Raw genomic sequence first — 57,252 nt, 5'->3', positions numbered from 1 at the left:
GACAAGAGGAACGCACCACCAAATCGATCGAGTCCCCCCTCGGCCAGGAACGGCAGACTTCTGGCCTGCGGGGCCGAAACCGCGCCGGCGCCGGGAAACGGGGAGCCGAACGCGGCGTCTCCCACCAGCGCAGACATCTCCCGGGCCCGGCCATCACAATGTCCGGAAACTCGGGGTTCTTTTCGAAGGAAAGCACCGGCATTGCCGAAGGCGCGGTCCGGCCATAATGAACGACGGCCCATTTATCCGAACTCCCGCTCAGGGCAAGGGAATTGACACAATCAGTGGAGGGCCCCGGCGGGTCGGCCGGTCGTTCGGAATCGGGGCCGTCCGGCCCGGCGGAAAGTCTGACCTCGGCATGCGGCCGTCCGTGTCCCCGCCGCCCAGCGAATCGTTTGCCCAGGCATGACGACGACGCGCTCCACGCTCGCCACCACGGCGCGACACCGGGCGGCTCCTGATGACGGCGGCCGCCCCCCGTACGTCCCCACTGCCCGGCAGCCGGCCCACGCGGCCACGGCGGCCCCGCTGTTCGAGCAGCTCGCCCGGGAGTGGGCGGCGCGCGGAGCCACCGTGCCGGGGCGGCCGGATCCGGCCTGGCGCCGGCTGGTCTCCTGGGAGCACTTCGAACGCGAGACCGCGGCCACGGTCCGCGACCTGCACCTGCGCGGTCCGGAACCCGCACCGGAGCCCGTATCCCCCGGGAACCCGCCCCGGTGGAAGCGGGCCTGAGGCCAGGCCATGACCGGCGGCCGGACCGTCACCGTCCGGCGCGGGCTCGGCCCGCGACGAGGCGGATGGCACCGATCGTCAGATCGGGGTCGTGCACCTGTACGTAGTGGTCGCTTCCGGTGGCCAGGAGGTGCGGGGTCTGGTTCCCCAGCTCCACCAGGGCCTGCTGGACCTCGGGCCAGGCGCGCTCGAGCGGTGCCAGGACGGCCTGCGGGCTCCCGGCGGGGGTCGCGAACGGCTCCGTCTTGCTGAGCACGGCCATCGGGACCTTCGGCAGGGGTTTCGCCGCCTTCACCGCGCCGACCGCACCCTCGATGTCGACCTTCTCGAACCGCGGATCCGCGTCGAAGGGCGTACCGGGGTTGTTGAGCAGCTTCAGGTACGCGGGCCACCGCGCGGCGAAGAACGGCTGCATGTTCGTGCCGAACGCGTCGACGAAGACGAGGCCGGCGGTCTTCTCCGGATGCTGCTGGGCATACAGCCGGGTGATCATTGCGCCGAAGGAGTGGCCGACGAGCAGGTAGGGACCGGGCACGTGAGCCGCCGTCAGCACCCTGTCGAGATCCGAGGCCATCGCGGCGAGGGAGCGGGTCCCGGTCACCGGCGTGCTCCGGGTCGTGAGTGCCGGAGGGTTCGTGTGGCGGATGGTCCCGGGCCGGTCGTACTCACACACCCGGGCGAAGGCGGCCACGCCCGGGAACACGGCGGGTGACTTCGGGACGGGCGGCCGGGTCTCGGTGACGTTCCACGTGTCGGAGGCATCGTGCAGCCCGGACTCCAGGACGACCGTGGGGCTGCCGGCCCCCTTGCAGCTCAGATGGAGCGTTCGGCCGCCGCCCACGTCGACCGGGCCGGAGAACTCCCGAGCGGCCTGGCCCGGCCCCGAAGGGGAGGCGGCGGGGGCGCCGCGAAGGACCGACGGGCTGCCGCAGCCGGGCGCCACGGCCAGTGCCGTGGCGACCAGGGCGGCGGTCAGGAGCGGAACCCGCTGTCGCATCGGCTCTCCCGTTTCCTCGTGTGCGTGCCCGCCCCCGTGTCCGGGCCGGCCGTCCGGCCCGATCATCCGGCGCCACCGGCCGGACCGGCGGGACCGCCGCGCAGGAGGGCGCCGGCCACCGATCACGCCTTCTTCGTACGGCCGCCCAGGCCGAGGCCCACCAGGACCGCCGCCGCGAGCACGATCGCCGCGTCGATCGCCAGGACCGTGCGCACCCCGTCGAAGAGCGAGGCCTGCGTGGTGGCCAGGACACCGAGCAGCGGGATCCCGATGGTGATGCCGACCTGCTGCGTCGTGGTGACCAGGCCGGTCGCCAGGCCCTGCTCCTCGTCGGGCACGCCGCTCGTCACGGTCAGCCCGTACGAGATGATCGCGCCGAGGTGGAACATGCTGGCCACCGAGACGGCGACGGTCGCCACCAGCGCGCCCGACTCGGCGCCGACGGCGAGCAGGGCCGCGGTCAGGAGCCCCTGGCCGAGCAGCGAGCCGGTCAGGGTGCGGCGGGCGCCGAACCGGCCGATGACCTTCGGTGCGAACGAGCCGGCGAAGGCGGAGGCGACGCCCTGGACGCCGAAGACCAGACCGGTCTGGAAGGAGGACAGCCCCAGCGTCTCCTGCAGGTACAGGGTCAGGACGAAGATGACCGTCGACATCATCGAGAAGGTCACCAGACCGCCGACGTTCCCCCAGGCGATCGTGCGGCGCTTCAGCATCGGCAGCGAGACCAGCGGGGCCGCGGTCTTCGACTCCACCACGGCGAAGGCGACGAGCAGGGCCAGGCCGGCGAGCAGCGTGCCCCACACGTCCACACCGCCGAAGCCGCGCTGGGCCGCCGAGGACAGGGAGTAGATCAGCGCGAGCAGACCGCCGGTGACGGTGACGGCGCCCGGTACGTCCAGGCGCGGGCGGTCGGGGGTCCGCGACTCCGGCAGCAGCCCGGGGGCGAGGGCGAGCACGATCACGGCGGTGACGGAGAGCAGCCCCATCGTGGAGCGCCAGCCGAGGGTGTCGGTCATGACGCCGCCGAGGACCATGCCGATGGTGAAGCCGAGGGAGAGCAGGGTGCCGGAGATCCCGATCGCCTTGTCGCGCAGCGGGCCCTCGGGGAACGTGGTGGTCAGCAGGGACATGCCGGTCGGCACGATGACCGCCGCGCCGAGGCCCTGCAGGGCGCGCCCGGCCAGGAACGACGCCGGGTCCCAGGCCAGGGTGGCCAGCAGCGAGGCCGTACCGAAGAGGGCGAGGCCGATCAGGAACAGCTTCTTGCGTCCGTAGAGGTCGGCGATCCGGCCGAAGAGGAGGAGGAAGCCGCCGGAGGGCAGGGCGAAGGCGGTGACCGCCCATTGCAGGGCCGACCGGCTCAGGCCCAGGTCCTTGCCGAGCACCGGCAGGGCCACGTTCAGTACGGAGAAGTCGAGCGCCACCATGAACTGGGCGGCGCAGAGCACGAAGAGGACCAGCTTGGCCCGGCCCGTGAGCCGTTCGTGCCCGGGGGCGGGGGCCGCTGCCCCGGGGCCGGTGGTGGTTGTCGTGGGTGCCGTCGTCGTATGCGTGTCGATCGCCATGGCCACTACCCTCGCGGCCCGGGAATGCCCGTGGAGAGTGGGAACTTATCCTGTTGGTGGCACCACCAGGCAGCCGACAGGGGGAGTGAGTGGCTACACCGATCGACAAGCACCGCCGTTCCGAGCTGCGCGAGTTCCTGATGAGCAGACGGGCGCGGGTCACCCCCGTCGAGGCGGGCCTGCCCGACGGCGGGGCCCGCCGCCGCACCCCGGGGCTGCGCCGGGAGGAGGTCGCCGTGCTCGCGGGGGTCGGGGTGTCCTGGTACCAGTGGCTGGAGCAGGGCCGCGACATCACGGTGTCGCCGCAGGTCCTCGACTCGGTGGGGCGGGTCCTCAAGATGTCCAGCGCCGAGCGCCGGCACCTGTACGTACTGGCGGGGCTCAACCCGCCCGCGCTCGAAGTGGCGCCCGCCGACCGGGACATGTGCCAGGGGCTGAAGCGGCTGATCGACGCCTGGATGCCGTTCCCCGCGCACATCATGGACGTGTACTGGAACACCGTGCTGTACAACGACGCGGCCGCGCTCGTGCTCGGCATGCGCCCGGAGATCGTGCAGAACTGTCTGATCGCGTTCTTCACCGACCCCATCTACAAGGCCCGTTCCCCCCACTGGGCGGACATCGCCTGCACCGTGGTCGCCCAGTACCGGGCCGCGAGCTCGGAGTGGCCCGAGGACGAGGGGTTCCGCGCGGTCATCGAGGAGGCGCGGGAGCTCAGCCCCGAGTTCACCGCGCTGTGGGACCAGCGGGACATCCGGCCCGGCGGCCAGATCCGCAAGGAGATCGAGCACCCGGTCGTGGGGACGCTGTTCGTCGAGTCGACGCAGCTGCGCGTACCGGCCCGGCCCGACCTCTCGATCGTGCTGCACACCCCGCTGCCGGCCACCGACACGGCGGAGAAGCTGGAGTGGCTGACCTCGCCGGAGGGGCGCCGGGGAACCATGTACCCGATCGCCGGCTGACGGCGTACGGGCCGTCCGGGCCACTCCCGGTGCGCGGTGCCCGACCGGCCGTGCGGCCGGTCGGGCACCGCGGCGGCCGGCTACCGCTCGTCGGACGCCAGGCGCGTGAGCTCTTCCTCCACCGCGCGCACCTCTTCCTGCCGGTCCATGAGGATCAACAGCTCCCGGTGGTTGGTCAGTGCGGTGACGAGGAGATCACCCCAGCCGGGTTCCAGCGCGCACATGCGCCGCGCGGCGGCGACGGACTCGGCGCGCAGGGCCAGCGCGGTCTCCGGCTGGTGAGCGAACTCGTAGCGGCTGTACTTCCACAGTGCGGCGGACAGCAGGGGCAGGTAGGCCAGGGGGCTGACCTGGACCAGGACGCGGTAGGCCGCGACCCGCTCGCGGACGGGCGGCTTCGCCGATCCGAGGAGGGCGACCCGGGCTCGGAGGACTGCGTCGTGATTGATGTTCGCCGAGTGATTCATGACGGTGATTCTCAAAGCCGCACAGGGGCCCAAACAAGGGCAATCGACTGTGCCCTTGATCCTACGAAAACGGCCTCTGACCTGTCATGATGGATACGTCTTCACCTCTGCCCCCCCCCCGGACGGCCCACCGGCCTCCGCGACGGGATGTCGCCCCCTCACCCCTCCCCCGCCTTCCCTCTCCGCCCTCTTTCGTGAGCGCGCGGGCCACTCGGAGGATTACCCAAGGGCAAATCCGACAGATCACCGCAAATGGTTGCTCCGACGGTACCCCTTGAGTGCCCAAAGTGGCGTCGGGTTAGCATGTGAGCGCCGCCTAGCTCGAAAGATAAACCTGTGACTGTCAATGACGACTCGTTCACCAACTGGAAGAACCGCGAGGAGATCGCGGAGTCGATGATCCCGATCATCGGGAAGCTGCACCGCGAGCAGGACGTGACGATCCTGCTGCACAGCCGCTCCTTGGTGAACAAGTCGGTGGTCAGCATCCTGAAGACCCACCGATTCGCCCGTCAGATAGCCGGCGAGGAGCTCTCCGTCACGGAGACCCTGCCGTTCCTGCAGGCGCTCACCACGCTGGATCTGGGCCCGTCCCAGATCGACATCGGCATGCTCGCCGCCAACTACAAGGCCGACGACCGCGGCCTGACCGTGGAGCGCTTCACCGCCGAGGCCGTCGCCGGTGCCACCGGTGCGAACAAGATCGAGCGCGGCGACGGCCGCGACGTCGTCCTGTACGGCTTCGGCCGCATCGGCCGCCTCGTCGCCCGCCTGCTCATCGAGAAGGCCGGCTCCGGCAACGGGCTGCGCCTGCGCGCCGTCGTCGTCCGCGGGGGCGGCGAGGCCGACCTGGTCAAGCGCGCCTCGCTGCTGCGCCGCGACTCGATCCACGGCCAGTTCCAGGGCACGATCACCGTCGACGAGGCGAACAGCACGATCATCGCCAACGGCAACGCCATCAAGGTGATCTACGCGAACGACCCGTCCGAGGTGGACTACACCGAGCACGGCATCAAGGACGCCATCCTCATCGACAACACGGGCAAGTGGCGTGACCGCGAGGGTCTGTCCAAGCACCTGCGCCCCGGCATCGACAAGGTCGTCCTGACGGCTCCGGGCAAGGGCGACGTCCCGAACATCGTCCACGGCGTCAACCACGACACCATCAAGCCGGACGAGCAGATCCTGTCCTGCGCCTCCTGCACCACCAACGCGATCGTCCCGCCGCTCAAGGCCATGGACGACGAGTACGGTGTCCTGCGCGGTCACGTGGAGACCGTCCACTCGTTCACGAACGACCAGAACCTGCTGGACAACTACCACAAGGCCGACCGTCGCGGCCGCTCCGCGCCGCTCAACATGGTCATCACCGAGACCGGCGCCGCCTCCGCCGTCGCGAAGGCGCTGCCCGACCTCAAGGCGCCGATCACCGGCAGCTCGATCCGCGTCCCCGTCCCGGACGTCTCGATCGCCATCCTGAGCCTGCGCCTGGGCCGTGAGACCACCCGCGAAGAGGTCCTCGACTACCTCCGCGACGTCTCGCTGCACTCGCCGCTCAAGCGCCAGATCGACTTCACCACGGCTCCCGACGCCGTCTCCATGGACTTCGTCGGTTCGCGCCACTCCTCGATCGTCGACGCGGGCGCCACCAAGGTGGACGGCGACAACGCCATCCTCTACCTCTGGTACGACAACGAGTTCGGCTACTCGTGCCAGGTCATCCGCGTCGTCCAGCACGTCTCGGGCGTCGAGTACCCGACGTACCCGGCCCCGGCGGTCTGATCCCATCGCACGCAAGTCGCACGCTGCGCGTACTCACGGCCCGTTCCGCCGCCCACCACGGGCGGCGGAACGGGCCGCGCGCGTTCGCGGGGAGGCCCGCACGAAAACTCGGGTGTGCGGTGGACTGTTGTGCTGTTAGCTTCCTCGTGTGCCGAAGTTGAATCAGATCATCGCAGTGGAGAAGGGCGTCAAGTCCAAGTCTCTCCAGGAGCTGACCCAAGCCCACCAGGACGTCCAGAAGCCGGCGTTGCTCGCCGGTATCTCGCGGACGTACCAGCCCAAGGACGAGGAGGGCGAGCAACTGCCGCCCGAGTCCACGCGGGTGCAGGTCAAGGCGGAGGACGTGCTGCGCGCGACGGCGGGAACGCTGACGCGGCTGTTCGACGTGACGGCGACGAAGGACTGGGCGAACCGCACGGCGGCTGCGGACGTCGTCGTCGACGGAACGGTCCTGCTGCCCCAAGTACCCGTCCCGTACCTGCTGTTCCTCGAGAAGCAGCTCACCGACCTGCACACGTTCGTACGCAAGCTCCCCGTCCTGGACGCGTCGGAGGCGTGGAACCTCGACCCCTCGACGGATGCGTGGAAGACCGACCCGGTCCGCACGATCCGCACCAAGAAGGTGCCGCGCAACCACGTGAAGGCCGAGGCGACGGAGAAGCACCCGGCCCAGGTCGAGGTGTACTACGAGGACATCCCGGTCGGTTACTGGACGACGGTGAAGTTCTCCGGCGCGCTGCCGGCCCGCCGGGTCAACGAGCTCCTCGACCGGGTCGAAAGGCTCCAGCAAGCCGTCAAGTTCGCCCGCGAGGAGGCCAACGGCACCGAGGTCACCGACCAGCGCGTCGGGGATGCAGTGTTCGGCTACCTGTTCCGGTAGCCTCAAGATCGCCCCCTGTGCGAGCGGGGGGGGTGCGCGCAAAGCGCAAAGCTGAAACTGATGTTGAAGCTGACCAAGGGGTGTCAGTTGGGGGTTCGAATCCCTCCCCCGGCACACGTGCCGGGGTGGCCCAAGCCGGTAGAGGCGGCCCCGTGAAACTCAGATTCTCGCTCCAGTCTCAGCATTCGCCGCCGAACGCCGGATCGACCGAGCGCGGACGATCATCGACGGATGGGGGTTCAAGTCCCCTCTGCGCCTCTCTCGTGGCGCGGTAGTTCAAAGGCAGAACACGTCGGTCTCAGAATGATCCGCGGCTCTTAAACGCCGCCGGTGTGCGCAATTGGGTGGCAAGCTGGAGCCCGGGAGCTGGATATGCTCCCGGGCTCCGTCACGTTCCGCGCCCCGCGTTACGTTGTGGCCCATGGGCATATACATGGTGAGCGTCACCGCGGAGGACTGGCACGATGCGGACGAGGGCGGCCGGGCCGAGATCGCGTCCGGGCTGAACCGGGAACTGGGCAGGCGCGGGCTGCCGCCGTACGAACCCGGGTCGGGCCCGGCACCCCGCTTCGAGGAGAAGCTGGTCGCCCCGATGGGCGGGTTCGTCGAGCTGTGCCGGGAACACGGAGCGGACGACCTGCTCGCCTGGTCCGTGCTGGTGCCGCTCTCCCTCGACCCGGAGATCACGGTGACGACGCAGGAGGAGCCCGACGACCCCGTCGCCATCGCCGGCGCTCCGCAGGTGCTGCTCATGGCGCAGCGCCTGGCGGCGTCCGTGCCGCTTCCGCCCGAGGTCCTCGCCCCCTCCGGCCCCCTCGCCCTGACTTCGTGGTTCCTCGACGCCTCCGCGCGCGAAGTCCCGGGCGCGGACAGGACGTTCCACACGGCCCTCCACCTGCATGCGGCGCGCCACTGCCTGGCGCACGGCTGCCCGGTGGTCTACAGCTGAGTCCGCGAGGACGCCTGGGAGCGCAGGAGGAGGAGGGCGGTGTCGTCGGTGCGCGGGGCGCCGCTGCGGGCGTGGTCGATGAGGTCGTCCGCCAGATCGTCCAGGGGGTGGTCCTCGGGGGTTCCGGTGATGCGCGAGGCGACCGCGGCGATGGCTTCCTCGAGGTCTTCGCCGGGGACCTCGACCAGGCCGTCGGTGTAGAGGGCGAGGAGGGTGGCGGGGGTGAAGGGGATCTCGACGGCCGTGTACGAGGCGTCGGGGTCGATGCCCAGGAGCAGGCCCGGCGGCAGGTGGAGCATCTGCGTCGGGCCGCCGGCGTGGCGCAGCAGGGGCGGCGGGTGGCCGGCGGTGGCCAGGTGGGCGGTCTGGGCCGCCAGGTCGATGTGGGCGTACAGACAGCTGGTGAACAGCCCCGGTTCGAGGTCGGTCAGGAGCCGGTTGGTGCGGGCGAGGACCTCTTCGGGCGGTGCGCCGGCGGTGGCGTGGACGGCCGCGCGGACCTGGCCCATGAGGGCGGCGGCGTTCACGTTGTGGCCCTGGACGTCGCCGATGGCGGCCGCGACCGTGGTGTCGTCGATGCGGATGAGGTCGTAGAAGTCACCGCCGATGTCGAGGCCGTGCGCCGCGGGCAGGTAGCGGGCGGCCACTTCGAGGTCCGGGATGCGGGGCAGGGCGTGGGGCAGCAGGCCCGTCTGCAGGCTGTGGGCGAGCTGGTGGGTGGAGTCGTAGATGCGGGCGCGGTCCAGGGCCTGGGCGATGAGTCCGGCGATGGAGGTGAGGACGGCCCGTTCGCCGGGGGCGAAGGTGCGGGGGCGTGCGTAGGCGAGGACGAGGGTGCCGATGGGGCGCTTGGACGCGATCAGCGGCAGGAAGGCCCAGGCGGCCATGCCGTCCGCGACCACGATCGCCGGGAAGGCGGCCAGGAGCTCGTTCTCGTCGCCGAAGAACAGCGCGTTGCCCGTACGCAGGCCGTGGGTGGTGGCGGTGTCGAGGCTGAGGGGCATGCCGTCGTAGCGGGCCATGAGCTCGGCCGGGTAGCCGCGGTGCCCGACCATGCGCAGGCGCTGTTCCTCCGCCACCAGGAGGGCCATGGCCTGGGCTCCGAGCGCGGGGACGAGCTGGTCGGCGGCCTGGTCGACCACGTCCTGGGCGTGGGCGGCCTCGGTGAGGCTGGCCGCCAGGTGCATGAGCTGGTAAAGGGCGGTGGCCCGGCTGGGGGACGGCTCCGCCGAGGCGGCGGTCGCGGCGGCGGGCGGCGGGGCGGGCTGGTCGGCGACCGGCCTGATGCGGACGCTGATCCCGGTGTCGTCGGGGTAGAGGTCGAACCGCAGGTACCGGCCGATCGGGGGCGCGGCGGTGAAGCTGCGGGGCATCCGGCTGATCACGGTGGCCCGGTAGTGGTCCTCGATGGTGGGGTTGTCCATCCAGGGAAGGGCCTCCCAGGGCAGGGCTCCGCGCAGCTCGGAGACGGGTGCGCCGAGCAGCTCGGCGGCCTCGGGGGTGATGAAGGTGATCGTGCCGTTCAGGTCGAGTGCGCAGTTGCCGCCGGGCAGCCTGCGGACGAAGGCCAGGGCGGCGGCCGCCTCGACCGGCCCGGGTGTGGGCGGCGGAAGCGGTCGCAGTATGACCGGGTGTGCCGGCGGGCGGATCGGGCGGCCGCCGTCGGCGGCCTGCCCCAGGATGTGCGCGAGACGGTGGCAGGACGACTCCACGGACCGGCGTTCCACGTCGCTCAGGCGGGGCCCGTGGGAGCCGGGCCACAGGAGTACGAGACCGGCGCCCGGGGGCCTCTCCCGGTCGGCGGCCCGGGCGGGGATCGGGGCGGCGCCGAGGGCGAAATCGTACGGCAGGACCAGGCCGAGGCGCGGGTAGCGGCGGGCCGTCTCCTCCTGGCCGCCGAGCCAGACGAGCCGGCTGTCCCGGACGGCGTCGGCCACCGGGATGGGATCGTCCAGCCCGACGCGGGACCAGGGCAGCGCGAACTCGCGGGACACCCCGGCGGCCATCGCCAGGTGCAGGACGCGCCGGGCGGCGTCGGGCAGGTAGAGCATGATGATCGACGCCCCCGCGTCGCTGCAGGCGTCGAGCAGCGCCTCCCCCAGCAGCCGCTGGTCGGCCCCCTCGGGCCCCGCGGCCCGCTCGGCCCCCTGGCCACCCTCGGCACCCTGGTCACGCCCTGGAAGGTTTCGCACCCGACCATGTTCCCTCCCCGCCCTCCGGCACGTCGACACCCGCCCGCCCCGGGCGAGCCCGCGGCCGCTGCCGGCGCTGCCCGTGATGCCGCCGTCACGGGCGCCGGCACAGGGCGGGGTCCGGGTGGTCGTCGAAGCCGAGCGCGCGGTAGAGCGGTTCGCCGTCGGTGGAGGCGTACAGGTCCACGCGGGCGGCCTGACGTTCGCGGAACCAGTCGAGCAGGGCCCGCATGATCGCCCGGCTGTGGCCGCGCCGCCGGTGGGCCGGATCGGTGACCACCCCGATCACGTGCCCGATCCGGCCGTTGCGCAGGTGCGGGCCGGGCAGCCGCTGCTCGACGGTGCCGATGGCGCATGCGGCGAGGCCGTCGTCGCCGTCCACGACGAGGATCTGCACGGAGTCCGCCGTCAGCTGTTCCTTCAGCACCACGGCCAGCGTCTCGCGCCAATCGCCGTCCTCTGAAGCGGGGTTGAAGAATGCTCCGCCGAGGTCCTCGAACAACAGCGCCCGCAGACGGACGAGTTCCGCGATATCGCCGTCCGTCGCCTGCCGTACTCCGGTGTGGTCTCTCATGCCCTCCACACTGGTGTAATGGTCTGGTGCACCTCAACCCTTACGGCGAGGACGCCGTCAACCTCGCTGCGGACCTGGCCAACCGGCGTCCGGCGAGCCCCGAGGAACTCGCGGAGCGCTGCCGCGCAGCCGGCCTGGCCCTGGAGGGACCGGCCACGCGGCAGGATCTGGACCGGGTCGGGGCAGCGCTGGATGCGTGGGAGAAGGTGGTCGACGCCGAAGACGAGCCGGAGCGCGCCGAGCTGGTCAACCGGATGCTGGAGGCGGCGACCGCCCATCCGCGGCTGACCGACCACGCGGGCGACGGCTGGCACCTGCACTACCGCCCCGACCGGCAGCCGCTCGGCTCCCTGCTGTTCTCGGTGATCTCCGTCGGGACGGCGCTGCACCTGGCCGGGCGGGGCATGCACCGGCTGCGGCGGTGCGCCGTGAGCGAGTGCGCCACGGTCTTCGCCGACACCTCCCGCACCGGACGCCGGCGCTACTGCACCCAGCGCTGCGCCAACCGCGACGCGGTACGCCGGCACCGCGGGCGTCATGCGTAGGGGTCGAAGGGGATGGGGGGCTTGGCGGCGTTCAGGGCGTCGCCGAAGCGGCCGTCGGAGATCTTGATCGTGGCGGAGCCGAAGTCGGCGGTCATCAGCTTGTCGCGGAACCCGGCCGGGTAGCCGTTCCAGCCGACGAGGCGCGGGTAGAACCAGTTGCCGGTGTGGTTCTCCGCGGGCTCGTCGTTGCCGTTCGCAAGGCGGTAGAAGTGGGTCGAGGCGCCGTCCTTGTGGTAGACGACCTTGGCGTGCGTCCCGTCGAAGCGGACCTGTGAGCGGGGGTACCACTTCCAGCCGCTGTGCTGCGAAGTCGACACGTACTGGACCTCGTTGTCCTTGATCCAGACCACGACGTGCTCGAAGTCGTGGCGGTGCCCGATGGCCGCGGGGCCGAGGGTGGCCTGGTCCTTCTCGAAGTAGCCGGCGTACATGACGGCGCACCAGCCGTTGTTGCACTTCTCGCGGGAGTACGTGTTGGAGTTCTGCAGTTGCGCGTAGTCCCGGCAGTGCCCGTTCACCGCCCCGCCTGGCCCCCGACCCGGGTTGAGGGCGCCGCTGCTGCTGATGGCGGCAGTGGCGTAGCAGCCGTCCCCGTCGTAGTCGAAGGCGGGCGAGAAGGTCTGCTCGAGGCCGTCCGCGTTCTGCGGCAGGGGCGGCATCACATCGGCGACCGCGATGGCCGGAAGGGTCATCACGAGGGCCGCGGCGACGAGGCCTGCGGTGGCCCCGGCCCGGCGGACTCTGGCCCACCGCTGACGGCGGAAGGTTTCTGCATACGCGTTCGTCGACGCCGACAGCAAGCTGCGCACATCATCTCCTCGGCCTGTACCGCTGGTTCCCGGTTCCGGGCACCAGCGCGTTCCCTGGTCGCGCGACCGGTGCCACGCTAGCCGGGCAGCGTTCGGGCCGGGGTCGGGTCGGGCGAATTCCAGATGTATTCCGATGCCGCGTCGAGGAGCCATGCGGCGAGGTATCCGGCGAACGAGGAGCGCACCAGGACCCGGAATCCGGGCCGGTGTTCGTCGCACGGGACCAGCACCACCTGGGCCCTGGCCAACGTGGTCTGGGCGCAGCGGCCGGAGCCGAAGGCGCGGGGGTGCAGGTCGAGGGAGCAGCCGTGCGCGAGGAGTTCGGCGGCCCTGGTTCCGCCGACGAGCAGGGTGGTGCGCTGCGCCGAGACGTCGGTGACCGCCGTGTGCCGGTCGCCGACGGCCTCGCGCAGCCGGGCTTCGAGTTGCGTCCGGGTTCCGGCCGGGCCGATGACGAGCCATTCGTCCGGGCCGAGCCACAGCGCCGCGAACTCACCGCCGTGGGCGACCGTGTTGGGCTGCGTCGGCAGCGGGAAGCCGAGCGCGAGTCCCACGGCGTCCGCGGCCGGGCCCTTGGGGTCGAGCCGTACGTCGACCTGGGCGAGGAAGGGCAGTTCCGCCAGCCGCAGGGCTCCGCCCGAGGCGCGGGTGGCGGCGGCGAAGCGTTCGGCGTACGGCGCCAGCGGGCTCAGCCCGGCGCGGCGGGCGGCGGTGTCAGCCATCGCGGCGTGCCCCCTCGGGGTCGTAGAGGACGGGACCGGTGACCGTGACCGGGACCAGGCCGCCGCCCACGGGTGCGTACAGCCGGTCGCCGATGCGCTCCCGGCCGCCCTTGACCAGCGCGAGCGCGAAGGTCCGGCCGAGCGCCGCGCTGCGGTAGCTGGAGGTGACGTGTCCGAGCATCGGCACCGGCGGTTCGGGCAGCGGGGCGGCGGCGACCAGTTGGGTGCCCTCGGGCAGCAGGATGCCGGGGTCGTCCGGCAGCAGTCCGACGAGGTGCTTGCGGTCGGGCCGGGCGGTGTCGGGCCGGGTGTACGAGCGCTTGCCGATGAAGTCGGGCTTCTTGCGGGACACGACCCAGCCCATGCCGAGGTCCTGCGGGGTCACGGTGCCGTCGGTGTCCTGGCCGACGATCGGGTAGCCCTTCTCGGCGCGCAGGACGTGCATCGTCTCGGTGCCGTACGGGGTGATGCCGAGGGGGCGGCCCGCCTCGTACAGCGCCTCCCACAGCTCGGGCGCTTCCCACGGCAGTACGTTGATCTCGTACGCCAGCTCGCCGGAGAAGCTGATCCGGCACACGCGGGCCGGAATCCCGGCGACGGCCGTGTCCCGCCAGGCCATGAACGGGAAGTCGGCCGCGTCCACGGCGAGTCGGGGGGCGAGGGCGCGCAGGACGTCCCGGGAGCGCGGCCCGACGAGGGCCACGGTGGCCCACTGTTCGGTGACGGAGGTGCAGTGCACGCGCAGTTCGGGCCACTCCGTCTGGAGCCACTCCTCCATCCAGTCCAGTACGGCCGCGGCGTTGCCGGTCGTGGTGGTGACGAGGTAGCGGTCGTCGGCGAGGCGGATGGCGGTGCCGTCGTCGAAGACCATCCCGTCCGGGCGGCACATGACGCCGTAGCGGACCATGCCGACCTTCAGGGTGCTCATCATGTTGGTGTAGAGCCGGTCCAGGAAGGCTCCGGCGTCCGGCCCCTGTACGTCGATCTTGCCGAGGGTCGAGGCGTCCATGAGGGCGACGCCCTCGCGGGCGGCGCGGCATTCGCGCAGTACCGCCGCCGCCTTGTCCTCGCCGGCCTGCGGGTAGTACCACGGCCGTTTCCACTGGCCGACGTTCTCGAACTCGGCGCCGAGCGTGACGTGCCGGTCGTGCAGAGCGCTCACGCGTACGGGGTCGTGCAGCGGGCCGCGGTCGCGGCCGGCGAGCGCGGCGAAGGAGACCGGGGCGTAGGGGGCGCGGAAGGTGGTCGTGCCCAGCTCGCCGACGTCCACGCCCAGCAGGTGTGCGACGACTCCGCTCGCGAGGACGCCCGAGGTCTTGCCCTGGTCGTTCGCGGTGCCGGCCGTGGTGTAGCGCTTGAGGTGTTCCGCCGAGCGCAGGCCTGCGCCCGTCGCGCGGGCGAGGTCGTCGACGGTGACGTCGCGCTGGAGGTCCACGAAGCTGCGGGCGGTGTCCGTACCGGGTACCACCCACAGGTGCCGGGCGGGGGCCTGGGGCTGCTCGGCGACCGGCGGGAGCGGGAGCGCTTCGTGGGCGGTGAAGCCCTCGGCCCCGAGGGCCCGGGTTCCCGCGGCCCGGCCCTCGGCCAGGCAGCGGGTGAGGTCGAACGCGCCGCGTGCCGCGCCGGCGGCCTCCACGGCCTGGCGGCAGCCGTCCGGTACGAAGGTCCCGAGCGCCGCGTCGTACCGCAGGCGCCCGCCGGCCTGGCTGAACAGGTGGACGGCCGGGTTCCAGCCGCCGGACACAAGCAGGAGGTCGGCGGGGATCTCACGCGCTGCGGAGCCTTCCCCGGGACCGGACACGGTCACCGAGGAGACCCGGGGCGCGCCCTCGGTGCCCGTCACCACGTGCCCGGCGAGCACGTCGATGCCGGCTTCGGCGGCACGGCCGGCCCACTCCCCCGGCCGGGGCCGGGCGTCGACGACCGCGGCGATCGCCACACCCGCCGCGGCCAGGTCGAGTGCGGCCGCGTAGGCGCTGTCGTTCGTGGTGAACACGACCGCGCGGCGGCCCGGTACGACACCGAACCGGTGCAGGTACGTACGGGCGGCCCCGGCGAGCATCACGCCGGGGCGGTCGTTGTCGGCGAAGGCGAGCGGGCGTTCGTGCGCCCCGGTCGCGAGCACGACCCGGCGCGCCCGGATCCGCCACACCCGCTCGCGGGAGACGTGCGCGGGGGCCTGGGCGCCGAGGTGGTGGGTGCGGCGCTCCACGGCCAGCACGTGGTTGTCGTCGTAGTGCCCGAAGACGGTGGTGCGGAGCAGTACGCGGACCTCGGGCGCCGCGTCGAGCTCCGCGCCCGCGGCGGCGGCCCACTCGGGCAGCTCGCCCGTACCGAGCAGGCTGCCGCCCGGTTCGGGCCGGTCGTCGGCGAGGATCACGCGCGCCCCGCTGCGGGCTGCCGCCGTCGCCGCGGCCAGGCCGGCCGGGCCCGCGCCGACGACGAGCAGATCGCAGTGGGCGTGGACCGCGTCGTAGCGGGCGGGGTCGGGTGCGGTGGCGAGCCGGCCCTGCCCGGGGAGGCTGCTCGCGACGAGCCCCTCGTACAGCTCGACGGCCGTGGCGGGAAGCATCGGTTCGGGGAAGGGCTCCTCGATCTGTACGACTGCGTTCGGCTCCTCGATGCCCGCGGTGAAGATCCCGCGCGGGCGGCCGAGTTTGACACTGCTGCCCGCCTGGTGGACGCCGTGGGCGAGCAGCGCCGAGGCAAGGGTGTCGCCCCGGTAGCCCTCGTACGCGACGCCGTCGAAGCGGAAGGCGAGCGGCTGGTCCCGCCGGATGCGGCCGCGGTCGGGCAGCCGGAAGAGGTGTGCGGTCATGAGCTCACCGGCCTCTGCTCGCCGGTCCGGTAGACGGAGCGGATCTCGTTGGTCGCCGTGTCCCGGACGACGTTGAACCAGCGGCGGCAGCCGTCCGCGTGGCTCCACCGCTCGGCGAAGGGGCCCTTGGGGTTGTCGCGGAAGAAGAGGTAGCGGGCCCACGCCTGGTCGCTCAGGGCCGCGGGGTCCGCGGGGTAGGGCACGTGGGCCTGGCCGCCGTAGTGGAACTCGGCCTCGTCGCGGGGCCCGCACCAGGGACAGGGGATGAGCAGCATCGTCTCGGCTCCTCAGTGGGCCACCGCGGCCGCGCCGTGCTCGTCGACGAGCGCGCCGGTGGTGAAGCGTTCGAGCGTGAAGGGGGCGGCCAGCGGGTGGGGGGCGTCGTGGGCGATGGTGTGCGCGAAGGCCCAGCCGACTCCGGGTGTGGCCTTGAAACCGCCGGTACCCCAGCCGCAGTTGACGTAGAGGTGCTCCACCGGGGTGAGTCCGGTGATCGGGGACGCGTCGGGGCTGACGTCGACGATGCCGCCCCAGGTGCGCAGGACGTGCGCGCGGGCGAAGACGGGGAAGAGTTCGAGGGCGGCCGCCATCTGGCGTTCGATGATGTGGAACGCGCCGCGCTGCGTGTAGGCGTTGTACGCGTCGATGCCGGCGCCCATGACCAGCTCGCCCTTGTGGGCCTGGCTGACGTACACGTGCACCGCGTTGGACATCACGACGGTGGGGTGTACGGGCTCCAGCAGCTCGGAGACCAGCGCTTGCAGCGGGTGGCTCTGCAGGGGTACCTCGAAGCCGGCCATCGCGGCCAGTACGGAGGAGTGCCCGGCCGCGCAGAGGGCGACGCGGCCGGCGGCGATCGGGCCGAGCGAGGTCCGTACCCCGGTGACCCGGCCGTCCTGCACGTCGATGCCGGTGACCTCGCAGTTCTGGATGAGGTCGATGCCGGCGGCGTCGGCCGCGCGGGCGAGGCCCCAAGCGACGTGGTCGTGCTTGGCGATGCCCGCGCGCGGCTGGTACGTGGCGCCCATGACGGGATACCGCACGTCCGGGGAGGTGTCGACGATCGGGCAGACCTCCTTGACCTGCGCGGGGTCGAGCCATTCGGCGTCCACGCCGTTCAGCCGGTTGGCCTCGACGCGGCGTACGCCGTCCCGTACGTCCTGGAGGGTGTGGGCCAGGTTCAGCACGCCGCGCTGGGAGAACAGGATCGGGTAGTCGAGGTCCTCCTCGAGCCCTTCCCACAGTTTGAGGGCGTGCTCGTAGATCCCGGCGCTCTCGTCCCAGAGGTAGTTGGAGCGGATGATGGTGGTGTTGCGGGCCATGTTGCCGCCGGCGAGCCAGCCGCGTTCGAGGACGGCGACGTCGGTGATGCCGTGGTTCTTCGCCAGGTAGTGGGCGGTGGCCAGGCCGTGTCCGCCGCCGCCCACGATGACCACGTCGTAGCTGCGCCTGGGCTCGGGGGTGCGCCACAGCCAGGAGGGATGTTCGGGCAGCTCGGCGCCGGGGGCCCGGGGGCTCATCGGGCGTCTCCCGGCAGGCCGCGCAGGCGCCGCATCCCCGGGTCGAACAGCGGCTCCTCGGCAACGACGGCCGCGATGCGCAGGTCGAAGTAGCCGATGTCCAGGGCGCGGCCCGGCGTGGCGAGCTCCGCGGGCAGCCAGGCGTAGGCGATGCCCTTGCCGATGGTGTGGCCGTACGCGGCGCTGGTGACGTAGCCGACCGGCCGGTCCCCGTCGTACACGGGCTCCTTGCCCATGACGACGGACCTCGGGTCGTCGATGGTCAGGCAGGTGAGGCGGCGCCGGACGTCGGCGGCGCGCCGTTCCAGTGCGGCCCGGCCGATGAAATCGCCCTTGCCCGGCTTGACGGCGAAGCCGAGGCCGGCCTCGTACGGGTCGTGTTCGTGCCCCATGTCGGTGCCGAAGGAGCGGTAGCCCTTCTCCAGGCGCAGGCTGTTGAAGGCACCCCGGCCGGCTGCGATGCCGCCGTACGGCTGCGCCGCCTCCCAGAGCGTGTCCCACAGCTTCAGCCCCATGTCGGCGCTCGTGTACAGCTCCCAGCCGAGCTCTCCGACGTAGCTGAGGCGCAGGGCGGTGACGGGGACGGCCCCGATGTGGGCGCTGCGGGCCCGGAAGTAGCGCAGGCCCTCGTTGGAGAAGTCGGCGTCGCTGAGCGGCTGGAGCACTTCGCGCGCCTTCGGCCCCCACAGGCCGATGCAGCAGGTGCCCGCGGTGATGTCCCGTACGACGACGGATCCGTCGGACGGGAGGTGGCGGGTGAGCCAGTCCAGGTCGAGGTTTCCGTTGGCCCCGATCTGGAAGCGGTGGCGGGCGAGCCGTGCCACCGTGATATCGCTGCGGATGCCCCCGTCCTCGGCGAGCATCAGCGTGTACGTCACCGAGCCGACGGACTTGTCGACGTCGGAGGTGGTCAGGCGCTGCAGGAAGGCCGCGGCTCCGCGGCCGGACACCTCCAGCCGTTTGAGGGCCGACATGTCGTACAGGGCGACGCTCTCCCGGGTGGTCAGGGCCTCGGCGCCGACGATCGGCGACCACATCCGCGCGGCCCAGTCGCCCGGGACCGGGATGTCCCACCGGTCCAGGAGGGGCTCGTTGGCGGCGTACCACTGGGGCCGTTCCCAGCCGGAGGCCTCCAGGAAGAAGGCGCCGAGCTCGCGTTCGCGGACGTGGAACGGGCTGGTGCGCAGCGGACGGGGCGCGCCGGCGGGCTCGAGCGGGTGGAGGATGTCGTAGACCTCGACGAAGTTCTGGCAGTCGCGGGCGAGTACGTACGCGGGGGCGAGCTGGTGCGGCTCGAAGCGGTTGACGTCGCATGCGTGCAGGTCGAAGGAGGAGCAGTGGCCGTCCACGAGCCATTCGGCCATGGCGCGGCCGACGCCTGCGGAGTGGGTGACCCAGACGGCCTCGGCGACCCAGAAGCCCTTGACGTCGGGTGATTCGCCGAGGAGGGGCATTCCGTCGGTGGTGAAGGAGAAGAGCCCATTGATGCCCTCCTCGACCTTGGCGTCCCGGGTGGCCGGCAGCAGGGACCGGGTCTCGGTCCAGGCGTCGGCGAAATCGTCGGCCGTGAACCGCAGTACGGAGGGCATCTGCTCCGAAGAGTCCAGGGGGGCGATGTCGTCGGCGGAGATCGGCATCGGGCGGTGTCCGTAGAAGCCGATGCCGAGCCGGTCGTGGCGTTCGCGGTAGTAGAGGTCGGCGTCCTGGTGGCGCAGGATGGGGCGGACCGCCTCCTCGGTCTGTCCGGCGAGGGCGGGGACGGGGCCGGTCCATGCCAGCTGGTGGGCGAGGGGGGTCAGCGGCAGGCTCATCCCGGCCATGCGGGCGACCTTGGGGCCCCAGATGCCGGCGCAGCACACGACGATGTCGGCGGGGATCTCACCGCGGTCCGTGACCACGGCGGTGACGCGGTCGGCGCCGGTGGTGTCGTCGGCCTCGGTACGGATGTCCAGGACCTCGTGGCGCTCCAGGAGGCGTACGCCCCGGGCGCGGGCGGCCCGGAGCTGCGCCTCCACGGCGAGCACCGCGTTGGCGAGGCCGTCGGTGGGGACCAGGAGTCCGCCGAGCACCCGCTCACGGTTCACCAGGGGGTGCAGCGCCACGCATGCGTCCGGGTCCACGAGCCGGCCTTCGACGCCCCAGGAGGTGAGCCAGCCGTGCCGGCGCCGCAGGTCGGTGAGGCGCTCCGGGGTGGTGGCGAGTTCGAGCCCGCCGACCTGGAGGAAGCAGGGCTGCCCGTCGACGTCGAGGGTGCGGAGCTTCTCGACGGTGTAGCGGGCCAGTTCGGTCATGGTCTTGGAGGGGTTGGCCTGGAAGACGAGGCCGGGGGCGTGGGAGGAGGAGCCGCCGGTGGCGGGAAGCGGCCCTTGGTCGACGACGGTGATCCCGGTCCAGCCGAGCGAGGACAGTTCGTCGGCCAGCGCTGCGCCCACGACCCCCGCTCCGATGATGACCACGCGCGGTCCCGCCATCTACGCCCCTCCGATTCGAACGAAATCGAGTTGCCGTCAGCGCAACGTGGTGCAGGTTGCGCAACTCACACTGCCGGTCCCCCCGGGCGGTGTCAAGAGGATCGATTGCGACGCAACTCCCCTGCGCAGAGGGCGGAAACAGCCGTGCCGGCGGGCTGTCGAAACAGCCCGCCGGGCACGGTGCGGCACTCGGGAACGAGCTGGCGGATCAGCCCTTCTTCCCGAGCCAGGCGTCGACCTTCGCGCGGTTGCCCTCCACCCACTTCTTGGCGGCGTCCTCCGGCGACATCTTGTCCTGCGCGATGTACTTCGCGACGAGGTTCTGGTCCTCGTTCGACCAGCTGAAGTTCTTCACGAGCTGGTAGGCCGGGCTGCCCGAATCGGCGAACTTCTTGCTGACGATCTTGTCGAGCGCGTAGACGGGGTAGTCGCAGGCCACCTTCTCGGGGTCGTCGTCGCAGCCCGCCTTGTACTCCGGCAGCTCCACCTTGACGAGCTTCAGCTCGGAGAACAGCCACTGCGGCTCGTAAAAATAACCGATGACGGGCGTCTTCTTGGCCTCGGCCTGGCGGAAGGCCTGGATCAGTGCGGCCTCGCTCCCCGAGTACACCACCTTGAAGTCGAGGTTCAGGTTCTTCACCAGGGCGCCGTCGTTGGTGACGAACGAGGGGTCGCCGTCCAGCAGCTGGCCCTTGTCGCCGGACTCCGAGGTCTTGAGCTGGTCCGCGTACTTGTTGAGGTTCTGCCACTTGGTGATGTCCGGGTATTTCTGCGCCAGCCACGGCGGGACGTACCAGCCGATGACCCCCTTGTTGCCCGTCTCCCCGGCGGCGACGGCCGTCTGCTGCTGCTCGATGTACTTCTTCTTCAGGTCCGGGTGGCCCCAGTTCTCGACGATCGCATCGACCTCGCCCGTCCCGAACCCCTGCCAGGCGACCTCTTCCTTCAGGTCCTTCTTGGTCACTTCGCAGCCGAGGTCCTTCTTGGCGACGTACGCGATGACCGCCGCATTGGCCTCGTAGCCGACCCACGGGTTGACGGCGAGGTTGAAGGAGCCGCACTTCCCTGCGCCGGCGCCGCCCGAGGGTCCGGCGCCCGCCTCGCCGACCTTCGCGCCGCTGCATCCGGCGAGCGCGAGGGCCAGCGCCGACAGGCCGGCCAGCGCCGCCCGCCGGGCCGGGCGCCGCTGCGGCGCCGGTCCTGTGTTGAGGTTCCCTGCCATGTGTCCTGCCCCTTCTTCCGCCTCAGCGCCCGCCGGGGGCGCTTGCCGCCCGCTGCGCCGCCGCCTGGGTGATCCGGTCGAACATGACCCCGAGCAGCACGATGGCCAGGCCCGCCGCCAGCCCCTTGCCGTACAACTGGCCCTGCGAGAAGCCCGCCACGACGTCGTAGCCGAGGGCGCCCGCCCCGACCAGCCCGCCGACGACGACCATCGACAGGACGTAGATCAGCCCCTGGTTCGTGGCGAGCGCGAGGGCTCCGCGGGCCATCGGGAGCTGGACCTTCGTGATGATCTGCCAGGTGCTGGAGCCGGCCGACTCCGCCGCCTCCACCGTGCTCTGCGGTACCCCTCGCACCCCGTCCGCGATGATCTTCACCGTCACCGGGGCCGCGTAGACGATCGCCGCCACGATCGCCGTGAACCGGCTCGCGCCGAACAGGGCCAGGAACGGCACCAGGTAGACGAACGCCGGCATCGTCTGGCCCGCGTCGAGCACGGGCCGGATCAGCCGGTCGGCCAGGGCGCTGCGCCCCATCCACACGCCCACCACGACACCGAGGGCCAGGACGACGACGGTGGCCACCACGCTGGAGGCCAGCGTCGTCATACTGTCCCGCCACAGACCCGTGCCGACGATCAGCGCCACGCACACCGCGGCGGTGGCCGCCGCACGCCGGCCGCCGAACAGCGCGCCGAGAGCCACCGCCACCGCGCCGACCAGCCACCACGGGGAGCCGGTCAGCAGCGCCTCGAAGGGGTTGAGCAGCAGGGTGGTGACCAGGTCGCGCAGCCCGCCCGTCACACCGGAGAAGCTGCCCTGCGCCCACGCGGTGGCGGAGTCCGCCGTACGGGCGATCGCCCCGCCGACACCGGAGCCGGCCGGGAACTGCGCCGCCCATACGTAGGTGTGGGAGAGCCAGATGCACACGGCGGTGAGCACGCCGCCGGCGAGGACCAGGGGGCGGCGCCGGCGCGCCGCGCGCCCGCCGCGGCGCCGGGCGTCCGCCGCGCTCCCCCGGCCTTCGGCCGGCAGGACCCCGGTCCCGCTCCGCTCGCTCGCCGCGGTGGTCACGCGGTCGAGCACGACGGCCAGTACGACGATGGCGAGGCCGGCGTTGAACGCCGTGCCCACGTCGAGCGTCTCCAGTGCCTTGACGACGGTCTTGCCCAGCCCGGGCGCGTCGATCAGGGCGGCGATGGTGACCATGGACAGCGCGGCCATGATGGTCTGGTTCACGCCCAGCACGACCGTCCGCTTCGACATCGGCAGCAGCACCGTGGCGAGCGTCTGCCGCCGGGTCGCACCGAGCGACTCGGCCGCCTCGACCGTGGCGGCGGGGACCGAGCGGATCGCGTGCGCGGTGATGCGTACGGCGGGCGGGGTCGCGAAGACCAGCGTGGCGATCGTGGCGGACGCCGGGCCGATGAGGAAGAACAGCGTCAGCGGGGCCAGGTAGACGAAGGTCGGCATCGTCTGCATGAAGTCGAGCACCGGGGTCGCCAGGCGGTGCACCCGGTCCGACAGCCCGGCCCAGACACCGAGCGGAATGCCGATGAGCAGCGAGACGAGGACGGCCGCCACGGTCAGGGCGAGCGTGTCCATGCTCTCGCGCCACAGCCCTTGGAGGCCGAAGAGCACGAATCCGGCGACGGCCAGGGCCGCCACCCGTACGTTCCCGAACACCCACGAGACGTATCCGACGAGGGCGACGACGCCCAGCCAGCCGACCACCGGGACCGGGCGGCCGTACGACGGCTGCGCGACCAGCGCCTGGAGGAAGGTGACCAGGTTGTCGATCACCAGCCGGATCTCGTTGAAGACGTAGAGGAAGACCGGGTTGCTGTTGCGGCCGGCCCCCACCGCGTCGTTGATCTCGTTGAACCGCCGGTGCAGCGGGGTCAGTTCGGCGGCGCCGAGGGGAAGCGTGTGGACGCCGCGCAGGGCGAGCCACAGCACGGCCCACCCGAGGAGGACCGCGGCCGCGATCAGTACGCGCCCACCGCGTACGGGCGTGCGCCGCGCGTCCGCCGCTGCCAGGACGGCCATCACGCACCGCCCTCCGGGCCGGCGACGACCGCGAGGATCTCCTCGTCGCCGACGACGCCCAGCAGCCGCCCGTTCTCGACGACCTTCACGGGCCGGTCCGCCGTGAGGACGGCGCGCGTCGCCTCGCGGACGATGGTGTCCGGGCCGAACTCCGGGCCGTCGAGTGCATCGTCCGGGCGGGCCGGGCGCATGATCCAGCGCAGGGTGAGCACGCGCGAGCGCGGCACGTCCGCCACGAAGTCCCGGACGTAGTCGTCGGCGGGCGCGCCCACCAGCTCGTCGCCCGTACCGCACTGCACCGTGCGGCCGTCGCGCATGATGAGGATGCGGTCGCCGAGCCTCAGCGCCTCGGACAGGTCGTGGGTGACGAAGACCATCGTCTTGCCGACCTCGCGGTGCAGCCGGACGACCTCGTTCTGCATGTCCCGGCGGATCAGCGGGTCGAGCGCGGAGAACGGCTCGTCGAAGAGGAGTACGTCCGGGTCCCCGGCGAGGGCGCGGGCCAGCCCGACCCGCTGCTGCATGCCGCCGGAGAGCTGGTCGGGGTAGGAGTGCTCGTACCCGGCGAGGCCGACCAGCTCGACCACCTCCATGGCCCGCCGGATGCGCTCGGCCCGGCCGATGCCGCGGATCTCCAGCCCGTACGCGACGTTGTCCAGGACCCGGCGGTGCGGCAGCAGCCCGAAGTGCTGGAAGACCATCGCGAACCGGCGCCGCCGCAGCTCGCGCAGCCTCGATCGATCGGCAGCGCGGATGTCCTCGCCCTCGAGGACGAGCTCGCCGGCCGTCGGCTCGATCAGCCGGGTCAGACAGCGCACCAGCGTCGACTTCCCGGAGCCGGACAGGCCCATGACGACGAAGACCTCGCCGGGCGACACGTCGAAGGACACGTCCCGTACGGCCGCGGTACAGCCGGTGCGCTCCATGAGCTCGCGGCGCGAGAGGGCGCACAGCTCGGGCGAGTTGGGCACCTGCGCCGCCTTGGGCCCGAAGACCTTCCACAGGCCGCGGACGGAGATCAGGGGGGTCCCGTCCCCGGACGCGCCGCGCTGCGACGGCAGTTCTGTCTTCGTTGCGGTCACTGTCGGCCTCTCTTCGGATGGCACCGGTTCAGCCGCGGAACCAGTGCTGCGCCCTGGGCTGGACGTTCTGCCAGATGTGCTTGGGTTCGCGGTACTCGTCCAGGCCGGTCGGGCCCAGCTCGCGGCCGACGCCCGAGTGCCCGAAGCCGCCCCATTCGGCCTGGGGGAGGTAGGGGTGGTAGTCGTTGATCCAGACCGTGCCGTGCCGCAGCCGCCGGGCGACGCGCTGGGCCTTGCCCGCGTCCTGGGTCCACACCGCCCCGGCGAGTCCGTACTCCGTGTCGTTGGCGGTGCGTACGGCCTCGTCCTCGCCCGAGAACCGCTCGACGGTGAGCACCGGGCCGAAGGACTCCTCCCGTACGACGCGCATGTCCGGGCGGCACGCGTCGAGCACGGTCGGCGGGTAGTAGAAGCCTCCGGCGAGCGCGGGGTCCTCGGGGCGCCGGCCTCCGCAGCGCAGTACGGCGCCCTCGGCGAGGCCTGCCGCGACGTACTCCTCGATCTTGGTCCGGTGGGCGGCGGAGATCAGGGGCCCGGTCTCGGCGGCGGGGTCGAAGGGGCCGCCCAGGCGGATGGCGGCGGCGCGGCGTACGAGCTCGTCGACGAACGCGTCGTGCAGCGGGTCCTCGACGATCAGGCGGGCGCCGGCCGAGCAGACCTGCCCGGAGTGCAGGAAGACGGCGGTCAGGGCGAAGTCCACGGCCGCTTCGAAGTCGGCGTCGGCGAAGACCACGTTGGGGTTCTTGCCGCCCAGTTCCAGCGCGACCTTCTTCACGGTGGCCGCGGCGGCCGCCATGATCCGCTTGCCCGTCTCCAGGCCGCCGGTGAAGGAGACCATGTCCACGCCCGGGTGCTCGGCGAGCGGCGCCCCGGCCTCGGCCCCCGCTCCCGGTACGAGGTTGGCCGCGCCGGCGGGCAGTCCGGCCTCCTCCAGCGCGCGCATGAGCAGGATCGAGGTGGACGGGGTGAGCTCGCTGGGCTTGAGGACCAGGGTGTTGCCGGCGACGAGGGCGGGCGCGACCTTCCACGCGGCCTGAAGCAGCGGGTAGTTCCACGGGGTGATCAGCCCGCACACCCCGACCGGCTCGTACACGACCCGGCTGACGGCGTCCTCGCGGCCCGTGTCGACCACCCGGCCCGCGCTGGTGCCCGCGATCCCGCCGAAGTACCGGAAGCAGGCCACGACGTCGGCGATGTCGTACTCGCTCTCCACCAGGCGCTTGCCGGTGTCGAGGGATTCGGCGCGGGCGAACTCCTTCGCCTCCCGCTCCAGCACCTCGGCGGTGCGCAGCAGCAGCGCGCCGCGCTCCCGCTCGGGAGTGCGCGGCCACGGGCCCTCGTCGAAGGCGCTGCGCGCGGCGGCGACCGCGGCTTCCGTGTCGGCCCGCGTCGCCTCGGACACGGTCCGCACGAGCGCGCCGTCGGCGGGGCAGTGAATGTCCCGACGGCCGCCCGCCACCGCTTCGCGCCACTTCCCACCGACGTACAGATCTGCCACGCGCGGAGCCTCCATCCGGATAACACCGGTATGCGAGTTGCGTATTGCGCATCGTATTGCTCTGAATGGAACGACACGATCGCCCACGGGGTGCGGTACGTCAAGGGGACGGACACCCGGGCACGGCGGTTGTGCGGCGCCCCGCCCGGCCGTTCAGCCCTTCAGCCCTTCAGCCCTTCACCGTTCAGCCGCCGGTGCGCTCCAGCATCGCGCGCCGCCAGCGCTCGGTCTCGGCGATCTGGTTGAAGGTGAACAGGTGCAGCCCCGCCACCGCGGCCTCGGGTGCGCCGAGCGCGGGGGCGCTGCGGCGCAGCAGCCGCTCCGGGTTGTAGCCGCCTGGCGCCGCGAAGCGCAGGAACCACGAGGGGTGCCGGGTGAGGAACTTGGCCGACTCCCCCACCCCGATCTTCGCGGCCATGGACAGCAGCTTCGCGCGCTCGACGGGCCCGGCGACCCCGACGTGCACGGGCAGCACGATCTGCCGGCGCCGTACCCGTCCGAGCCACTGCCGCAGGGTCACCGGGTCGAAGCACAGGTTGCTGACGATGTACGTCGCGTGCGGCTGCTTGTCCCACATCGCCTGGACGGTGACGTCGTCTTCGATGAGGGGATGGCTTTCCGGGTAGCCGGTGATGCCGACGTGCGCGAACGGGCTGCCCAGCTCGCCGAGCCGGCGCAGGACGGGCAGGGCCGCGTCGTACGCCCCGGCCGGCGGGTCGGCGTCGCCGGCCGGTACGAAGACGTCCTCGATGCCGGCGGCGACGAGCCGGTCCACGATGTCCGCGAGGTGGCCGGCGTCGGCGATCTGCCGGGCCGGGACGTGCGGGACGACCCGGTAGCCGTGCCCGGCCAGACGGGTGGCGAGGTCCAGCGTCGGGCCGAGGCCCTTGGCCGGGGAGGCGGTGACCGTGACGGGCACATCGGCCGGGACGTGGGCCAGGACCTTGTCCTCGGTGGCCTTCGCCGGCAGGACCTCGTAGCGGACCCTGCGCAGGAGCTCGGCCAGGCCGCCCCCGGTGACCGGGGCCTGTACGGGGCGTTCGGGATACGGCGTGGGCCGGGCGGACATGCCGCTCCTCCTCAGGTGTGGCCGGGGCTCTGCCCCTGCTCTGCCTCGCTGCGGAGGCGGTGGTGCCGGTAGAACTCGGCCTTGGACGGCGGCAGCGGCTCGTTGCCCAGGATGAGATCGGCGGCCTTCTCGGCCACCATCATGACGGGTGCGTAAATGTTCCCGTTCGTCACGTAGGGCATCACGGAGGCGTCCACGACGCGCAGCCCCTCCAGGCCGTGCACGCGCAGGCTCGCCGGATCGGTGACCGCCCCCTCGCCGGTGCCCATCCTGGCGGTGCAGGACGGATGCAATGCGGTCTCGCCCTCCCGGGCCACCCAGTCGAGGATCTGCTCGTCGGTCTCGACCTCCGGCCCGGGCGAGATCTCGCCGTCGTTGTACGGGGCCAGTCCCGGCTGGCCGAGGATGGTGCGGGCGGTCCGGATCGCCTCGACCCACTCGCGGCGGTCCTGCTCGGTGGAGAGGTAGTGGAACCGCAGGGCCGGGTGCACCCGGGGGTCCTTGCTCCTGATCTTCACGGAGCCCCGGGCGTCGGAGTACATGGGGCCGACGTGGACCTGGTAGCCGTGGCCCCCGGCGGGCGCGGAGCCGTCGTAGCGGACCGCGATCGGCAGGAAGTGGAACATCAGGTTGGGGTAGGCGACGTCCTCGTTGCTCCGCGCGAAACCGCCGGCCTCGAAGTGGTTGGTCGCGCCGGGGCCCGTACGCAAGAGCCACTGGAGGCCGATCCGGGGCCGGTGGCGCCACTTCAGGTAGGGCTGCATCGAAACCGGCTGCTTGCAGGCGTACTGGACGTACACCTCCAGGTGGTCCTGCAGGTTCTCCCCCACGCCCGGCAGGTCGTGGACGACGTCGATGTCCAGGGCCCGCAGCTCGTCGGCGTTGCCGACTCCGGACAGCTGGAGCAGCTGCGGGGAGTTGATCGCGCCGCCGCACAGGATCACCTCGCCGGCCCGCACCTGCCGGGGCGCCCCGCGGCCGCGGCGGTATTCGACGCCGACGGCGCGCTCGCCCTCGAAGAGGATCCGGGTCACGAAGGCCCTGGTCCGCACGTCGAGGCCCCGCCGCTTCATGGCCGGGTGGAGGTAGGCCCGGGCGGCGGACAGCCGCCGCCCGCGGTGGAGGGTGCGGTCGAAGGCCGCGAAGCCCTCCTGCCGGTAGCCGTTGACGTCGTCGGTCAGCGGGTACCCGGCCTGTTGGGCCGCCTCCATGAAGGCCGGGAAGAGGGGGCTCGAGGCCGGTCCGCGCTCCAGGACGAGGGGTCCCGAGCGGCCGCGGAACTCGTCCTCGGGGTCCGCGGCCAGGCAGTTCTCCATCCGGTTGAAGTACGGGAGGCAGTGCGCGTAGTCCCAGGTCTCCATGCCGGGGTCGGCGGCCCAGCGCTCGTAGTCGAGGGGGTTGCCGCGCTGGAAGATCATTCCGTTGATGCTGCTCGACCCGCCCAGCACCTTGCCGCGGGCGTGGTAGATGCGCCGGCCGTTCATGTGCGGCTCGGGCTCGGACTCGTACTTCCAGTCGTAGAAGCGGCTGCCGATGGGGAACGTGAGCGCCGCGGGCATGTGGATGAAGACGTCCCACGGGTAGTCCGGGCGGCCGGCTTCGAGGACCAGGACGCGGTTGCCGGGATCCGCGGAGAGCCGGTTCGCCAGGGCGCTGCCGGCCGAGCCGCCGCCGACGATGACGAAGTCGTAATGCTGGGGCACCATCGGAGTCTCGTCCCTCCGTCGTCTCCGGCCGAGGGCTGCCCCCAGCCGTCAAGATGCGGCGCATGCTAGTACGGGTATCGCCAGGCGCACCAGGTTGCGTTCCGCGCAACTTTTCGGCCTCGGCTCGCCCCGGCCCGCTGTTGATGACGGCGCGTATAGTTTCGCCATGAGCAACTACGAGGCAGCCACCGAAACCGCGGGCGCGCCGGCGGGCGGGGTGCAGTCCGTCGACCGCGCCGTCAGCGTGCTGGAGATCCTCGCCCAGCGCGGCGAGGCGGGCGTCAGCGAGGTGGCGGCGGAGATCGACGTCCACAAGTCGACGGCGTTCCGGCTGCTCGGCGCGCTGGAGGCGCGCGGCCTCGTCGAACAGGCCACCGAGCGCGGCAAGTACCGGCTCGGCTTCGGCATCGTGCGGCTGGCGGGCGCGGTCACGGGGCGGATCGACATCACCCAGGTGGGCCGCCCGGTGTGCGAGCGGCTGGCCGAGGAACTCGGCGAGACGGTGAACATCGCCATCCTGGAGGAGCAGTACGCGATCAACCTCTGCCAGGTGCGCGGCCCAGGCGCGGTGACGGCGCACAACTGGGTGGGCCAGCTGACCCCGCTGCACGCCACGTCCAGCGGCAAGGTCCTCCTCGCGCACCTCCCGGCGAAGCAGCGCGTGCAGCTGCTGGCGGAGGCCGGTCTGAAGAAGTACACGCCGAGCACGCTGACCGCCAGGACGAAGCTCGAGAAGAACCTCGTCGCGTCCCTGGACCGCGGGTACGCCATGACGTTCGAGGAGTACGAGATCGGGCTGCACGCCATGGCCGCCCCGATCCGCGACCGGGACGGCGAGGTCATCGCCGCGATCAGCGCATCGGGGCCGAGCTACCGCTTCACCGAGGAGCGCATGCACGAGCTGGCGCCGCTGCTGCTGAAGGGCGCGCAGGAGATCAGCCACCGCATGGGCCACCTGGGCTGAGCGGCCGCTCCACCGGCTCCTGCCGCGGCTGCTCGGGCCCGGCGCCGAGCCGGTCCCGGACCCAGTCGTGGAACGCTCCGATGTGGTGCTCGCTGGGCACCAGCACGCCGCCCTTGGCGTACATGCGGGAGCTCATCGCGGGCTGACAGCGCTCGCAGGCGTCGAAGTCCTGCCGGTTGACCCGGTCGAAGAGCTCGACGGAGCGGCTGACGTCCTTGCCGCTCTCCACCACGTCCTTGAGGTAGAGCCAGTCGCATTCGACGATCGTGCGGTCGGCCGCTACCGGGTACATCCGGTGGAATATCACGTGGTCCGGCACCAGGTTGATGAAGACCTGCGGCCGTACGGTGATCGCGTAGTACTTGCGGTCCTGGTCCGGCGAGACGGTGGGGATCCGGTCGAGGCCCTCCGAGCCGTCGACGGTGAAGCCCTGGATGCCCTCGCCGAAGGCGGCGCCGTGTCCGACGTAGTACTGCGCGGCGTAGCCGCCGGCGAACTCGGGGAGCACCTCGGTGAGTTCGGGGTGGATCGTGGCGCAGTGGTAGCACTCCATGAAGTTCTCGATGATGAGCTTCCAGTTCGCCTTGACGTCGTAGACGATCCGCCGTCCGACCTCCAAGTCCTCGATGCCGTACCGCTCGATGGACTCCGCGTCGCCCAGCCGCTCGACGGCCGCGCCCATGACCTGCTCCTCGAAGGAGGGCGGGCTGTCCGCGAGGCAGACCCAGACGTACCCGAGCCATTCCCGTACGGACACGGGCGCCAGCCCGAACTCGGTCCGGCCGACGTCGGGCATCTTCGTGAGGTTGGGGGCGGCGATCAGCCTGCCGTCGAGGTCGTACGTCCAGGCGTGGTACGGGCACTGGAACGCCCGCCTGACCTCGCCGCTCCGCTCCGTGCACAGCTTGGCGCCGCGGTGCCGGCACACGTTGAAGTAGGCGCGGACGGTGTGGTCGCGCGCTCGCGTCACCAGGATGCTCTCGCGGCCGACGTCCACGGTCCGGAAGGCGCCCGGCTTGGCCAGCTCGGACGAGCGCCCCACGCAGAACCACATCGTCTCGAAGATGTGTTCCTGCTCCAGCCGGAAGATGTCCGGGGCGGTGTAGTGGTCGCCGGGGAGGGTGGCGATCAGGCTTTCCGGCAGGCCGGTCGTGGTCACGTGCACTCCTCGCGGAACGTCGTGGTTCGGGGCGTCGGGGGGGCAGCGGGGCGGCGCGGGGCGGCGCCGGATCGGGACCCGCCGTGGGTCAACCGGCCGTCCGGGCCTCGGCGGTGGCCAGTCGGCGCCGCCACCGGGTGAACAGCCGCGTCTGGTTCAGGCCGAGCACCGCGACCGGCCGGCCCGCGCTCCGGTAGACCGCGAGGAAGCTGCGGTCGGCCGCCGCGCCCTCCTCGACCGTGACGCTGTCGGCCTCCGCGGCGTACCCGGCGAACTGGATCCGGCTGCCGTACTGGTCGGACCAGAAGTACGGGGGCCGGGGCGGCTCCGGCACGCCCCGCCCTCCGGAGAGCAGGGCGGCGACCGCCGCGGCCGGGCGCTCCCGCGCGCCGGTCCAGTGCTCGACCCGGCGGTGGGCCCCGACCGCGGGCTCGTACCAGGCCGCGCAGTCCCCGACGGCGACGATGCCGGGGATGTTCGTACGGCCGGCCGCGTCGCACCGTACGCCGTCGTCCAGGTCCAGTCCGGACCCCGCCAGCCAGTCGGTGCCCGGACGGGCGCCCACTCCGACGACCACGGTGTCGGCGCCGAGGCGGCGGCCGTCGTCCAGTACGACGGCCTCGACCCTCCCCGTACCGGCGAGTGCGCGTACGCCCGTTCCGCACAGCAGGCGGACGCCGTGGTCGGCGTGCAGCCGGGAGACGAGGGAGCCCATCTGCGTACCGAGCGGGCCGGCCAGCGGCGTGGGCGCCGCCTCCACGACGGTGACGTCGAGGCCGAGCCGCCGCGCGGTGGAGGCGACCTCCGCTCCGATGAATCCGCCGCCGACGACCACCAGGCGGCCGCCGCGGGCCAGATCCGCCCGCAGCGCGCGGGCATCGTCCAGGGTGCGCAGGACGTGCACGCCGTCGAGGCGCTCGCTCGCGGGCAGGGTCCGCGCGGCGGCGCCGGTCGCGATCACGATGCCGTGGGCCCGCACCGACCGGCCGTCGGCGAGCCGTACGTGGTGCTCGGCCCACGAGCCGGTGTCGAGCCCGACGGCTCGCACGCCGAGCTCCCACACGGCCGCGAGGTCCTCGCCCTCCGCTTCGAGGGCGAGTGCGTCCTCATCGATCTCGCCGGCGAGGAACTCCTTCGACAACGGGGGCCTGTCGTACGGGCGGTGGGGTTCGCCGCCGATGAGGACGAGCCGCCCGTCGTAGCCCTGCTCGCGCAGCGAGCGGGCGGCGGACAGGCCGGCCAGCGAGGCGCCGACGACGGCCACGGTCTTCACGCGCGGCCTTCCGCCCGGTGGACGGCCGCACAGGGCGTCGGGGACGGCAGGACGTACACCATGCCGTCCTCGACGAGGACCTGGTGGGTGCGGACCGGGCGCTTGGCCGGCGGGGAGTCGACGCCCCCGGTGCGCAGGTCGAACTTCGAGGCGTGCAGGGGGCATTCGACCTCACACCCCTCGAGCCAGCCGTCGGACAGCGAGGCGTCCTGGTGGGTGCACGTGTCGTCGATGGCGTACACCTCGCCGTCCTCGGTGTGGAACACCGCGATCGGAGGATCGGAATCGAGTCTGCAGGCCTCGCCTCGCGGGAGATCGGCGAGTCGGCACGCGGGAATCTTCATGACACCTCGGTGCGTATAGCGAAACGGATTGCGGTGAACGCAACGCCAGTGTGAGGGCGCCCCATTACCCTGTCAAGGAAGGATTCACGACATCGGGGGGGCCGGACGGCCGTGGCGCGCGCGGCCGTGAGAGGGTCGGCGCCCGGCCTCCGAAGGGAGCCGCGCGCGAGGAGGGCAGTGTGACCGGCAGCACATCCACCGGACTGGTACTGGTGGCGGACGACGACGCCGCCATCCGCCGCTCGCTGGAACGCGGGCTGCGGCTGAGCGGCTTCACCGTGCTCCTCGCCGAGGACGGGCCCGACGCGCTGGGCCTGCTCGCCGACCGGGCCCCGGACGTCCTCGTGCTCGACGTCTCGATGCCCGGCCTGACCGGCACGGAGGTCTGCCGCAGCCTGCGCGCCCGGGGCGACGAGACTCCCGTCCTGATGCTGTCGGCCCTCGACGAGGTCGCGGACCGCATCGCCGGACTGCAGGCCGGGGCCGACGACTACCTGGTCAAACCGTTCGCCCTGGAGGAGCTCGTGCTGCGCCTGCACGCGTTGCTGCGCCGCCGCCCGGCCCAGGCCCCTGCGTCGGACGTCCTGCGCGCCGGCCCGCTGGTGATCGACGAGGCCAGCCGGCAGGTACACCAGGAAGGCGCCGAACTCCATCTCACCCGGCGCGAGTTCGAGCTCCTCGTCCAGCTGGTGCGCAACGCGGGGATCGTTCTCACCAGGGACCAGCTGCTGGACCGGGTGTGGGGCTACGACTTCGAGGTGCGCAGCGACGCCGTCGACACCTTCGTCAGCTACCTGCGCCGCAAGCTGGAGGAGGGCGGGCGCCCGCGCCTGATCCACACCGTGCGCGGTGTCGGTTTCGTCCTGCGCGTCCCCGAGGCCCGGAGCGGCTCGTGAAGCTCGCCACCCGTATCGCGCTCTCGGTGACCGTGGTGGTGCCCCTGCTGGTGCTCGCCGCGGGCCTGCTGGTGCTCGGTCTGGTCAGCCGCGACCTGCACCAGCAGCAGGACACCCGCCTGCAGGACCGGGCCTCGGCCGTCCTCCCGGACGTCAAGGCGATGCTCACGGCCGACCTGAACGGGCGGCCGAAAGTCGAGCAGAACCAGCACCGCAAGGTCCTCGGCGACGTCCTCGACGCCGGGATCCGGGTACGGACCACCGACGGAACGGTCGTCCTGGAGGGCGGGCCGCAGCCCGCCGATCCGGTCCGGCTGCCCGAGCAGACCCCGGGCGGGCCGGTCACCGTCCGGGCCAAGGGGCATGCCTGGCGGGTGCTGACCGTCCCGGTGGCCGGACCGGCGCCGGGCACGTTCTGGCTGTTCACCCCGGCCTCGGCCGCCGACCCGCAGGTCGTGGCCGTGCGCCGCCGGGTCCTGCTGGTCGCCCTGCTGGCGGCGCCGGTCTCCGGGCTGCTGGCGTACGGGCTGGCCGGCCGCGCCACCGCCTCCGTACGGAGGCTGAGCCGCCGGGCCGCCGCACTGGACCCGGGGGCGGGCGCGGCCGCCTTCCCCACCGCGCCGGTGAACATCACCGAGGTGGACGAACTGGCCTGCGCCATCGGCCAGTTGCTGGCCCGGTACGAGGAGCAGGCGGCCCGGACGGCGCAGGCGCTCGACACCGCCCGCTCGTTCTCCTCCGCCGCCTCGCACGAGCTGCGCACACCGCTGATGAGCATGCGGACCGACCTGGACGTCCTCGCCGCCCACCCCGACCTCTCCCCCGCCGAACGGGCCGAGATCGTACGGGACTTGCAAAGCGACCACGCCCGGCTGCTGGACCTGCTCACGGCCCTGCGGATGCTCGCCCGGGGCGATCTGGTGGAGGTGTCCGCCTTCGCCCCGCTCGACCTCTCCGAGCTGGTGGACACGGTCGTCGGCGAGACCGCCCGCCGCCACCCCGCGGCCCGGCTCGAAGCCGAACTCCCGCCGGAGCTATGGGTGTTCGGGTGGGATGCCGGGCTGGCCATCCTGCTCGCCAACCTGCTGGGCAATGCGGTGGTGCACGGCCACCTGCCGGACTCGCCGTCCCGGATCGAGGTACGGCTGCGCGCGGAGGGCGGGTACGCGGTGCTCACCGTGGACGACGCAGGGCCCGGCATCCCGTCCGGCGAGCGGGAAGCCGTCTTCCGGCGGTTCCACCACCGGCCGGGCAGCCCCGGCTCCGGGCTCGGGCTGACGCTCGTCGCCCAGCAGGTCGCGCTGCACCAGGGCACGGTCACCATCGGGACGCCGCCCGGCGGCGCGGGCACCCGCGTCGAGGTGCGCCTGCCCCTGTCGGCCGCGGACGCGCCGACCCTGCGCCTGCCGAGGCGCCGCGACTGGATCTCCCGGGGGGACTGAACGGGCGCCGGCCCGGCCGGGCCGGGCCTCAGGGGGCGGGACCTCAGGGGTGCGGGGCCTCAGGGGTGCCGGGCCTCAGGGGTGCCGGGCCTCAGGGGTGCGGGGCCTCAGAGGTGCGGTGCCTCAGAGGTGCGGTGCCTCAGAGGTGCGGGGCCTCAGAGGGGGCGCTCCTGTGGACTCACAAAGATTCCACAAAGACACCTCCTACCGTCCTGATCGGTCGGCCGCCTGTGAGCCGGCCCGTTCGCACCGAAGGGGATTCAGCCATGCTCCCGAACCGTAGGACCGCCGCTGCCGCGATCGGCGCCGTGGCGCTGGCCGGCGCTCTGCTCTCCGCCGCCCCCGCCCAGGCCGATGGCGGCAGCCCCGCCCCCGCAGCGCCGAAGACGGCCAAGTCCGCGCCGAAGGGCGACGGCGCCAAGGCGATCTGCAAGCGCCTGCCGAAGACCGAGACCCGCGTCACCTCCGCGATCAACCGCCTGAACGGCGACGTCACCGTCCCCGGCTCCGTCGCGCGGCTCGAGCAGCGCGTCGCGAACGCCCAGACCGCCGGCCACACCGAGGTCCACACCTACCTGAACGACCGCCTGACCTTCCGCAAGAGCCTGCTGCCCACCCTGCAGAAGCGACAGGACGACCTGAAGGCCGTCAGCACCTGGTGCTCCGCGCAGGGGTCCAAGTGACCGTGCCCCGCCGCGCCGCCGCGGGTCTCGCGACCCTGCTCACGGCGGCCGCGCTGCTGCTCACCGGCTGCATGCCCGGAGCGAAGGCCCAGCCCCAGGGCACCCAGTCCGTGGGCTCCGACGACGCCCGGGCCAAGGAGATGCAGCAGAAGCTGGACGATGCCGACAGCGCGGCGGACTCGGCGGACTCGGACGCCACCCAGAACAACTGACCCACCCGGCGCACGCCCCGGCCCGTCCCCGATCCTCGGGGGCGGGCCGGACGGCGTTTCCTGCAGCGGGTCCGGTCGGGTGCGGTGCGCGCCGCGTGCCACGCGCTCGCCGCCTGGGCCGGCGAGCCGTAGGACGGGTCGCAAGGCGCCGTCAGGCCCGCTTCCCGTGTAGGAACCGGCGCAGGCGGGCCCATGGCCAGGTGTTGATGACATCGTCCTTCGTCAGCCAGCCGCGCTGCGCCGTGCCCACCCCGTAGCGCAGGTACGGCAGGTGCGTGGTCGCGTGCGCATCCGAGTTCACCGCGAACTTCACCCCGTGGCCCTTCGCCCGCAGGATGTCCTCGTCGCGCAGGTCGAGCCGCTCCGGATGCGCATTGATCTCCAGTGCCGTGCCCGTCCGCGCGCACGCCTCGAAGACCGCCTCGAAGTCGGCGTCCACACCGGGGCGCCGGCCGATCCGCCGGGTGGTGGGGTGGCCGATGACGGCGACGTTCGGGTTCTCGCAGGCCCGGATGAAGCGCCGGGTCATCGCTGCCCGGCTCTGACCGAAGTGCGAGTGCACGGAGGCCACGCACAGGTCGAAGTCCGCGAGGAACTCGTCGGGCCAGTCCAGGCCGCCGTCCGGGCCGATGTTGAGTTCCGTGCCGTGCAGCAGCCGCATCCCGTGCACCGTGCGGTCCAGTGCCCGTACTTGCTCGCGCTGCGCCAGGATCTTCTCCTGCGTCATGCGCTGCATGGCGAGGTCCGGCGCATGGTCGGTGACCGCGTAGTACGCGTAGCCGCGGGCGGCAGCGGCGGCCATGTCCTCCAGGGAGGCGAGGCCGTCGGTGAGGTCAGTGTGGGTGTGCAGGTCGCCCCGCATGTCGCCCTCGGCGATGAGGTCGGGGAGTTCGCCGCGCAGCGCGGCCGCGATCTCCCCGCGGTCCTCCCGCAGCGGCGGCGGGATCCAGGGCAGGCCGAGCCGGGCGTAGATCTCCTCCTCGGTCTCCGAGGCGAGGTTCTTGCCGCTCTCTGCGTCGAAGAGCCCGTACTCGGAGAGCTTGAGCCCCTGGCGCACCGCCAGCGCGCGCGTGCGGATGTTGTGCGCCTTCGACCCGGTGAAGTACTGCAGCCCTGCTCCCCACGAGGCCGGCGGCAGGACGCGCAGATCGACCTGGAGGCCGGCGCCGGTGCGGATGGAGGTCTTCTTCGCCCCGTGCGCGATGACCTCGGCCGCGTACGGGAGCTCGGCGAGGGCCGTCATGAACGGTGCGGAACGGTCGGCCGCCACCAGGATGTCGATGTCGCCGATCGTCTCGCGCATCCGGCGCAGCGAGCCCGCGTACGTGCACCGTACGCACCCCGGGATGCGCTCCATCTCGGCGACGATCTGCTCGGCGCTGTCCATCGCGGCGCCGAGCAGGATGCGGCCGTCGGCGTTCCGGAGTACGGAAATGCCGTGCAGGACGTTCTGCTCGGTCTGCTCGCCGAAGCCCTTCAGATCGCGCAGCCGCTCCTCCCGGACGGCGTCCTCCAGCTGCTCGACGGACGAGATGCCCAGCTCCTCGTACAGGACGAGGGCCTTGCGGGGCCCGAGCCCGGGGATGGCGGTCAGTGTCCGCACCCCGGCCGGGACGGCGGCCCGGCGCGCCTCGATGTCCGGGACGTGCCCGGTGCGCAGGTACTCCACGATCTTGTCCGCGATGGACTTGCCCACGTTCGGGATCTCCCGCAGGCCCTTGGCGTCGAGCTGCGCGACGTCGGCCGGGTGGCCGCCGATGGCGCGGGCGGCCTTCTCGTACGCGCGCGCCTTGAAGGCGTCGCCGCCGCTGATCGCGATCAGGTCGGCGTACTCCCGGAGCAGTGCCTCGACCTGCTCGTTGGCCCTGGGCATACCTCCAGGGTGCCCCCTGCACCCGGGCCCGGCCCGACCGCGTTGTTTCCGACCCGTCGCCGCCGCCCCGCCGCTGCCCCGCGGCCACCTCGCCGCCACCCCCGCGATAAAAGTTGAGGATTGTTCACTTTCCATTGACAGGGCGGGCTCCGGGGCCCAAAAGTGTGCCGTCAGCGATGCACCTGCGACCGAAGTGAGCCCGCATGACAGCGCCCGCACCCGTGTTCCCCGCCGATTTCCTCTGGGGCGTCTCCGCCTCGGCCTTCCAGATCGAAGGCTCCCCCGCCGCCGACGGCCGGGGCCCCTCCTCCTGGGACGCCTTCACCAAGGAGCCGGGGCGCATCCGAGACGGCTCGCACGCGGACGTGGCCACCGACCACTACCGCCGCTACCGCGAGGACGTGGCCCTGATGGCCGAACTCGGCGTCGGGGCCTATCGGTTCTCGGTGTCCTGGTCGCGGGTCCTGCCGGACGGCCACGGGCAGGTCAACCGCAAGGGGCTGGACTTCTACGACCGGCTGGTCGACGAGCTCTGCGCCGCCGGCATCGCCCCGGTGCCCACCCTGTTCCACTGGGACACCCCGCTCGCCCTGGAGGAGAAGGGCGGCTGGCTCAGCCGCGACACCGCCGAGCGGTTCGCGGCGTACGCCTCGGTGGTCGCGGAGCGGCTCGCCGACCGCGTCCCGATGTGGATCACCATCAACGAGCCCGCCGAGGTCACGCTCCTCGGATACGGCCTCGGCGAGCACGCGCCCGGCAGGCGTCTCGTCTTCGACGCCCTGCCCGCGGCGCACCACCAGCTCCTGGCCCACGGCCTGGGCGTCCAGGCCCTGCGTGCGGCGGGCGCCCGTGAGATCGGCATCGCCGCCTCGCACAGCCCCGTGTGGGCCGCGAGCGAAGACGGGGCCGACCGCGCCGCCGCCGAGCTGTACGACACGCTCACGAACCGGCTCTTCGCCGACCCCGTCCTGACCGGCGCGTATCCGGACGAGGGCCTGGCCGCGCTGCTGCCCGGCCCGGTGGCGGAGGACCTCAAGACCATCTCGGCACCGCTGGACTGGTACGGGATCAACTACTACAACCCGATGCGTGTCGGCGCCCCGCAACCGACCGCCCCCGCAGGCGAGTTCGGCGGCATCGAGATACCCGCGGACCTCCCCTTCGGCATCCGGCCGATCGAGGGGTACGAGCACACCGACTTCGGCTGGCCGGTGGTCCCCGACGGGCTGCGCGAACTGCTCGTCTCCCTGCGCGAGCGCTACGGCGACCGGCTGCCGCCGCTGTACATCACCGAGAACGGCTGCTCGTACGGGGACGGGCCGGATCCCACGACGGGACGGGTCGCCGACGCACGGCGGATCGCGTACCACGAGGGCCATGTGGCCGCCCTGCACCGGGCGATGGCGGAAGGGGTGGACGTCCGCGGCTACTTCATCTGGTCGATCCTCGACAACTTCGAATGGGCGGAGGGGTACCGCCAGCGGTTCGGGCTGGTCCACGTCGACTACGAAACGCTGGAGCGGACTCCGAAGGAGTCGTTCGCCTGGTACCGCGACCTGGTCAAGGGCGGGAGATGACCGTCGGTCGGACGGCCGAGGAGACCGCCGGCCCGGTCGGCGGGCGCTGGGTCGGTGCGCTGTCCCTCGCGAATCTCGGTGTCTGGGTCGGCTGGTTCGGCCCGCTCCAACTGCTCCTGGCCCGCCAGGCGCAGCAGCTCACCTCGGACCACAAGGCGTCCACCCTCGCCCTCGTGACGGGTGTGGGAGCGGCGGTCTCGATGGTCGCCAACCCGGTCTTCGGGGCCCTGTCGGACCGTACGACGTCGTCGGCGGGCCGGCGGATCCCCTGGGTGGTGGCGGGAGTCTTGGGTGGGGCGGCCGGGTTGCTCGTCCTCGCCCGTGCCTCGAGCGTCTCCTGGGTGATCGCGGGATGGTGCCTGGTCCAGCTCGCGCTCAACGCGGCGTTCGCCGCCCTCACCGCCGCCGTGCCCGACCAGGTGCCGGCCCGGCAGCGCGGCCTGGTCGGCGGCTGGCTCGGCGTCTCCCAGGTCGGCGGGATCCTGGTCGGCACGGCGCTGGCCACGGTCGCGGGCGGGGTCACCGCCGGTTATCTGGCCTGCGCGGCGTTCTCGGTGCTCGCGGCCGTCCCGTACGTGGTGATGCGGCGCGACACCCGCCTGTGGCCAGACGCCCGGCCCGCCTTCCGGTGGCGGACCTTCCTCACCGGCTTCTGGATCGATCCGCGGCGCCATCCCGACTTCGGCTGGGCCTGGTTGACGCGCTTCCTGATGAACCTGTCGTACTCGGTCAGCACGATGTACCTGCTGTACTACCTGACCGATGCCGTGCACTACGAGGACGACGCGGACACGGGCGTGCTGATCCTGACGGCGCTCAACGCGCTCACCCTCCTGGCCACGGTGGTGGTCAGCGGTGTCCGGTCGGACCGTACGGGCCGCAGGAAGGTCTACGTCATCGGGTCGGGGCTGGTGATCTCGGCGGCCACCCTGCTGCTCGCCGTCTGGCAGACCTGGACGGGGGCGATCGTCGCCTCGCTCGTCCTCGGGGTGGGGTTCGGCGTCTACACGTCGGTGGACTTCGCCCTGCTGACGGATGTGCTGCCGACGGCGGAGGACCGGGGCCGGGACCTCGGCGTCATCAACGTCGCCAATGCGCTGCCCCAGGTGCTGGCTCCGGTGATCGCCGCGCCGGTGGTCACCCACTTCGGCGGGTACACCGCGCTGTACGCGCTCGCGGGGGCTCTGGCGCTGGCGGGGTCGGTACTGGTCCGCCGCATCCGCGGGGTCCCGTGACGCCGGGCTGCGGCCCTGTCAGGCCTGGCGTCGGTCTCGTCACGCCGGGCGGTGCCACCGGACGGATCCGGTGACACCGCGTGCCGGACGTGTCAGTGGTTGACGCAGACGTTGCCGGCGGTCGGGTTCAGCAGCCCGATGATGTTGACGCTGTTGCCGCAGATGTTGATCGGGATGTGGATCGGCACCTGGACCACGTTGCCCGAAAGGAAGCCCGGGGAGCCGATGGCATAGCCTTCGGCCGTGGCGTCGGCGGAAGCGCTGCCGATCCCGCCCAGCGTCGCACCGACGACCAGGCAGGCCGCAACGGCCAGGGTACGGATCTTCATGTGGATCTCCCATCGAATGAGGGTGTGCCGGGCCATCCCATACCAGCCCGGCCCGATCGGGGCCGATTCACCCACCCGTGGGCCCTGTCCGCGGCGCGATGCCGTGCCGTGCCGTGCTGTGCCACGCCATGCCGATCGGGAGATTTTTCCGGAAAACGCAATCTCCCGACCCGTCTGGACCGTATGCCCCTGTAGAAGTCTCTCCAGGAGGAAAGCTCATGGCGATCTTCACTCATCTCATCCCAGCACACCGCCGTCACGGAAAGAGGGACATGACCTCGGGGCGCGACGACAACACCGGCAACCGCCGTAACGGTCGTCACCGGAACACCGGTCACGGCAACCACGGGAACAACGGCCGCCACGGCCACGGCTGCTGACCGCCGAGAACGGCTGGGCGGACCCCGCTCCTTGATCCGCCCGGCCGGCAATCTTGAGGAACGCGTCCATGAGGCGTGTCGCGTGGCATGCGCTGCACCGGCTGCTGTCGGTGGCCGATGATCCCGATGCGGTCGTCGCCGCCGCGCCGCCGGTCGCCCCGCGCGAGGCGTTCCGGCGGTTCTGGCCGTACACCCGCGGCGGACGGCGCTGGCTGGTCCCGATCCTCCTCTTCAGCATGATCGGCCCCCTCATCGACGCGGCCGAGATCTGGCTCTTCAAGATCGTGGTGGACGAGGTGCTCGTTCCGCGCGATCTGCGCCCCTTCCTCTGGATCGCGCTCGCCTACCTGGGGCTCGTCATCCTCTCCGGCGTTCTGGAGTTCGCCGACGACGTGATGTCCACCTGGGTCGGCGAGCGCTTCCTGCTGGCCCTGCGCTCGGACGTCTACCGGCACGTCCAGGGGCTCTCGCTCGGGTTCTTCGAACGGCGGCGGCTGGGAGACGTACTGTCGCGCATCACCGGCGACGTCGACGCGATCGAGACGTTCCTGCTCTCCGGCGTGGCCAACGCCCTCTACTACGTGGTCCAGTTGGGCGTCTTCCTCGGCCTGCTCTTCTACCTGAGCTGGGACCTGACCCTCCTCGCGCTGATCATCGTGCCGCTCTTCTGGGCCTCGGCCCGGCGCTTCTCGCGGCTGGTCAAGGCCGCGTCACGGGAGCGGCGCCGGCGCAGTGGCTCGATCAGCGCGATAGCCGAGGAGTCGCTCGGCAACATCGCGCTGGTGCAGGCGTACAACCGGCAGGGGACGGAGGCAGGCCGGTTCGCCCGGGAGAGCATGGGCCGCTTCCGCGCGCAGATGGTCTCGGCCCGGATCCGTTCCGTCTACGGCCCGATCGTCGAGATGATCGAACTGACCGGCGCACTGGCCGTGATGGGCCTCGGGACGTGGAAGCTCGCGCAGGGGCAGCTCACGCTGGGCGGACTGCTGGTCTTCATCGCCCTGTTGAGCAAGCTCTACAGTCCGATCCGCGACCTGTCCCAGCTCACGACCACGTTCTACGCGGCGTCCGCGTCGGCCGAGCGGATCATCGAACTGCTCGACCAGCGCCCCCAGGTCGTCGAGGTGGAAGCCGCCCGTGCCCGGAGGATCGGGCGCGCCCGGGGCGATGTCGAGTTCCGCGGCGTCTCGTTCCGCTATCCGGACACGTCGCGGTGGGCGCTGCGCGACGTGTCGTTCCGGGTGGAGCCCGGTACGACACTGGCGCTGGTCGGGTCGAGCGGCGCGGGCAAGTCCACGGTCGGCAAGCTGCAACTGCGCTTCTACGACCCGGATCAGGGGGCGGTCCTCCTCGACGGCACCGATCTGCGGGAGCTGCAGCTGTCCGAGCTGCGCGAGAACGTCGCGGTCGTGCTGCAGGAGACGCTCGTCTTCCACGGCACCGTACGGGAGAACATCGCCTACGGCCGGCCCGGCGCGACGGAGGCGGACATCGTCGCGGCCGCCCGCGCGGCCGACGCCGACGCGTTCATCCGGCTGCTCCCCGAGGGCTACGACACCGTGGTGGGCCAGCGGGGCCGGACGCTGTCCGGCGGACAGGCCCAGCGCCTGGCGATCGCCCGCGCGATGGTCAGGGACGCACCTGTGCTGCTGCTGGACGAACCGACCACCGGCCTGGACGCCGAGTCCGGCCGCCGGATCATGGAACCGCTGCGCCGGCTGATGGCCGGGCGGACCACCGTCGTGATCTCGCACAACCTGCTCACCGTGCGCGACGCGACCTGCACGGTGGTACTGGACCGGGGCCGGGTCGTCGAGTGCGGCACGCACGAGGAGCTGCTCGTACGGGGCGGCGCCTACGCCCGCCTGTACCGCGCGAACGGCGGCGCGCCCGGCGCCGCCGCGGCCGCCGCGCCCCTGAAGATCCTGTCGTGAGCCCGAAGGTCCTGTCATGAGCCCTGCCACCGCCACCCGGCCCGCGGCCCCGCCCCTCGCGCCCGGCACGGCCCCCGCGCCGGGGTACGAGGTCCTGGCGCACCTGGCCAGGACCGGCTGGCTCGACCTCTACGACGCCTGGAGCGAGGAACGGGACTGCCGGTGCGTGGTGAAGGTCCTGCGCCCCGACTGCCGCGACGAGCCCCGGCTGGGCGACCGGCTCGTCCGCGAGGGCCGCTGGCTGCAGCGCTTCACGCATCCGCATCTGGTCCGTGCGTACGAGACCTTCGAGTCGCCCGAGCCGCTCGTCGTCCTCGAGACGCTGACGGGCGAGACGCTGTCCCACCTCATCGGCCGTCTGCCCCGGCGGGCTGCCGCCGAGGACGTGGCCGTCCTGGGCGTGCAGCTGTGCTCCGCGATGCACTACCTGCACGGGCAGGGTCTGCTGCACCTGGACCTGAAGCCGTCCAACGTCGTGGTGGAATGCGGCCACGCGAAGGTGCTCGACCTCAGCGTCGCCCGTGCGCCGGGCATCGCCCCGCCGGGTGTGGGCACGTTCGGCTACCTGGCTCCCGAACAGGCGCGCGGGGGACCGCTGTCGGCGGCGGCCGACGTCTGGGGCATCGGCATCACGCTGTACGAACTCGCCACCGGGGACGTCCCGTTCGACCCCGGCGAAACGGCCGACGGCACCACGGACAGCGGGAGCGCGGGCTGGTTTCCGCAGCTCGAGGAGACGGCGCCGCCGGTGACCGCCCGCCGACGCCTCCCGCGCGCCCTGGCCGCGGCCATCGACGGCTGCCTCCGGTCCGACCCGGCGGCGAGGCCTTCGGTCCCCGATCTGTCTGCTGCCCTCGACGCGACGCTGCAACGGCGCCGGCGCGATACGCCCGTGCCCGAGGAACGCGACACGCCTGTGCCGGAGTGACCGGAAAGACGTCTGGTGGAAGCTGATCCCCCCTATGTAATGTCACATTGCATGATGCTCTTACGGCGTGCCGCCTCCTTCGCGGTCCTTCTTGCCACCGTCCTCCCCCTGGCCGTCACCGCGCCCGCGCACGCTGAGGACACCGCCTCGTGCCGCACCGCGCCCTCGGCGCCCCTCGACGCCGAGCAGGCGCGGCTCACGGATGCGCGGACCACGGCGCTCGTCGAGCGCGGCGGGTTCGGGGACTTCGTACGGCGCTTTCCCGCCGCGCTGTGCGCAGTCCGGAGCCCCGCCGAAGCCGGGCCGCTCCTCGACGGCTGGGGCGAGGCCCTCTGGCAGGCCGCCGTACACCGGGCCCAGGGGCAGCGGCCCGGCGGTGACCTCCCGGCCGGGGACGACCGGCCGCTGTACTGGACCCGGCTGGCCATGACCGCCGCGCTCGCCCGCTGGGAGCCGGCATTCGCCGTCGACCGTGCTGCGCTGCGCGCCCGCTTCGAGGACGCCTCGCGCGGCCTGACCGACAACGCCTTCCGGACCGCCCCGGGCGTACGGCGCGTCTTCATCAGCGGTTTCGACCCCTTCGGCCTGGACGCCGAGCTGCGCCGCGCCAACCCCTCCGGTTCCGCCGCCCTCCGACTCAGCGGCCGCCGCATCACCCTCGCCGACGGCAGCCGCGCCGAGATCCGGGCCGTCGTCCTGCCCGTGCGGTACGCCGACTTCGACGCCGGCATCGTGGAGCGGGCCTTCACGCCCCGCCTGTCCGGCGGTCCCGGCGCGGCGGACGTCATCACCACCATCAGCCAGGGCTACCCCGGCATCTTCACCCTGGAGGCCTGGGCGGGCCGGTCCCGGTCGGCGGATCCGTACCCCGACAACACCCGTTCCCTCTCCGGCGGCACCCGCGAACACCCCGTGACCGCTCCCGGCCTCGCCCCGGGCGCGGAGTTCATCCGGACCACGCTTCCCACCGACGCGGCGACCAGCGCCGTCCAGAGCCCGTACCCGGTGCTCCTGAACACCGCCGTCACCGAGATCCCGGCGGGTGCCGCCGCGCCGGTGGACCGTGAGGACGGCCCGACGCCGGGTTCGCGGGCGGTGGAGGGCGGCGGAGGCGGCTACCTGTCGAACGAGGTGGCCTACCGCTCCAACCGCCTGCGCGGCGACCTCGCCCCGCAGCTGCCCGGCGGCCACCTGCACACCCCGGTCCTCACCGGCCTCCCGGCGGACCCGAACCTGCTGACCGGCCCCGAGTTCGAGCAGAACGAGACCGCGATCACCGCGGAGGTCCGCACCATCCTCGAACACACCGCCGCACGCCCTTAGCCACGCAGTGCCTACAGGGATCCGAGCTCGTCGCTCAGATCCCTGAGACCCAGTGAGCCGAGCGACAGTGCGGCCATGTGCCAGCGCTTGAGGTCGAAGTCCGGGCCCTGCTTGGCCCGGGCCCGTTCCCGGCCCTCCAGCCAGGCCCGTTCGCCGAGCTTGTACGAGATGGCCTGGCCGGGCCGGCCCAGGTAGCGGACGACCTCGCTGTCCAGGTAGGCGACTGGCCGGCTCGAGTAGCGGCCGAGGAACTCCCGTGCCAGCGCGGGAGTCCACCGCTCCCCGGGCCGGAACGGCGAGTGCGCGGGGATGCGCAGCCGCAGGTGCATGCCGATGTCGATCACGACACGGACGGCCCGCATCATCTGGGCGTCGAGATGGCCCAGCCGGTGGGCGGGGTCGGTGAGGAACCCCAGTTCGTCCATGAGGCGTTCGGCGTACAGGGCCCAGCCCTCGGTGGTGGCGCTCACCTTGCCGACCTTCGTCTGGTAGCGGGACAGCTCGGCTGCGACGAACGTCCAGTGCGCCAGCTGGAGATGGTGGCCGGGCAGTCCCTCGTGGTACCAGGTGGACACGAGGTTGTGGGTGGGGAAGCGCGTCCTGCCGAGCGTGGGCAGCCAGGTCCGGCCCGGGCGCGCGAAGTCGAGGGAGGGCTGCGAGTAGTACGGGGCTGCGGCGCCACCGGGCGGCGCGATGCACGACTCGACGCGCCGGACCGGCTCGGCGATGTCGAAGTGCCGCCCGTCCAGGGCCTCCACGGCCCCGTCCATCAGGGACTGGAGCCAGAGCCTGGTCTCCTCCACGCCGTGGACGCTCTTCCCGTGCTCTCCCAGCCAGGCCAGCACCACCCACGGATCCTGCCCGCCGGGCAGGATGCGCTCCGCCTCGGCGCGCATCTCGGGCAGCAGCCGGTGGAACTCCTCCCAGCCGTACGCGTGCGCCTCGTCGAGGTCGAGGTCCGCGCCGGTGTAGTAGCGCGCGAAGCGGCCGTAACGCTCGCGCCCGACGGCGTCCTCGGCGCCGGCGCCGGCGGCCCGTGCACCGTACTCGTGCCGGAACCACTCCCCCAGCTCGGCGAAGGCCAGCGTGGCCGCCCGCGCCGCGGCCCCGACCTCGGCGCCCATGTGCGGCGGCGCGCCGGCGGCCAGACGGCCGAATCCACCCCCGCCCCCGGTGCCCAGCCACTCCTCCAGCTGTGCCACGTTGGCCCGTACCTGGCGGGGAGCCGCGGTCGTTCCGCGGCGTGCGCCCTCGGCGAGGGAGGCACGGTAGCCGCTCAGGCACCCGGGCACGGCCCGCAGCCTTTCCGCGATCGCCGCCCAGTCCTCGGGCGTACGGGCCGGCATCACGGCGAAGACCTTGCGCACCCGGTGCAGGGGCGAGGAGATGTTGTTGACGGCGCGCAGGTGCTCGCCGGCGTCGTACTGTGCGAGTTCCGCGTCGAGCCGCTCCCGCAGCAGCCGCGCGCACCGCCGCTCGACATCGGCGCCGCCGTCCGTGTGGGCGGCGAGCCGTACGAGGGTCTCGCGGGCGAGCTCGGCCTCGGCCAGGGCCCCGTCGGGCGAGTAGTCGGGCAGTCTCCCGGCGCCGGCGGACGTCCCGAGGTACGTGCCGGTGATCGGGTCGAGCGCGACCAGGGCGTCGACATGGGCGTCGGAGATCAGACGGGGCAGCTCACGCTGATGCCTCAACATGCCCGACCTCCTGCCCGCCGCTCCCCCGGCCAAGCGCCCGGCGGGGGCCTTTGGCCGGTATCGGGTGGCGGTCCCCCGCGCGTCCTGCTTGCCGAGGCCCAGCCCCGAGATCACGCCTACGGCCCGCCCGGGGATGCGGCGGCCGACGGGCTCGATGACGATCAGGGCAGAGCCGGAACCTGCCGTCGAAGGAGCAGCCGGTGGACGACACGCTCCGCGCCGTGGCCCAGGTCATCGGACAGCACGATGAGGTGTGCGGGGCCGGTTTCCTGATCGCCGAGGACGTCCTCGTCACCTGCGCACACGTCATCCGCGCCACCGGCAGCGAGCCCGGGGGCAGCGTGTGGCTGACCTTCCCGAACGTTGACGGTGCAGGTCCGGTCGAGGGGATCGTTCTGCACGAGCCGTGGCGCGGCCCCGAGGCCGAGGACATCGCCCTGGTGCGTTTGGGCGTCGCCGTGTCCGGCACGCACGTACCGGCGCTGGGTTCCGCCGCCGACTCCAGGGGCCACCGCGTGCGCTCCTACGGTTTTCCCGGGCAGGCTCCCCCGGGCGGGCACTGGGGATACGCGGAGGCGGGCGGCCTTCTGCCTGCGACCGGGGATCGGGCCGAACTCCTCCAGCTGACGGCCGCGAACGACCTCACCACCGGCTTCAGCGGCGGTCCGATCGTCGACGAGGTGACCGGCCTGGTCATCGGCATGCTCACCGAGATCACCAGCCCGGATGCATACGGGAAGGGCCAGGGCATCGCCTACGCCACCCCCGTTCAGGTGCTACGGGGGATCTGGCCTGCCCTGGCCGTTCAGGATGTATGCCCGTACCGGGGGCTGGAGCCGTTCACCGCGGACCAGGCCCAGTGGTTCGAGGGCCGGCAGGACGCCGTGGAACAGGTTCTCGAGCATCTGGGCGAGCAGCAGCGCGTGGTCCTGCTGCTCGGCCCGTCCGGCTCGGGCAAATCCTCGTTGATCCAGGCCGGGGTCCTGCCCGCCCTGGCCGCGGGTGGACTGAGCGGCAGCGACGGGTGGCTGCCCGTACGGGTGCGGCCAGGTCAGGACCTCGCTGCCGAGATCGAGCGCGCAGGTCTGCCCGGGGCCGCCACAGACGGAATCCCCGAGGCCGTGACCCGTCTGCTGCGGGCACGACCCGACCGCCAACGGGTCGTGCTCGTCATCGACCAGTTCGAGGAACTCCTCACCCAGCAGAGCGGCAACCTCGCGGCCGCGGACCGGCTCACGGCCGCAATCACCTCGCATGCCGCCCTGAGCGTGATCCTGGTCATGCGCGACGACTTCTACCCGCAGCTCGCCGCCCTCGCCCCCGAGTTGCTGGAGGCGGCAATGCCCGGCCTCCTCAACATCCCGGGCACGCTGAGCCAGGGCGACCTGCACGACATCATCACGCTGCCCGCCCACAACGTCGGCGCCCGCTTCGAAAGCGGGCTCCCCGAGCAGATCGTCACCGACGTCCTGGCCACAGCCCCGGAGGGGGCGGCAGGCCGCAGGGCTCCCGTCACGGTGCTGCCCCTGCTGGAGCTGACGCTCAGCGAGCTGTGGCGACGGCTCCACGACGGCTTTCTCACCCACGACGCCTACCAGCGCATCGGGGGAGTGACCGGGAGCCTGACCACGTGGTGCGACACCGCACTCAGCCGACTGCCACCGGACGACCTGCCCATCGCCCAGCGCATGCTGACCTCGCTCGTGCGCCCTGACGACCCCCGCCACAACGTGCCCGCGATCCGCGCGCAGGTCCCCCTGGCGGATCTACGAGACCTCGCAGCCGGCCCCGGCGGTGCGCCCGACGACAGCGATGCGGTCGACACGGTCCTCGCCGAGCTGACCCGGCAGCGCATCGTCACCACCCGCACGCCCGAAGGACCTTCGGCACAGCCGGTGGCGGAGCTCATCCACGACGCACTCATCCGCGACTGGGGCAAATTGCGCGAGTGGGTCCGCCAGGACCGCCGCTTCCGGGAATGGTTCGTACGAGCCGGCGAACAGCAGGCCCGCTGGGCCGAGGGGAAGCACCAGGAGGACCTGCTCGCGGGCACGGCACTGGAAGAGGGGCTCGAATGGTCCCATCAGCGCCGCCTGCCCGCCGAGGTCTCCCGGTTCCTCACCGCCAGCAAGGAGCACCAGCAGGCCGCCATCCGCCGCAGCCGGCGTCTCAATGCGATCCTGGCCGGCCTGCTCGCCATCGCCCTCGTCGCGGGGGCAGGAGTCTTCTGGCAGTGGCGGACCGCCGAGACGCGCCGGAAGGAAGCCCTCTCCCGCCAGCTCGCCGGCCAGTCCGACACCCTCTTCACCACCGATTCCACCCTGGCCTCGCTGCTCGCGGTGCAGGCCTACCGCACCAGCCCCACGCCGGAAGCCGCCCAAAGCCTGCACAACGCCGCAGCCCTCCCGCTGCGGCAGAGCCTGCCCGGCCACCGCGACCGGGTCGGCGAGGTGGCGTTCAGCCCCTACGGAAGCATTCTCGCCAGCGGCAGCGCCGACGGAACCGCGCGTCTGTGGGACCAGGCCTCCGGCAAGCCCCGGGCCACCCTGAAGGGGCACACCGATGCCGTGTGGTCGGTGGCCTTCAGCCCTGACGGCAGCACCCTGGCCACCGGCAGCTTCGACGGTGACGTGCGTTTGTGGGACGTGGCCACAGGAAAACCCCGCGGCAGCCTCCTCAAGGATCCGGCCCACGCCGTGTGGTCCGTCGCCTTCAGCCCCGATGGCAGCACCCTCGCCATCGGCGGGGACGACAACTCCGTGAAGCTGTGGGACCTCGCGGCCGGCAAGGTCCGGGACACGTTGACGGGGCACTCCGGCACCGTACGATCCGTCGTGTTCAGCCGCGACGGAAGCCTTGTGGCCTCGGGCAGCGCCGACGGTTCCGTGCGCGTGTGGGATCCGACGACCGCCGAGCTCCGCTCAGGCCCGCTCAAGCAGACGGGCGAGGTGCACTCCGTGGCGTTCAGCCCCGACGGGAGCACCCTCGCCGCATCGACCGACGCGGACAGCGGTGTGCGCCTGTGGGACGTCGCCGCCGGCAAGCTCCGCAGCACCCTCGGCTCCTACGCCAACATCACCAACTCGGTGGCGTTCAGCCCCGACGGCCGCACCCTCGCCACCGGCACCCAGGACGGCGCTGCAGTGCTGCGCGACGTGGCCTCGGACACGGTCCTGGCCGTCCTCACCGGCCACACCGACACGGTCTGGTCGGTGGCATTCACCCCGGACGGCCGCACCCTGGCCACCGGCAGTGACGCCACCGTGCGGCTGTGGAACGTGGCGGCCGGGGCGAATCGGGCCGTCCTGAGCGGCGTGGGGAGTGTCTGGTCGGTGGCGTTCAGCCCCGACGGCCGCACCCTCGCGATCGGCAGCATCGACAAGACCGTGCAGATGTGGGACCCGGGCACCCGCAAGACTCCGGCCACCTTGAAGGGCAGCGACGCAGTCAGAGCCGTGGCCTTCAGCCCCGATGGCCGCACCCTGGCCACCGGCTTCTTCGACGGCACCGCGGCACTGTGGGACGTGAACACGCGCAGGAACCGTGCGACCCTGCCCGGACATACGGGGCCGGTCGACGGAGTGGCGTTCAGCTCCGACGGGCGCATCGTCGCCACGGGCGGCGGCAACATCGTGCGGCAATGGGACGTGACGACCGGCAAGGAGATCCGCGACCCCGTGTCCGACGAGAGCACGGTGACCTCGGTGGACTTCAGCCCTGACGGGAGGACCCTGGCCGTCGGCAACTCGGACAACTCCGCCCGCTTGTACGACGCTGCCGGCGGTGGACATGTCGGCACCCTGTCAGGGCACAGCGGACCGGTGAACGCGGTGGTCTTCAGCCGCGACGGCCGAACCCTGGCCACCGGAAGCGAGGACACCACAGTGCGCTTGTGGGACGCGGCCGGCAGAAAGAGCCTGGGCACCCTCACCGGACACACCGGGCAGGTGTCCGATGTGGCGTTCAGCCCCGACGGGCGCACGCTCGCCAGCAGCAGCGTCGACACCACAGCACGGCTGTGGGACGTACCCACCCGCAAGGCCCGCGCCACGCTGACCCAGTTCGACATGGTCCAAGCGGTTGCGTTCAGCCCCGACGGCCGCACGCTAGCCACCGGTGGCGACGACAACACAGCGCGGCTGTGGGACGTCGTCATGCCCCCGCCTGCCGCAGCGACCCGGAAGATCTGCAAGGCGGTCAACCGCGACCTCACGGCGGATGAACGCGCGGCATACCTGTCGGACCCGAAGACCGACCCCGTATGTCCCCCCGGGTGAACAGGGTCGTCACGAGCCGTGAGGGTGTCCGTCCCGTTTTTGGCTTGCATCGCTCCGCTCCGCTCGCCCTATAAATCGAACACATGCTTGAATTAGTGGATGCAGTCCACCTCCTTCCCCGACGACCTGGTCTCCCTCCAGGCCGAGTGGCTCCGGACCTACCGGGAACTGGCCCGGCGGCCCGCAACCGCCGGCACGACCACGCTCCGCCGCCGGCTGATCGCGCTCTCGCGCGCGATCGCCGCCCATCCGTACTGGTCGCGCCCGGCCCGTACGGCGGGCGGCCCGGTCGAGCTCCGCCGCGCGGCGAGGGCCAGAGGCTGGGTGAGGGCGGCATGACGAGCGCCTGCCCCGGGAACGACCCGGGCCCCGACACGCCGCCCCCGGCTCCCCGCCTGGTCGTCCACCCCCCGGACCACCGCGGATGGCGCCGGGTGCGCTGCGACGGGCAGAGCCTGGGCACGGCGTACCGGATCAGCGACATCGCCGTGTTCCTCGCCGCGACGGGCATGGAGAACGCCGAGGACTTCGACGTCACCGACCCCGCCCTGGTCGACTGGCGCGGCGGCGGCCCCGACTGCTGGACACCACCACCGATGTAGCGGCCCCGGCCGGGGGCACGGGCCACCGCGGGGCCGCTCTTCAGGCGCAGGGCGGCTCGGGCGGGGTCCCCTTCGGGAGCTGCTCGCGTTCGTCCTCGGTGTAGTCGCGTGCGGCTCCGGCGCACAGCGTGCGGAACTGGGCCTCGGCGCGGAGGTCGAAGGCCCGGCGCCCCACACCGTTGTCGATCACCAGCTGGTGGTCCGTCGTGAGCTGTGCCGTCGTGTCGGTGACCTCCTCTGCGGCCTCCTCCGCCACCGCCAGCGATACGGTGGAGCCGTCCGCCAGGTCATGGACCCGGATCAGCCCGCCGAGGTACGTGACGAGTCTGCCGTCCGGTGCGAACCCGATCAGATGGCTCCCGGTCGGGCGGGGCACCTCTTCCGGCAGCCGTTCCCGGCGGTCGACGTCCCACACGCGCACCTGTCCGTCGTGGTTCTGCACGGCGAGCCGCGAGCCGTCGGGGCTGAAGACGAGCCCGCTGCCGAGCGAATTCTCGGTGTACGGCACGCCGATGGCAGGGCCCGTCAACATCGCGACCTGCACCGGGGTGTGGACGTCCCACAGCATGATCTCGCCGCGCCCACCTCCTGCCCTGGTGACGACGGCAACCTGTCCGGGGTGCCCGGGACGGGCCATGAGCTGCCCGTACGTGAAGAGATCGCCGAGCGGACCGTTGGAGTTGGGTCCCGGGTGGGCGGGAAACGGCTGGGTGAGGACGGTCCCACGCGTGGCGTCGATACGCGCCAGCGTGCCGTTGTCGGTCAGCAGGGCGATCTCGCCCCCCTGCACTCCGACGACGCTGTCGACGCTCTCCCCCTTCTGCGCCTCCTGCGGGAGCGGCACGCTCCGGCCGAGGTCGGAGGCCGCGTAGGCGCGGTGGAGGCCGGCCTTGCGCCCCCACACCACGACCGACTGCGAGTCGGCGGTCCACGTGACCATCCAGTCGTTGTTCTGCGCCTGGGCCGGGATCTCCACGGACCGTAGAACCGTGCGGGAGGCGTCCAAGTTCTGCTGCGCGACGTCCAGCCGGGCGCACCGTCCCCCGCAGGGAACGCTGCACGCGGCCAGGCCCACGGGCGAGCCCTTCGCCCTCTTCTCCGGCATGGCGGGGCGCGCGGAACCGCGGATGATCGTGAATTGGACAGCCGGGCGGACCGGGCGGCAGGCCGGGGTCGCAGGGGCCGGTCAACACTCCCTTCACATTGCCCACATACCGCACAGAACCTGTCATATACCGAACCGTCATGGCCGACAGGAAGAATCCGCCCGTTCGGAACGTGTCCATCTTTGTCTGAGTGGAGCCACAGACTCCACAGAACGTAACTGTCCGCATTCGTCCTACTGCATGGAGTGACCAATTCCGTATGGTCATAGTGCCGCCAACACCGCATCCCTGGAGGATTCGTGGCACTCTTCCGTACCCGTCTGGCCGTGCTCGGCTCCGCCGCGGCTCTCGCCGCCGGCGCCCTGACTCCCGCACATCCCGCAGGGGCCGCCCCCACGGCGGACTACCAGTGGGTCGCCCTGGGCGACTCGTACACCGCCGGGGTCATCCAGGCCGCAGGCGACACGTTCGAAGTCCCCCGTGACGGCTGCGAGCGCACCGACCGGTCCTACCCGCAGGTCATTGACCGCGACCTCGGCTCACTCATCGATCTCACCAACGTCAGTTGCGGCGCCGCCACGATCAAGAACATCACGTCCGAAGCCCAGGAGCCGATCGGACAGCACCTGCCGCCCATCTCCGAGGACCCGGACTACCCCTTCCCCGCCGTACCCGCCCAGTCCGAGGCAGTACAGCCCGGCACCGACGTGGTCACCGTCGGCGTGGGCGGCAACACCCTCGGCTTCGCCGGAATCCTGTTCACCTGCCTGCAGTCGGGCTCGGGCAGTGGCGGCGTGGGCACACCGTGCAGGGACGACTTGGCCGACAACATCCCCAGCCGCCTGAACCAGGTGAACGCCGACTACGACGCGATGCTCTCCAGGCTCCACGAACGGGCTCCGCACGCGAAGATCCTGGCCGTCGGCTACCCGACGGTCATTCCCAAGGACACGTCCAAGTGCCGGTACGACGACTACGAACAGTTCGGCTCGATCACCCAGGGCGATCTGGACTGGCTGCGCCAGGACGTCATGGAACCCCTCAACGCGGTCATCGAGAAGTCAGCCGCCAAGCGCGGCGACACCTTCGTCAACCTCTACGACTCCTCCAGCGGGCACAGCGTCTGTGACGCGGGCAAGTGGGTGGAGGGCATCTTCACCCGACTCCCCGACCAGGTGGCCTTCGTCCACCCCAACGCCGGGGGCCACCAGAATGCCGCCGATCACGTCGCGTCGGCGATTCTGAACTCCATCGCCCCGAGCTGACCACACCACACCCTCCCCAAGTCCCGCCGGGCCGGAGCCACCCCTCCCGCCCGGCGGCACGCGTTGGGTGAGCGCGGAGCCGGATCCAACGACCTCGCGCATGGTTGTCGGTGCGACGCCGGCAGCGGAAGCGAGCCGTCGGTGCTGTGCGCATGCGGCAGACGGATAACCAGTGGAGCCCTGGTCAGGCTGATGACAAGGTGACGCTCATGCCGTCGCCCGTGGTCGAACAACTGCTCCGTGAACTGCACGCATCACTCACACTGCGCAAGCGTCCTGAGGATGTGGCCCGACTCATCCAAGATCTTCACTCCGCACGGGGCACCGACCTCGATACGGCGACCGAGACGGCGCTCGCCAAGGCCGCCGAGCACTCGCTGCGCAACCTCTGGCACGGCTACACCTCCATGGTGGAAGAGTTCGCCAGCCCCGTCGGCGCGCAACGCCAGCTCGCCCGAGCCGCGAGCCTGTTCGCGAGCGTGCCGGAACCACTGGGCAGCGCCGGGGACGATCCCGCCCAGATCGAGGCGGTGATCCGGCGCGCAGGCGAGGAGATCGGCCGATCGTACGGGCAGAACGACTTCGGCATGGACCGCCTCAACCGGGTGGAGCGCACGGCGGCGGGCCTCGGCACCGTCTCAAAACGCCAGTACAACAAGCGCTTCCGGTTGCTGCGCCGGATGGAAGCCAAACTGGCCCGCCTCATCCACGAGCAGCACCGCCGCGAAGTGACGATCACCGGCAAAGGCGCGCTTGCCCACGCTCTGCCGTACGAGCTGTTCGCCACCGACTCGGACACGGCAGCCTTCGTCGCGTACATCACGGCGCGCAGCCACATGCGCAGCGTCTTCACCAACGGCCGGCAGCGTCAGGTCTACGACGAGGTCGCAGAGGCCTTGTTCCAGCGCCTGCGGAAGGCTCCCGAGCGGACTTGCTGGCAGGCGGTCGCGCATGTGCACCCCACGGCCGAAGTGCTGGCCCATGTGTCCGACCAGGACCTCACTCGGTTGCTGGTTCGGTGGAACCGCTTCCTGCGCCAGGTCGCCGACCTGCTGGAAGACGCCTGGGACCGGCACCCGCTGGAACGCGACACGATGATCGTGCGCCGCGGCGACGACTCGTCGACGTGGAACCAGGCGGCGCAAGCATGGAACACGGCCCGGGCGCATTGGTTCGCGCTGCTCAGCGAGTTGGGCCAGGACGAGATCCTGGATCGTGTCTGCCCCGGCAAGGTACCCCGCCTCATGGCTGCCGACGTCGCGTACTGGCACCGCATGAGCGGCGGCGGACTGCACCCGGACACGTACGTCTGGGCGGAGCTTCCCCTGCCCTGGGAAGTCCTCCGGGCCGAGAAGGAATGCCCACGCTCACTCGTCGAAGCAGTCTGCGCCCGCCATCGAGTGGACCCGGTGGCCGGCGCCTGGACCGCCCCCAGGCTGGCAGCCAAGGCCGTGGCTTTCCGGCGGACGCCCGAGCTGGTGCACGGAGTCGCCGTCGCGGATCCACTCGCGGCCAGCGCCCTTCGGTCAGCCGGAGTCTTCTCCGGCAAGGGCAAACGTGCAGCCGCTCAAGAGTGGTGGTGACCCCCGGCAGTGAACGCACAGGGCCGTGCCCGTAAATCGGTTGCCCCACGCAGCAGCCCCAGCAATGATCACAGCGGCGACGAGGAAGCTCTGCGGAGGAGCGCCCGGCTCTGATCCCGGGTGGACGTAGGTTCGAATCCTGCCCTCGTCGCCCCTTCAGCACTCGTTCCCTCGCTGCTCCGTCAGCACCCTCGTCCGTGGGCCGTGGTGCGGCTCCCCGTTGCCCGGCCGTGCCCCGTTGCGGCCCACGTGTGGCGCGGGAGCGTGGGCCGCAAGGTGCGGTGGGTCATCGCGTGCCGGCGATCCATCGTTGGACGGCAGCGTTGGTGGTGGCGTCGAGTGCGGAGACGGCGTCGATGGCGTGGAGGTCTCCGGCGAGCGGCGGGATGCCGGCGGCGGTCAGCGCCGCGTGCAGGTCGAGGCGCCGGTGGTGTGCTGCGCTGATCCGGCTGACGGGCCGCTCCGCCGGGTCCGGGGTCGGCGCGGAGCTTTGGAGGCGAGTGTCCTCCTCGTCCTCGAATCCCCGGACGCCGGGGAAGCGGTAGGGGTCGAGCGCCTCCTGCGGTTTCGGCGCGCGCGAGGAAGCTCGCCACGTGTTCATGCAAGGACCTCCTGAAGTCTGCCTGTCGGCGGGGAAGTTGGAGTGGGGCCTACGGGCGCGGCGGGGGCAGTGCTCACGTCCGCTGCTGCTGCAGGGCAATGGCACCCGCGGCGACCACCTCGGCGAGCTGGCTGGCGACCGCGACACTGCATCCCCCGAGCCGGACGAACCCGCGGCAGCCCAGGGGTCCGTCGTTCGTCAGAGAGGGGAGGACCAGCCCTGCGAGCGCGAGGGCTGCCTCGAGATGGGCGACGGCTTCCTGGCCTGCCTGGTAGGCGTCGTCCTGCAGCCGTTTGTACTGGATTCGCTCAGCGTAGGAGAGCTCGTACGCCATGGTTGCTGTCCTTTCTCAGTAGACGAGGGGAGGTGTGTGCGCAGTGCCGGCGGGGGTGTGCGGTGCTTCACGAGCGCGGTCGGTCCGGGTCTGCGGGGCGGGCCGTCGTACAGGCGACAGCGGAGTCCAGGCAACGGGCCACCGGGATGGGCTCCGAGCTGCGGTAAGTCAGATGCCCGGGCCGGCTGCGCGTGCACGAGGCGGTCATCGAAGGCCGTCGAGCCTAGATTGCGGACCGCCCGTGACTTATCGGATTCGATTGTCGTTCCTCAGGTGTAAACGATCACTCGACCCATCCGTCGGGCTCCGGGAAGGACCACGTGTTCCATGCGGTCAGCGGCTGTCACGCCTTCGTCTCCGGCGCCGTATGCGGTGGCGCCGGCTCTGCCTCGGGCGGCGCGGCCACGACTGACACGGCAGGCTCCGGCCCCGCCCGTCTCGGCGGCCTCCCCCTTCGCCAGGGCGTCGTGGCGGCCCTCACCGTCCTCGGCCGCACCCGGCGACCGTCCGCCAGGCACAGAACTGCTGCGCACGGGTGGCGGACCGATCCCGGCCAGGGAATTCCCGGACGTGACCGTCATGCCCCGTAGTGGAATTTGGGGGCAGCGGAGGGCCTGGAGTTGCGGTGC

Annotated in this window: 46 protein-coding genes, 1 tRNA gene and 2 pseudogenes (1 of these 49 running past the window's edge); 22 read left to right on the top strand and 27 right to left on the bottom strand. The window is 72.0% G+C overall.

Features of this window, described 5'->3' with window-relative positions:
* The first annotated feature begins 405 nt into the window (after positions 1–405).
* Complete coding sequence (locus OG299_RS35685) at positions 406–732, top strand: hypothetical protein (RefSeq protein WP_327363758.1); 327 nt, start codon at positions 406–408, stop codon at positions 730–732.
* A gap of 28 nt (positions 733–760) precedes the next feature.
* Here OG299_RS35685 and OG299_RS35680 read toward each other — a convergent pair whose 3' ends face one another.
* Both OG299_RS35680 and OG299_RS35675 read right to left on the bottom strand, forming a co-directional pair.
* Positions 761–1,729, bottom strand: a complete 969-nt coding sequence (locus OG299_RS35680) for an alpha/beta fold hydrolase (RefSeq protein WP_327363757.1) — start codon at positions 1,727–1,729, stop codon at positions 761–763.
* Positions 1,730–1,851: 122 nt separating this feature from the next.
* Positions 1,852–3,294, bottom strand: coding sequence for an MFS transporter (locus OG299_RS35675; RefSeq protein ID WP_327363756.1), 1,443 nt, complete (start codon positions 3,292–3,294; stop codon positions 1,852–1,854).
* A gap of 140 nt (positions 3,295–3,434) precedes the next feature.
* On the opposite strand from OG299_RS35675, the gene OG299_RS35670 reads away from it, so the two are divergent.
* The gene (locus tag OG299_RS35670; protein ID WP_266633782.1) at positions 3,435–4,256 is read left to right on the top strand and encodes a helix-turn-helix transcriptional regulator; all 822 of its coding nucleotides are present in this window, start codon (positions 3,435–3,437) and stop codon (positions 4,254–4,256) included.
* 80 nt (positions 4,257–4,336) lie between these two features.
* Here the strand turns inward: OG299_RS35670 and OG299_RS35665 are convergent, their stop codons facing one another.
* A complete protein-coding gene (locus tag OG299_RS35665) occupies positions 4,337–4,723 on the bottom strand; it encodes a hypothetical protein (protein WP_327363755.1) in 387 nt (128 codons plus the stop codon).
* Between the two features lie 336 nt (positions 4,724–5,059).
* On the opposite strand from OG299_RS35665, the gene OG299_RS35660 reads away from it, so the two are divergent.
* The 3 genes from OG299_RS35660 to OG299_RS35650 all read left to right on the top strand — a co-directional run bounded on the left by OG299_RS35660 (position 5,060) and on the right by OG299_RS35650 (position 8,334).
* Positions 5,060–6,505 (top strand): glyceraldehyde-3-phosphate dehydrogenase, encoded by a 1,446-nt coding sequence (locus tag OG299_RS35660; RefSeq protein ID WP_266632408.1) that lies wholly within the window; start codon positions 5,060–5,062, stop codon positions 6,503–6,505.
* A gap of 148 nt (positions 6,506–6,653) precedes the next feature.
* Entirely contained in the window at positions 6,654–7,385 is a 732-nt protein-coding gene (locus OG299_RS35655) for a DUF7873 family protein (protein ID WP_266632406.1), read from the top strand.
* 421 nt (positions 7,386–7,806) lie between these two features.
* Positions 7,807–8,334, top strand: a complete 528-nt coding sequence (locus OG299_RS35650; RefSeq protein ID WP_327363754.1) for a hypothetical protein — start codon at positions 7,807–7,809, stop codon at positions 8,332–8,334.
* On the opposite strand, the gene OG299_RS42850 is transcribed toward OG299_RS35650, so the two are convergent.
* From OG299_RS42850 to OG299_RS35640, 3 genes and pseudogenes are all read right to left on the bottom strand, one after another.
* Positions 8,325–9,092: a PP2C family protein-serine/threonine phosphatase gene (locus OG299_RS42850; protein ID WP_405706610.1), complete on the bottom strand. Its 768-nt coding sequence runs from the start codon at positions 9,090–9,092 to the stop codon at positions 8,325–8,327. The genes OG299_RS35650 and OG299_RS42850 overlap by 10 nt on opposite strands.
* 39 nt (positions 9,093–9,131) lie before the next feature.
* Positions 9,132–9,521: pseudogene (locus OG299_RS42845) on the bottom strand (GAF domain-containing protein); the annotation flags it as partial.
* Positions 9,522–10,620: 1,099 nt separating this feature from the next.
* Positions 10,621–11,100 carry a GNAT family N-acetyltransferase gene (locus OG299_RS35640; protein ID WP_327363752.1) on the bottom strand — a complete coding sequence of 160 codons (480 nt, stop codon included), beginning with the start codon at positions 11,098–11,100 and terminating at the stop codon, positions 10,621–10,623.
* Positions 11,101–11,126: 26 nt separating this feature from the next.
* Between OG299_RS35640 and OG299_RS35635 the strand changes: the two genes are divergently transcribed.
* Entirely contained in the window at positions 11,127–11,645 is a 519-nt protein-coding gene (locus tag OG299_RS35635; RefSeq protein WP_327363751.1) for a CGNR zinc finger domain-containing protein, read from the top strand.
* Here OG299_RS35635 and OG299_RS35630 read toward each other — a convergent pair.
* From OG299_RS35630 to betA, 11 genes and pseudogenes are all read right to left on the bottom strand, one after another.
* Positions 11,636–12,337 carry an NPP1 family protein gene (locus tag OG299_RS35630; protein ID WP_266633778.1) on the bottom strand — a complete coding sequence of 234 codons (702 nt, stop codon included), beginning with the start codon at positions 12,335–12,337 and terminating at the stop codon, positions 11,636–11,638. The two genes, OG299_RS35635 and OG299_RS35630, sit on opposite strands and share 10 nt — an antisense overlap.
* A gap of 194 nt (positions 12,338–12,531) precedes the next feature.
* On the bottom strand, positions 12,532–13,176 hold the full coding sequence (locus OG299_RS35625; RefSeq protein WP_327363750.1) for a sarcosine oxidase subunit gamma: 645 nt from the start codon (positions 13,174–13,176) through the stop codon (positions 12,532–12,534).
* Positions 13,169–16,269 (bottom strand): annotated as a pseudogene (locus OG299_RS35620) (sarcosine oxidase subunit delta family protein). The gene OG299_RS35625 and the pseudogene OG299_RS35620 overlap by 8 nt, the downstream one beginning before the upstream one ends.
* A 12-nt stretch (positions 16,270–16,281) precedes the next feature.
* On the bottom strand, positions 16,282–17,514 hold the full coding sequence (locus OG299_RS35615) for a sarcosine oxidase subunit beta family protein (RefSeq protein WP_327363749.1): 1,233 nt from the start codon (positions 17,512–17,514) through the stop codon (positions 16,282–16,284).
* Positions 17,511–19,985: a GcvT family protein gene (locus OG299_RS35610; protein WP_327363748.1), complete on the bottom strand. Its 2,475-nt coding sequence runs from the start codon at positions 19,983–19,985 to the stop codon at positions 17,511–17,513. The genes OG299_RS35615 and OG299_RS35610 overlap by 4 nt, the downstream gene beginning before the upstream one ends.
* Before the next feature lie 208 nt (positions 19,986–20,193).
* The gene (locus OG299_RS35605; protein WP_266632392.1) at positions 20,194–21,207 is read right to left on the bottom strand and encodes an ABC transporter substrate-binding protein; all 1,014 of its coding nucleotides are present in this window, start codon (positions 21,205–21,207) and stop codon (positions 20,194–20,196) included.
* Between the two features lie 22 nt (positions 21,208–21,229).
* Positions 21,230–23,254, bottom strand: a complete 2,025-nt coding sequence (locus tag OG299_RS35600) for an ABC transporter permease subunit (RefSeq protein WP_327363747.1) — start codon at positions 23,252–23,254, stop codon at positions 21,230–21,232.
* A complete protein-coding gene (locus OG299_RS35595) occupies positions 23,254–24,336 on the bottom strand; it encodes a quaternary amine ABC transporter ATP-binding protein (protein ID WP_266632388.1) in 1,083 nt (360 codons plus the stop codon). Before OG299_RS35595 ends, OG299_RS35600 begins: the two co-directional genes overlap by 1 nt.
* A gap of 28 nt (positions 24,337–24,364) precedes the next feature.
* Positions 24,365–25,834: an aldehyde dehydrogenase family protein gene (locus OG299_RS35590; RefSeq protein ID WP_327363746.1), complete on the bottom strand. Its 1,470-nt coding sequence runs from the start codon at positions 25,832–25,834 to the stop codon at positions 24,365–24,367.
* Between the two features lie 184 nt (positions 25,835–26,018).
* Complete coding sequence (locus tag OG299_RS35585; RefSeq protein ID WP_327363745.1) at positions 26,019–26,903, bottom strand: methylenetetrahydrofolate reductase; 885 nt, start codon at positions 26,901–26,903, stop codon at positions 26,019–26,021.
* A gap of 11 nt (positions 26,904–26,914) precedes the next feature.
* Entirely contained in the window at positions 26,915–28,609 is a 1,695-nt protein-coding gene (gene betA, locus OG299_RS35580; RefSeq protein WP_266632383.1) for a choline dehydrogenase, read from the bottom strand.
* 166 nt (positions 28,610–28,775) lie between these two features.
* Here betA and OG299_RS35575 point away from each other — a divergent pair, with 166 nt between their 5' ends.
* Entirely contained in the window at positions 28,776–29,573 is a 798-nt protein-coding gene (locus OG299_RS35575) for an IclR family transcriptional regulator (RefSeq protein ID WP_266632382.1), read from the top strand.
* Here OG299_RS35575 and OG299_RS35570 read toward each other — a convergent pair.
* From OG299_RS35570 to OG299_RS35560, 3 genes are all read right to left on the bottom strand, one after another.
* The gene (locus tag OG299_RS35570) at positions 29,545–30,732 is read right to left on the bottom strand and encodes an aromatic ring-hydroxylating oxygenase subunit alpha (protein WP_327363744.1); all 1,188 of its coding nucleotides are present in this window, start codon (positions 30,730–30,732) and stop codon (positions 29,545–29,547) included. The two genes, OG299_RS35575 and OG299_RS35570, sit on opposite strands and share 29 nt — an antisense overlap.
* 88 nt (positions 30,733–30,820) lie before the next feature.
* Positions 30,821–32,005 carry an NAD(P)/FAD-dependent oxidoreductase gene (locus OG299_RS35565; RefSeq protein ID WP_327363743.1) on the bottom strand — a complete coding sequence of 395 codons (1,185 nt, stop codon included), beginning with the start codon at positions 32,003–32,005 and terminating at the stop codon, positions 30,821–30,823.
* Positions 32,002–32,349: a bifunctional 3-phenylpropionate/cinnamic acid dioxygenase ferredoxin subunit gene (locus tag OG299_RS35560; protein ID WP_266632378.1), complete on the bottom strand. Its 348-nt coding sequence runs from the start codon at positions 32,347–32,349 to the stop codon at positions 32,002–32,004. The genes OG299_RS35565 and OG299_RS35560 overlap by 4 nt, the downstream gene beginning before the upstream one ends.
* Before the next feature lie 179 nt (positions 32,350–32,528).
* On the opposite strand from OG299_RS35560, the gene OG299_RS35555 reads away from it, so the two are divergent.
* The 4 genes from OG299_RS35555 to OG299_RS35540 all read left to right on the top strand — a co-directional run bounded on the left by OG299_RS35555 (position 32,529) and on the right by OG299_RS35540 (position 35,582).
* Positions 32,529–33,245 (top strand): response regulator transcription factor, encoded by a 717-nt coding sequence (locus tag OG299_RS35555; protein ID WP_266632376.1) that lies wholly within the window; start codon positions 32,529–32,531, stop codon positions 33,243–33,245.
* On the top strand, positions 33,242–34,687 hold the full coding sequence (locus OG299_RS35550; RefSeq protein ID WP_327363742.1) for a sensor histidine kinase: 1,446 nt from the start codon (positions 33,242–33,244) through the stop codon (positions 34,685–34,687). The genes OG299_RS35555 and OG299_RS35550 overlap by 4 nt, the downstream gene beginning before the upstream one ends.
* A 266-nt stretch (positions 34,688–34,953) precedes the next feature.
* On the top strand, positions 34,954–35,370 hold the full coding sequence (locus OG299_RS35545; RefSeq protein ID WP_266632372.1) for a hypothetical protein: 417 nt from the start codon (positions 34,954–34,956) through the stop codon (positions 35,368–35,370).
* A complete protein-coding gene (locus OG299_RS35540) occupies positions 35,367–35,582 on the top strand; it encodes a hypothetical protein (RefSeq protein ID WP_266632370.1) in 216 nt (71 codons plus the stop codon). Before OG299_RS35545 ends, OG299_RS35540 begins: the two co-directional genes overlap by 4 nt.
* Positions 35,583–35,733: 151 nt before the next feature.
* Here OG299_RS35540 and polX read toward each other — a convergent pair whose 3' ends face one another.
* Positions 35,734–37,455 carry a DNA polymerase/3'-5' exonuclease PolX gene (gene polX, locus OG299_RS35535; protein WP_327363741.1) on the bottom strand — a complete coding sequence of 574 codons (1,722 nt, stop codon included), beginning with the start codon at positions 37,453–37,455 and terminating at the stop codon, positions 35,734–35,736.
* Between the two features lie 203 nt (positions 37,456–37,658).
* Between polX and OG299_RS35530 the strand changes: the two genes are divergently transcribed.
* Both OG299_RS35530 and OG299_RS35525 read left to right on the top strand, forming a co-directional pair.
* A complete protein-coding gene (locus OG299_RS35530) occupies positions 37,659–39,032 on the top strand; it encodes a GH1 family beta-glucosidase (RefSeq protein ID WP_327363740.1) in 1,374 nt (457 codons plus the stop codon).
* Positions 39,029–40,267 (top strand): MFS transporter, encoded by a 1,239-nt coding sequence (locus OG299_RS35525; protein ID WP_327363739.1) that lies wholly within the window; start codon positions 39,029–39,031, stop codon positions 40,265–40,267. The genes OG299_RS35530 and OG299_RS35525 overlap by 4 nt, the downstream gene beginning before the upstream one ends.
* Positions 40,268–40,359: 92 nt before the next feature.
* On the opposite strand, the gene OG299_RS35520 is transcribed toward OG299_RS35525, so the two are convergent.
* On the bottom strand, positions 40,360–40,596 hold the full coding sequence (locus OG299_RS35520) for a chaplin (protein WP_327363738.1): 237 nt from the start codon (positions 40,594–40,596) through the stop codon (positions 40,360–40,362).
* Positions 40,597–41,044: 448 nt separating this feature from the next.
* Between OG299_RS35520 and OG299_RS35515 the strand changes: the two genes are divergently transcribed.
* Genes OG299_RS35515 through OG299_RS35505 form a run of 3 tightly spaced genes read left to right on the top strand, consistent with a single transcriptional unit; the run spans position 41,045 to position 45,161 of the window.
* Positions 41,045–42,910 (top strand): ABC transporter ATP-binding protein, encoded by a 1,866-nt coding sequence (locus OG299_RS35515; protein WP_327363737.1) that lies wholly within the window; start codon positions 41,045–41,047, stop codon positions 42,908–42,910.
* A gap of 16 nt (positions 42,911–42,926) precedes the next feature.
* Positions 42,927–43,838: a serine/threonine-protein kinase gene (locus OG299_RS35510; RefSeq protein WP_327363736.1), complete on the top strand. Its 912-nt coding sequence runs from the start codon at positions 42,927–42,929 to the stop codon at positions 43,836–43,838.
* 51 nt (positions 43,839–43,889) lie between these two features.
* Entirely contained in the window at positions 43,890–45,161 is a 1,272-nt protein-coding gene (locus OG299_RS35505) for a PA0049 family protein (protein WP_327363735.1), read from the top strand.
* Positions 45,162–45,172: 11 nt separating this feature from the next.
* On the opposite strand, the gene OG299_RS35500 is transcribed toward OG299_RS35505, so the two are convergent.
* Complete coding sequence (locus OG299_RS35500) at positions 45,173–46,855, bottom strand: DUF885 domain-containing protein (RefSeq protein ID WP_327363734.1); 1,683 nt, start codon at positions 46,853–46,855, stop codon at positions 45,173–45,175.
* Positions 46,856–47,055: 200 nt separating this feature from the next.
* Between OG299_RS35500 and OG299_RS35495 the strand changes: the two genes are divergently transcribed.
* The 3 genes from OG299_RS35495 to OG299_RS35485 all read left to right on the top strand — a co-directional run bounded on the left by OG299_RS35495 (position 47,056) and on the right by OG299_RS35485 (position 51,734).
* Positions 47,056–51,132, top strand: a complete 4,077-nt coding sequence (locus OG299_RS35495) for an nSTAND1 domain-containing NTPase (RefSeq protein WP_327363733.1) — start codon at positions 47,056–47,058, stop codon at positions 51,130–51,132.
* Between the two features lie 99 nt (positions 51,133–51,231).
* Positions 51,232–51,471 (top strand): DUF8825 domain-containing protein, encoded by a 240-nt coding sequence (locus OG299_RS35490; protein WP_327363732.1) that lies wholly within the window; start codon positions 51,232–51,234, stop codon positions 51,469–51,471.
* Positions 51,468–51,734, top strand: coding sequence for a hypothetical protein (locus OG299_RS35485; protein WP_266632351.1), 267 nt, complete (start codon positions 51,468–51,470; stop codon positions 51,732–51,734). The genes OG299_RS35490 and OG299_RS35485 overlap by 4 nt, the downstream gene beginning before the upstream one ends.
* A 40-nt stretch (positions 51,735–51,774) precedes the next feature.
* Here the strand turns inward: OG299_RS35485 and OG299_RS35480 are convergent, their stop codons facing one another.
* A complete protein-coding gene (locus OG299_RS35480) occupies positions 51,775–52,839 on the bottom strand; it encodes a WD40 repeat domain-containing protein (RefSeq protein ID WP_327363731.1) in 1,065 nt (354 codons plus the stop codon).
* Positions 52,840–53,139: 300 nt separating this feature from the next.
* On the opposite strand from OG299_RS35480, the gene OG299_RS35475 reads away from it, so the two are divergent.
* The 3 genes from OG299_RS35475 (at position 53,140) to OG299_RS35465 (ending at position 55,839) form a co-directional block, all read left to right on the top strand.
* The gene (locus OG299_RS35475) at positions 53,140–54,105 is read left to right on the top strand and encodes an SGNH/GDSL hydrolase family protein (protein ID WP_327363730.1); all 966 of its coding nucleotides are present in this window, start codon (positions 53,140–53,142) and stop codon (positions 54,103–54,105) included.
* A gap of 152 nt (positions 54,106–54,257) precedes the next feature.
* Positions 54,258–55,688 carry a hypothetical protein gene (locus OG299_RS35470; RefSeq protein WP_327363729.1) on the top strand — a complete coding sequence of 477 codons (1,431 nt, stop codon included), beginning with the start codon at positions 54,258–54,260 and terminating at the stop codon, positions 55,686–55,688.
* Between the two features lie 78 nt (positions 55,689–55,766).
* Positions 55,767–55,839, top strand: a tRNA-Gln gene (locus tag OG299_RS35465).
* Positions 55,840–55,974: 135 nt separating this feature from the next.
* On the opposite strand, the gene OG299_RS35460 is transcribed toward OG299_RS35465, so the two are convergent.
* The 3 genes from OG299_RS35460 to OG299_RS35450 form a co-directional block, all read right to left on the bottom strand.
* Positions 55,975–56,289, bottom strand: coding sequence for a hypothetical protein (locus tag OG299_RS35460; protein ID WP_266632343.1), 315 nt, complete (start codon positions 56,287–56,289; stop codon positions 55,975–55,977).
* A gap of 73 nt (positions 56,290–56,362) precedes the next feature.
* Positions 56,363–56,623, bottom strand: coding sequence for a hypothetical protein (locus OG299_RS35455; RefSeq protein WP_266632341.1), 261 nt, complete (start codon positions 56,621–56,623; stop codon positions 56,363–56,365).
* 577 nt (positions 56,624–57,200) lie between these two features.
* Positions 57,201–57,252: the end of a hypothetical protein gene (locus tag OG299_RS35450; RefSeq protein ID WP_266632339.1), read on the bottom strand. The gene runs 575 nt beyond the window's last position; 52 of the gene's 627 nt are visible here — the last part of the coding sequence; the start codon falls outside the window, past its right edge; it ends in the stop codon at positions 57,201–57,203.

The organism is Streptomyces sp. NBC_01296 (genome assembly GCF_035984415.1).
Taxonomy (GTDB): Bacteria; Actinomycetota; Actinomycetes; order Streptomycetales; family Streptomycetaceae; genus Streptomyces.
The sequence above is the reverse complement of the archived record's forward strand: the minus strand, read 5'-3'. Positions and strand labels throughout refer to the sequence as shown.

What these genes read in the sequence shown, in the direction of transcription:
- OG299_RS35520 (WP_327363738.1), bottom strand. Translation starts at nt 40,596, where the DNA reads ATGAAGATCCGTACCCTGGCCGTTGCGGCCTGCCTGGTCGTCGGTGCG.
- OG299_RS35610 (WP_327363748.1), bottom strand. Translation starts at nt 19,985, where the DNA reads ATGGCGGGACCGCGCGTGGTCATCATCGGAGCGGGGGTCGTGGGCGCA.
- OG299_RS35685 (WP_327363758.1), top strand. Translation starts at nt 406, where the DNA reads ATGACGACGACGCGCTCCACGCTCGCCACCACGGCGCGACACCGGGCG.
- OG299_RS35455 (WP_266632341.1), bottom strand. Translation starts at nt 56,623, where the DNA reads ATGGCGTACGAGCTCTCCTACGCTGAGCGAATCCAGTACAAACGGCTG.
- OG299_RS35575 (WP_266632382.1), top strand. Translation starts at nt 28,776, where the DNA reads ATGAGCAACTACGAGGCAGCCACCGAAACCGCGGGCGCGCCGGCGGGC.
- OG299_RS35680 (WP_327363757.1), bottom strand. Translation starts at nt 1,729, where the DNA reads ATGCGACAGCGGGTTCCGCTCCTGACCGCCGCCCTGGTCGCCACGGCA.
- OG299_RS35470 (WP_327363729.1), top strand. Translation starts at nt 54,258, where the DNA reads ATGCGGCAGACGGATAACCAGTGGAGCCCTGGTCAGGCTGATGACAAG.
- betA (WP_266632383.1), bottom strand. Translation starts at nt 28,609, where the DNA reads ATGGTGCCCCAGCATTACGACTTCGTCATCGTCGGCGGCGGCTCGGCC.
- OG299_RS35525 (WP_327363739.1), top strand. Translation starts at nt 39,029, where the DNA reads ATGACCGTCGGTCGGACGGCCGAGGAGACCGCCGGCCCGGTCGGCGGG.
- OG299_RS35605 (WP_266632392.1), bottom strand. Translation starts at nt 21,207, where the DNA reads ATGGCAGGGAACCTCAACACAGGACCGGCGCCGCAGCGGCGCCCGGCC.
- OG299_RS35615 (WP_327363749.1), bottom strand. Translation starts at nt 17,514, where the DNA reads ATGAGCCCCCGGGCCCCCGGCGCCGAGCTGCCCGAACATCCCTCCTGG.
- OG299_RS35505 (WP_327363735.1), top strand. Translation starts at nt 43,890, where the DNA reads ATGATGCTCTTACGGCGTGCCGCCTCCTTCGCGGTCCTTCTTGCCACC.
- OG299_RS35630 (WP_266633778.1), bottom strand. Translation starts at nt 12,337, where the DNA reads ATGACCCTTCCGGCCATCGCGGTCGCCGATGTGATGCCGCCCCTGCCG.
- OG299_RS35585 (WP_327363745.1), bottom strand. Translation starts at nt 26,903, where the DNA reads ATGTCCGCCCGGCCCACGCCGTATCCCGAACGCCCCGTACAGGCCCCG.
- OG299_RS35665 (WP_327363755.1), bottom strand. Translation starts at nt 4,723, where the DNA reads ATGAATCACTCGGCGAACATCAATCACGACGCAGTCCTCCGAGCCCGG.
- OG299_RS35515 (WP_327363737.1), top strand. Translation starts at nt 41,045, where the DNA reads ATGAGGCGTGTCGCGTGGCATGCGCTGCACCGGCTGCTGTCGGTGGCC.
- OG299_RS35490 (WP_327363732.1), top strand. Translation starts at nt 51,232, where the DNA reads ATGCAGTCCACCTCCTTCCCCGACGACCTGGTCTCCCTCCAGGCCGAG.
- OG299_RS35485 (WP_266632351.1), top strand. Translation starts at nt 51,468, where the DNA reads ATGACGAGCGCCTGCCCCGGGAACGACCCGGGCCCCGACACGCCGCCC.
- OG299_RS35600 (WP_327363747.1), bottom strand. Translation starts at nt 23,254, where the DNA reads ATGGCCGTCCTGGCAGCGGCGGACGCGCGGCGCACGCCCGTACGCGGT.
- polX (WP_327363741.1), bottom strand. Translation starts at nt 37,455, where the DNA reads ATGCCCAGGGCCAACGAGCAGGTCGAGGCACTGCTCCGGGAGTACGCC.
- OG299_RS35650 (WP_327363754.1), top strand. Translation starts at nt 7,807, where the DNA reads ATGGGCATATACATGGTGAGCGTCACCGCGGAGGACTGGCACGATGCG.
- OG299_RS35560 (WP_266632378.1), bottom strand. Translation starts at nt 32,349, where the DNA reads ATGAAGATTCCCGCGTGCCGACTCGCCGATCTCCCGCGAGGCGAGGCC.
- OG299_RS35545 (WP_266632372.1), top strand. Translation starts at nt 34,954, where the DNA reads ATGCTCCCGAACCGTAGGACCGCCGCTGCCGCGATCGGCGCCGTGGCG.
- OG299_RS35640 (WP_327363752.1), bottom strand. Translation starts at nt 11,100, where the DNA reads ATGAGAGACCACACCGGAGTACGGCAGGCGACGGACGGCGATATCGCG.
- OG299_RS35670 (WP_266633782.1), top strand. Translation starts at nt 3,435, where the DNA reads ATGAGCAGACGGGCGCGGGTCACCCCCGTCGAGGCGGGCCTGCCCGAC.
- OG299_RS35625 (WP_327363750.1), bottom strand. Translation starts at nt 13,176, where the DNA reads ATGGCTGACACCGCCGCCCGCCGCGCCGGGCTGAGCCCGCTGGCGCCG.
- OG299_RS35675 (WP_327363756.1), bottom strand. Translation starts at nt 3,294, where the DNA reads ATGGCGATCGACACGCATACGACGACGGCACCCACGACAACCACCACC.
- OG299_RS35530 (WP_327363740.1), top strand. Translation starts at nt 37,659, where the DNA reads ATGACAGCGCCCGCACCCGTGTTCCCCGCCGATTTCCTCTGGGGCGTC.
- OG299_RS35480 (WP_327363731.1), bottom strand. Translation starts at nt 52,839, where the DNA reads ATGCCGGAGAAGAGGGCGAAGGGCTCGCCCGTGGGCCTGGCCGCGTGC.
- OG299_RS35460 (WP_266632343.1), bottom strand. Translation starts at nt 56,289, where the DNA reads ATGAACACGTGGCGAGCTTCCTCGCGCGCGCCGAAACCGCAGGAGGCG.
- OG299_RS35500 (WP_327363734.1), bottom strand. Translation starts at nt 46,855, where the DNA reads ATGTTGAGGCATCAGCGTGAGCTGCCCCGTCTGATCTCCGACGCCCAT.
- OG299_RS35510 (WP_327363736.1), top strand. Translation starts at nt 42,927, where the DNA reads ATGAGCCCTGCCACCGCCACCCGGCCCGCGGCCCCGCCCCTCGCGCCC.